The 41,031-nt window shown below is 68.9% G+C and carries 26 protein-coding genes and 1 pseudogene; 15 read left to right on the forward strand and 12 right to left on the reverse strand.

Features of this window, described 5'->3' with window-relative positions:
• The 3 genes and pseudogenes from E8A74_RS46230 to E8A74_RS46240 all read right to left on the reverse strand — a co-directional run.
• Positions 1 to 262, reverse strand: a pseudogene (locus tag E8A74_RS46230) (hypothetical protein); the annotation flags it as partial.
• Between the two features lie 44 nt (positions 263 to 306).
• Positions 307 to 822 carry a hypothetical protein gene (locus E8A74_RS46235; RefSeq protein WP_136935570.1) on the reverse strand — a complete coding sequence of 172 codons (516 nt, stop codon included), beginning with the start codon at positions 820 to 822 and terminating at the stop codon, positions 307 to 309.
• Positions 819 to 2,942 carry a hypothetical protein gene (locus tag E8A74_RS46240; RefSeq protein WP_136935571.1) on the reverse strand — a complete coding sequence of 708 codons (2,124 nt, stop codon included), beginning with the start codon at positions 2,940 to 2,942 and terminating at the stop codon, positions 819 to 821. The genes E8A74_RS46235 and E8A74_RS46240 overlap by 4 nt, the downstream gene beginning before the upstream one ends.
• Positions 2,943 to 3,246: 304 nt before the next feature.
• On the opposite strand from E8A74_RS46240, the gene E8A74_RS46245 reads away from it, so the two are divergent.
• Genes E8A74_RS46245 through E8A74_RS55760 form a run of 8 tightly spaced genes read left to right on the forward strand, consistent with a single transcriptional unit; the run spans position 3,247 to position 17,443 of the window.
• Positions 3,247 to 5,703, forward strand: coding sequence for a type VI secretion system Vgr family protein (locus tag E8A74_RS46245; RefSeq protein ID WP_136935572.1), 2,457 nt, complete (start codon positions 3,247 to 3,249; stop codon positions 5,701 to 5,703).
• A 14-nt stretch (positions 5,704 to 5,717) separates the two neighbouring features.
• On the forward strand, positions 5,718 to 8,168 hold the full coding sequence (locus E8A74_RS46250) for a type VI secretion system Vgr family protein (protein WP_136935573.1): 2,451 nt from the start codon (positions 5,718 to 5,720) through the stop codon (positions 8,166 to 8,168).
• 28 nt (positions 8,169 to 8,196) lie between these two features.
• Positions 8,197 to 10,638, forward strand: a complete 2,442-nt coding sequence (locus E8A74_RS46255; RefSeq protein WP_136935574.1) for a type VI secretion system Vgr family protein — start codon at positions 8,197 to 8,199, stop codon at positions 10,636 to 10,638.
• 25 nt (positions 10,639 to 10,663) lie between these two features.
• Entirely contained in the window at positions 10,664 to 13,369 is a 2,706-nt protein-coding gene (locus E8A74_RS46260; protein ID WP_136935575.1) for a DUF2169 family type VI secretion system accessory protein, read from the forward strand.
• Positions 13,362 to 14,411, forward strand: a complete 1,050-nt coding sequence (locus E8A74_RS46265; protein ID WP_170229889.1) for a pentapeptide repeat-containing protein — start codon at positions 13,362 to 13,364, stop codon at positions 14,409 to 14,411. Before E8A74_RS46260 ends, E8A74_RS46265 begins: the two co-directional genes overlap by 8 nt.
• A gap of 21 nt (positions 14,412 to 14,432) precedes the next feature.
• On the forward strand, positions 14,433 to 15,092 hold the full coding sequence (locus tag E8A74_RS46270) for a DUF3540 domain-containing protein (RefSeq protein ID WP_136935577.1): 660 nt from the start codon (positions 14,433 to 14,435) through the stop codon (positions 15,090 to 15,092).
• Positions 15,093 to 15,105: 13 nt separating this feature from the next.
• Positions 15,106 to 15,507 (forward strand): DUF4150 domain-containing protein, encoded by a 402-nt coding sequence (locus E8A74_RS46275; protein WP_136935578.1) that lies wholly within the window; start codon positions 15,106 to 15,108, stop codon positions 15,505 to 15,507.
• Positions 15,508 to 15,526: 19 nt separating this feature from the next.
• The gene (locus E8A74_RS55760) at positions 15,527 to 17,443 is read left to right on the forward strand and encodes a DUF2169 family type VI secretion system accessory protein (RefSeq protein ID WP_136935579.1); all 1,917 of its coding nucleotides are present in this window, start codon (positions 15,527 to 15,529) and stop codon (positions 17,441 to 17,443) included.
• A gap of 461 nt (positions 17,444 to 17,904) precedes the next feature.
• Here E8A74_RS55760 and E8A74_RS53490 read toward each other — a convergent pair whose 3' ends face one another.
• On the reverse strand, positions 17,905 to 18,387 hold the full coding sequence (locus E8A74_RS53490) for a hypothetical protein (protein WP_170229888.1): 483 nt from the start codon (positions 18,385 to 18,387) through the stop codon (positions 17,905 to 17,907).
• Between the two features lie 430 nt (positions 18,388 to 18,817).
• Between E8A74_RS53490 and E8A74_RS55275 the strand changes: the two genes are divergently transcribed.
• Entirely contained in the window at positions 18,818 to 19,636 is an 819-nt protein-coding gene (locus E8A74_RS55275; RefSeq protein ID WP_170229890.1) for an STAS domain-containing protein, read from the forward strand.
• Entirely contained in the window at positions 19,633 to 20,823 is a 1,191-nt protein-coding gene (locus E8A74_RS46295; protein ID WP_136935581.1) for a hypothetical protein, read from the forward strand. Before E8A74_RS55275 ends, E8A74_RS46295 begins: the two co-directional genes overlap by 4 nt.
• 378 nt (positions 20,824 to 21,201) lie before the next feature.
• On the opposite strand, the gene E8A74_RS46300 is transcribed toward E8A74_RS46295, so the two are convergent.
• Together E8A74_RS46300 and E8A74_RS46305 are read right to left on the reverse strand one after the other, a co-directional pair.
• Complete coding sequence (locus E8A74_RS46300) at positions 21,202 to 24,345, reverse strand: multidrug efflux RND transporter permease subunit (RefSeq protein ID WP_136935582.1); 3,144 nt, start codon at positions 24,343 to 24,345, stop codon at positions 21,202 to 21,204.
• 15 nt (positions 24,346 to 24,360) lie between these two features.
• Positions 24,361 to 25,557 carry an efflux RND transporter periplasmic adaptor subunit gene (locus E8A74_RS46305; RefSeq protein WP_136935583.1) on the reverse strand — a complete coding sequence of 399 codons (1,197 nt, stop codon included), beginning with the start codon at positions 25,555 to 25,557 and terminating at the stop codon, positions 24,361 to 24,363.
• A 925-nt stretch (positions 25,558 to 26,482) separates the two neighbouring features.
• On the opposite strand from E8A74_RS46305, the gene E8A74_RS46310 reads away from it, so the two are divergent.
• Positions 26,483 to 27,802, forward strand: a complete 1,320-nt coding sequence (locus E8A74_RS46310) for a hypothetical protein (protein ID WP_136935584.1) — start codon at positions 26,483 to 26,485, stop codon at positions 27,800 to 27,802.
• A gap of 333 nt (positions 27,803 to 28,135) precedes the next feature.
• Here the strand turns inward: E8A74_RS46310 and E8A74_RS46315 are convergent, their stop codons facing one another.
• Both E8A74_RS46315 and E8A74_RS46320 read right to left on the reverse strand, forming a co-directional pair.
• Positions 28,136 to 28,852, reverse strand: coding sequence for a hypothetical protein (locus E8A74_RS46315; RefSeq protein WP_136935585.1), 717 nt, complete (start codon positions 28,850 to 28,852; stop codon positions 28,136 to 28,138).
• Between the two features lie 632 nt (positions 28,853 to 29,484).
• Positions 29,485 to 30,171 (reverse strand): hypothetical protein, encoded by a 687-nt coding sequence (locus tag E8A74_RS46320; protein WP_136935586.1) that lies wholly within the window; start codon positions 30,169 to 30,171, stop codon positions 29,485 to 29,487.
• A gap of 381 nt (positions 30,172 to 30,552) precedes the next feature.
• On the opposite strand from E8A74_RS46320, the gene E8A74_RS46325 reads away from it, so the two are divergent.
• Positions 30,553 to 31,341, forward strand: a complete 789-nt coding sequence (locus tag E8A74_RS46325) for an OmpA/MotB family protein (RefSeq protein ID WP_136935587.1) — start codon at positions 30,553 to 30,555, stop codon at positions 31,339 to 31,341.
• 141 nt (positions 31,342 to 31,482) lie between these two features.
• On the opposite strand, the gene E8A74_RS46330 is transcribed toward E8A74_RS46325, so the two are convergent.
• A complete protein-coding gene (locus E8A74_RS46330; protein WP_136935588.1) occupies positions 31,483 to 32,121 on the reverse strand; it encodes a hypothetical protein in 639 nt (212 codons plus the stop codon).
• Between the two features lie 202 nt (positions 32,122 to 32,323).
• Between E8A74_RS46330 and E8A74_RS46335 the strand changes: the two genes are divergently transcribed.
• Positions 32,324 to 33,337 (forward strand): hypothetical protein, encoded by a 1,014-nt coding sequence (locus tag E8A74_RS46335; protein ID WP_136935589.1) that lies wholly within the window; start codon positions 32,324 to 32,326, stop codon positions 33,335 to 33,337.
• Positions 33,338 to 33,412: 75 nt separating this feature from the next.
• On the opposite strand, the gene E8A74_RS54395 is transcribed toward E8A74_RS46335, so the two are convergent.
• A complete protein-coding gene (locus tag E8A74_RS54395) occupies positions 33,413 to 34,708 on the reverse strand; it encodes a hypothetical protein (RefSeq protein ID WP_211365618.1) in 1,296 nt (431 codons plus the stop codon).
• 532 nt (positions 34,709 to 35,240) lie between these two features.
• Between E8A74_RS54395 and E8A74_RS46345 the strand changes: the two genes are divergently transcribed.
• Positions 35,241 to 36,449: an RCC1 domain-containing protein gene (locus E8A74_RS46345; RefSeq protein WP_170229891.1), complete on the forward strand. Its 1,209-nt coding sequence runs from the start codon at positions 35,241 to 35,243 to the stop codon at positions 36,447 to 36,449.
• Here the strand turns inward: E8A74_RS46345 and E8A74_RS46350 are convergent.
• Entirely contained in the window at positions 36,398 to 38,569 is a 2,172-nt protein-coding gene (locus tag E8A74_RS46350) for a tyrosine-type recombinase/integrase (protein WP_170229892.1), read from the reverse strand. The genes E8A74_RS46345 and E8A74_RS46350 overlap by 52 nt on opposite strands.
• A 246-nt stretch (positions 38,570 to 38,815) precedes the next feature.
• On the reverse strand, positions 38,816 to 39,238 hold the full coding sequence (locus tag E8A74_RS46355; RefSeq protein WP_136935592.1) for a hypothetical protein: 423 nt from the start codon (positions 39,236 to 39,238) through the stop codon (positions 38,816 to 38,818).
• A gap of 1,418 nt (positions 39,239 to 40,656) precedes the next feature.
• Between E8A74_RS46355 and E8A74_RS54400 the strand changes: the two genes are divergently transcribed.
• Positions 40,657 to 41,031: hypothetical protein (locus E8A74_RS54400; RefSeq protein ID WP_211365619.1), on the forward strand; the 375-nt coding region annotated here is incomplete at its 3' end.

The raw sequence follows: 41,031 nt of genomic DNA on the forward strand, positions 1-41,031 counted from the left end.
CGACGGGGGCCGCCGACGTCTCCGGCGCGGCAGCGGTCGCGGCCGCGCCCGGCGCGGGCTCGGCTGTGGCCGCGGGCGTCGCGGCGGGCGCTGCGGGTTTTGCCTCGCCTCCCGCCACGTTCGCGGGCCCCGCCGGAGGCGGATCACTCGCGCCGCCGCATGCGCTCACGGAGGCCAAGAGACACGCGGTCGCCCACGCGAACGGGGCCATGGCCACCGCGCCCGCGTGCGCCCCGTGCAAAACGTTCGTCCATCGTCTCACCGACATCATTCTCGCCTCCGCGTCCTTCGCCCCGGACCCCATTTTCACATCGCCGTCACGGTCGGTGACGCGCGATCTTCCAGCCAATGCTCCTGAAGGATCAGCGAGGGCTTGGGCTTGAAGACGCCCGCCGCGTCGACCCCGCCGGTCCAGATCTGCACCACGCGCCGATCGCCGCGCCGCATCGGGAACTGCACCTCCCCGCCCTGCCGCTCGTCGCGATCGATCCAGAACGAGACCTCGGCGGCATCCCCGCCGAGAACGACCATCGCATGCGGCTTCGTCCCGAGGCAACGCACCTTGAGCCACTCGCGCACCCGGTACGCGGTGCAAGGCGCCGCGGCCGGCCCCGTGCGCGTCAATCGGACCTTGGTCGCCTTCGACCATTCGTCGAACGTGGGCGCCTTCGTCTTTTCGTTGCCCGGCGGATCCATGTCGAGCGGCACGGCGTCCCCGAGCGCCGCCGAAGCGGCCCCAGCGGGCGGAGCCTGCGCTGGGGCCGGCGAGGATGCCGTCGCCGCCGCGACGAGCGCGAGGAGGGGAAGCGGGAAGGCTCTCATAACGTCCGCAAGAACGCCGCAAGCGCGTCGCGATCTTCCTTCGAAAGTTGGTTCGTTTTGCCCATGCGATCGTTGTTCTTCGCGACCAGCTCGTCGAGGTTCGCCGCGCTCCCGTCGTGCAGGAATGGCGCCCGGCCTTCGAGATAAAGGAGCGACGGCACGCGAAGCTCGCCGGTCTTCAATTCGTCGAAATCGGGCCGGCGCGCGAGCTTCGGCAGCGGATAGACCGAACGATCCGTGTACTCCGTCCCGGGGACGTGGCAACGCGCGCATTGCACGGCGTCGTTCATGAAGACCTCCTTGCCGCGCTGCTCGACCGCGTCGAGCGTGCGTTTTTCGCGCGGCGGCGGCTTCAGGCCGGCCCGCACGAAGGTGGCGATGCGCAACGCGCGCGCGTCGAGGTTCTGCGGCTCGTGCTTCGGCACGCCGCCCCACCGGTGCAGGCCAAAGCCCCCGCGCAGCCGCGATACGAGGTCGGGGCTCTCGCCCACCCAGCCATAGGGTCCGGGTGAGCTCACGCGACCCGCGAGCATCGGCGTCCGGCGCGGCACGCCGCGGGTCCGATCGGTCTCGGGCACGTTCTCGGCCGTGCCCACGAAATTCACGTTCGTCCCGTCCTCGGTATTGAATTTCGCCTCGTGCCACACGTGCCCGTCGTCGCGCCCCTCCGGATGGCAGCCGGCGCAGCCGAGCCCCCCGCTCATCAGGCGATCCGTCGCATTGTAGAAGAGCCGCCGGCCGATCGCCGCGTCGCCGCCGATCGGATCGTCCGCGACACGGACGAACGTCGGCGCGGGCGCCTTTTCGTTGCTGAAGGCGCCACGCGGCGCGCGCGGCGCGAGCGGAATGGCCACGAGATCGTACGTCGCGCCGCAAAACACGAACGCCGTCGCCTCGTCCTCCGAAAGCACGACCCCCGCGGGCGCTCCGCCTCGATTCGCGATTCCCAGCGCGGGATCACGCTCACTGCCCACGTCATACGTGGCGACGACGGAGAGCGTCGGATCCACCGCGAGCGCGTCGACCTCCACGAGCCGATCGTCGCCTTCACCCGCGACGAGCAGCGTATCCGCGCTGCGACGATAAACGACGGCGCGCGGCTGCGTGAACACCGCGAGGCTCGTGCCCGGGATTTGCAGCTCCGGCGCCGGCCCCTCCCCTTCCGCGCGGACCAGCGTCGTATGATCCCGATGCAGCGGCGCGAGGCCCTTGTCCGCGCCCGTGACGAGCACGTCCACCGTGGCCGCCCCGAACCACGCAATTTCCCCCAATGCGCCGAGCGCGTGCCGCGGCGCATAGAGCAGGCTCTCGTCCGGGGACAACGTGATCGCATACCCGAGCGCCGCGTTCAGCGCCCTTCCCACGGGCGTGCGCAGCGGCGACGCAGGCAGCTCGACGCGCCGGATCGTGGGCGTGCTGCCGCCGAGCTCGTCGAGGCGCGTCAACCCCGCGCCCGTGAGATGCGAGATGTAGGCGGATTGCCCGTCCTTCCGGAGGGCGATGCCCCGCGGCTCGCGTGCGACGTCGACCGTCCAGCGGACCTCGTGGCTGCGCAGATCGACCGCGCTGACCTTGTGCGTCCATGCGCTCGTCACGAGCGCCAGCGATTGATCCGCCGTCACCGCGAGCCCCCAGGCGTCGGCCGGCAATTTTACGCGCGATACCTCGACGAGCGCGGCGCTCGGCTCGGCGCGGAACTCCACGAGCAGACCTGGATCGCGGATGGTCACGAGCACGCGCCCGGGCAACGTCACGACCTGCGCGGGCGGCCCCGGCATCTCCACGGCCGTGCCGGCCCCGCCTGGCGAAAGGGGCAAGGGCACGCGCCGGAGCACGCCGTGATCCTCGTCGGCGACGTAGAGCGCCTCCTCCCCGACGCCCCGCGAAAGCACGCTGCCCTGCCGCGGCCCGATCGACGCGGCGTTCGTGGCGGGCGCCGCCGACGTTGTGGGCGAGGCCGCGGAGACCGAGGCCAACGGCTGCGTGGCCCCCGCGTCCACGCTGGCCTGGTCCGAGCCCGTGCAAGTACAGCCGACGCCGAGGCCCAAGGACACCCCGACGGCAATGCTGACCAGCCCGAGGCGTGAGCCGAACGATCCGACGGGGCGCTGTGTAGGCACGGAGGTCGGACCAACATACGCCGGCCCGAGGGACGATCTCTATGATTTTCGCACCCCGGGGGCGTGGACCGGTAGGTGCATCCCGAAGAACCTGGGTATGCACTTGCAGAGCATTCGACGCGTCGTCCCTCAATGCGGGTGCCTTGGTGGCCGCGATACAATGCTCGCCCAAGCGAAATTTCACGCTGCGATCAAGCGATCCAGCCGACGCGGAGCACGGAATCTCGGTGCATCCGGGAAACATCACGCTTGAACCACCGGCCGTGACCTGTGAACATCGCCGGCCAGGAAGGGGGAACCGCGCGTGCCCAATGACGATTTTTCCTTCGCGTGCGAGGCCGTCCCCGGCGAGGGGGCTTTCGGGGCCTGGGGGGCCCTCCGGGTCGCGCGTCTCCGCGGCCGCGAGGCCCTCTCCGAGCCGTACCGGTACGAGATCACGCTGCTCGCGAAGGCCGGCGCGGCCGAGGTCGATCCGCGGGACCTGCTCGGCAAACGCGCGACGCTCCGCATCGCCACGCTTTCGAATCCCCCCTTCAAGGTCGTCCACGGCATCGTCCGCGAGGCCTCGGAGCTCTCCGACCTGCCCGAGGGCACCCTTCTCCGGGTGATCCTGGAGCCGCCCTGGACCCGGGCGCAGCACCGCACGCGGTGCCGGATCTTCCTCGACAAAAGCCTCCGGCGTATCGTCGAGGCGGTCCTCACGGGCGACCCGCGCATGGAGCACCAGGCGAGCGCCGAGGTCGAGGACGACGACAACGCGCCCACGTTCACGCCCGCCCGCGAGCTCTTCACCTGGCGCGTGACGGACACCTCGCGCCTCGACGACCCGCGCGCGCGCCCGTTCGTCGTGCAGTACGAGGAGAGCGACTTCGCGTTCGTTTCGCGCCTGCTCGAAGACGAGGGCATCAGCTACCACTTCGAGAACGGCCGCGAGGCCTGCCTGCTCGTCCTTTCCGATGACGACGCCGGCCGGCCGCGCCTCGATCCTCCCGAGCTCGGCGCGTCGATCCCCGGCCGGAACGTGAGCCACCTCGGGCTCGGCGGCCGGCTGCGCCCCACCCGCGTCGTGCTCGACGACCACGACTGGCGGAAACCGACGCTCGACATCACGGCCAAGGCCGGCAGCGGCGATCTCGCCGAGTACCATTATCCCGGCGCGTACGGCGACGCCGCCGACAAGGGCAAGCCGCTCGCGGCCGCGCGCCTCGACCGGTATCACGTGGAGGCGAGCTACGCGGCCGGCGCGGGCGGGGTCCGGGTGCTCTCGGCCGGATCGATCTTCGCGCTCGCGACCGAGGAGCCGGACCACGAGGGTGAATACCTCGTCACGCGGCTCGACGCGCGCGGGGCGCAGCAGGGCGTGCTCGCCCAGCCCGCGGCCGAGGACGCCTTGCCCTGGGAAGCGCGCTTCGACCTCGCGCGGCGCGGCGTGGGCAACGCCGCCACGGCCTCGCGGTTCCGCCCGGCGCAAAGGACGCCGAAGCCTCGCATCCGCGGCGTGCAGACCGCCGTCGTGACGGCCGATCCCGGCGCCTCCGGGGCCGAGGTGAACGTCGGCGGCCCGGACGGGCTCAGCGTGGGCTGCGTCCGGCTGCGGTTCCCTTGGGACACGGACGCGGCGCGCCTCGCGAAGGAGCCTTCGAGCCTCTGGGTGCGCGTCAGCCAGATCTTCGCCGGCGCGGGCGAGGGCGCCGTGTTCCATCCGCGCGTCGGCGACGAGGTGATCGTCGATTTCGACGAGGGCGACCCCGACAGGCCCGTCGTCGTCGGCCGCGTCTACAACGGCGCGAACCTGCCCGCGCGCGGCGGCGGGCACGAGAGCTCGATGAAGTCGCTCTCGACGCCCGGCGGCGGCACGTACAACGAGATCATGTTCGGCGACGCAGCCGGCGGCGAGCTGCTCCACTCTTTCGCGGGCAAAGACCAGACGACGGACGTCGCGAATTTCCGCCGCGAGAGCGTGGTCTCGAACGCGAAGATGACCGTCGGCGGCAACAACACCGAGACCATCGCCGCGAACCGGACCGAAAACGTCGGCGCGAACGACACGCTCACGATCGGCGGCAACCAGACGATCACGATCGGCGGCAACGCCGTCACGATCGTCGGCGGCAACCATGCCCACGCGGTCGGCGCGAACGAGCTCAACATGGTCGGCGGCTCCCAGACGATCGGCGTCGGCGGGAGCCTCACGGAGAGCGTCGGCGCGGACGTGAGCGAGTCCTACGGCGCCTCGCGCACGACGACCGTGGGCGGCGCGGTGACCGAGAGCTTCGGCGCGATGATGAAGGTCACGGTGGGCGGGAACGTGGACGAGAGCGCGGCCTCGCACACGCTCTCCGTGAGCGCCGCGCGGCTCATGATGATCGGCGGCAACTACACGACCGTCGTCACGGGCGACGTCACGACGCAGATCGGCGCGGTCGAGATCGAGGCGAGCGGGGGCCCGCAGACGCTCGAGGTCGGCGGCTCGATCACGCGATCCGGCCCGCTGCACCTCACGCTCTCGGCGTTCGAGGACGACATCAAGAGCGCGAAGCTCGACGCGCAGGGCTCCTCCTCCTCGTACAACGTGATCACGCTGGAGGCGATCGGGATGACCCGCGACGTCACCGGGATCGCCAAGTCGAAGGCCGGCGCGAGCCCGAGCGCGTACGGCTTCGAGAAGAGGATGTGCGGCGGGATCCTCAAGATCGCCGCCGTTGGCCTCGTCGCGTCGGGCGTCGACAACCAGGGCGGCGGGCCCAACGTCGAGGCCTGAGACCAAGAGGACGTATGCCGAGCTTCGACTACACGTTCGCTTGTGAAGAGGTCGCCGGGGCCGATCCCTGGTCGGCCCTGCGCGTCGCGCGTTTCACCGGGGCCGAGGCGCTCTCGTCGCTTTACCGCTACGAGATCCTCCTGCTCGATCCGGCCGGCGTCGCGTCGGCCCCAGCGCTCGTGGGCAAACGCGCGACGCTCCGGATCACCACGCTCTCGGCCCCGGCGTTCAAGACCGTGCACGGCATCGTCGTGGAGGCCGAGGAGATCGCGCGGCTGCCGGAAGGACGCACCTTGCGCGTCGTCCTCGCCCCGCCCTTCGCGCGCGGCGCGCATCGCAGGCGGTGCCGCATCTTCCTCGACAAGACCTTGCGCGAGATCGTCCGGGCGGTCCTCCTCGGTGATCCGCTCGTCCGCGAGGCCGGCGCCGAGCCTCCTGCGCCCGATCTCGGCGGCGCCGATTTCGCGCCGGCCGACGAGGCGTTCACGTGGCGCGTCGAGGACACCTCGCGCCTCGACAACCGGCGCGTCCGGCCCTTCGTCGTGCAGTACAACGAGAGCGACTTCGCGTTCGTCTCGCGCCTGCTCGAAGAGGAAGGGATCACCTACCACGTCGAGAACGGCGCGGAGACGAGCCTGCTCGTGTTCACGGACAGCGACGCCGGCCGCCCGCGCCTTCAGCCCGACCTCGTCGGCATCGGCATCGACGGGCGCGAGGTCCGCGGGTTCTTCACGGGCGGCCGGCTGCGGCCCGAGGCGGTCTCGCTCGGCGAGTACAACTGGAAGCAGCCCGGCCTCCCGATGGACGCGCGTGTCGGCGGCAAGGACGCGGACCTCTTCGAGGTGGTGTACCCGGGCGGCTACCCGGACGAGGCGACCCAGGGCCGCCCGCTCGCGAAGGCGCGGCTCGAACGGCACCGGACGGAGGCCCGCTTCGCGCGGGGCGACGGTCACCTCCGGGTCCTCGGCGCCGGGACGATCTTCGAGCTCGACCACAAGAAACCACGCCTCGAAGGCGAGTACCTCGTCAGCTCGCTGGAGGTCGTGGGCGAGCAAGCCGGCGTCCTCCCGAGCGGCGCGGGCGGCGGCGTGATCGAGCCCTTTTTCGCGCGGTTCGTCTGCGCGCGCCGCGGCCAGGGCACCGCCGTCGAGGACAGCGGGTTCCGTCCGCCGCGCGTCACGCCGCGGCCGCGGATCGTGGGAACCCAAACGGCCCTCGTCACCGCGGATCCCTCGGCGCCGAGCGCGGAGATCCACGTCGGCGGCCCGCCGGGCGTGCAGATCGGCTGCGTGCGCTTGCGCTTCCACTGGGACACGGACGAGGCGCGGCTCGCGAAGGAGCCTTCGAGCGCGTGGGTCCGCGTGAGCGAGCCCTTCGCGGGCAGCGGCATGGGCGGCGTCTGGCACCCGCGCGTGGGCACGGAGGTCCTCGTCGACTTCGAGGAGGGCGACCCCGATCGGCCGCTCGTCGTCGGCCGCGTCTACAACGGCAAGAACCGGCCCTACCACGGCGGCGCGCCCACGATCAGCACGCTGAAGTCGAACGCGAGCCCGGGCGGCGCCGTGCACAACGAGATCACCTTCGACGACACGTCGGGCGCCGAGCGCATCTACACGAACGCCGGCAAGGACATGGAGACCGACGTCGGGAACGAGCGCACCGAGACCGTGGGCGCGAACAGCGCGATGAAGGTCGGCGCGAACGACACGGAGACCATCGGCGCGAACTGCGCCGTGACGATCGGCGGCGACGAGACGGTCACGGTCGGCGGCAACGACACGGCCCTCATCGGGGGCAACCTGTCGACGACGATTGGCGCGAACGCGACCACGATCATCGGCGCCAACGAGGGGCATTTCGTCGGCGCGGATCAAGCGATCACGATCGCCGGGGCGCACAACGAGATCGCTTCCGGCAGCGTCACCGAGGAGATCGGCGGCACCCTCACGACGAGCGTCGCCGCGTCGGAGACGCAGACCCTCGGCGGCAACCGATCCACCATGATCACCGGCGCGCACACGCAGTCCTTCGGCGCCGCGCACCTCAAAATGGTCGGGGGCAACCGGGATCTTTCGTGCGCGAGCCTCGACACGACGGTCTCGGCCGCCTCGATCCGCATCGTCGGGGGCTCGGTCACGACGAAGATCACGGGCGATCACACGCTCTCGACGGGCGGCGGCGCGGTCTACATCGCGCCCAAGTACAGCGCGCAGGACGCGAACCGGAGCGACGTCGACGTCGCGAAGTACACGCTCACGGGCCTCGACGTGACGATCGGCGGCATCGCGCTCGGCGCCACGGGGTACGCGTCGTCGACGATGGGCGTGAGCGCCGCGGCGGCCGGGCTCAACGTGGAGTTCGTCGGCGCGGACGTGGACTTCTTCGGCCTGCTCACGCGGGTCGACGGGGGCCACATGCAGAACAACGGGGTCAAGACGCGGGTCGGGCTCATCATCAAGCTTTGAAGGCGCACGCGGCGGCACGAGGACACCGATGAACACCGACGATTTCGTCTTCGCGTGGGAGGAAGAAGGCCAGACGCCCGAGCCCCTGCGGGTCGCGCGTTTCGAGGGCGAGGAGGGCATGAGCCGCCTCTTCCGCTACGAGATCCTCCTCCTCGCGAAGGAGGCCGACCTCGACCCCGAGACCATGATCGGCAAGCGCGCGAGCCTCTGGATCACGACGCTCTCGGCGCCCGCGTGGAAGCTCGTGCACGGGATCATCACCGAGGCCGAGGACGCGACCACCCTTCCCGAGGGATCGGTCTACCGCGTCGTCGTCGAGCCGCCGCTCGCGCGCGCGCGCTACCGCACGCGGAGCCGCGTCTTCCTCGACAAGACGTTGCGCCAGATCGTCGAGAGCGTCCTCCGCAACGACGCGGGCATGACGCTCACCTCGGGCGCCTCGCTCGATCCCCCGGTCGGCCCGCCCTCGTTCACGGCCGCGTCCGCGCGCTTCACCTGGCGCACCAAGACGAGCCGCCTCGACGCCCCGAAGGCGCGGCCGTACGTCGTGCAGTACAACGAGAGCGACCTCGACTTCGTGGCGCGGCTGCTCGAAGAGGAAGGCATCAGCTACCACTTCGAGCACACGGACGATACGAGCCTGCTCGTGCTCTCGGACAAGGACTTCGGCCGATCCCGCGTCCCGGGCGACGACGTCTTCGGGCCCGGCAAACCCGGCCGCGGCATCGGCACCTTCCGCCTCGGCGCGCGGATGCGCGCGACCTCGGTCCACCTCGGCGCCTACAACTGGGAGAAACCCGCGCTCGACGTCGACGCGAAAGCCGCGGGCGAGCCGGGTGATCTCTCCGTGTACACCTTCCACGGCGGCTCCTTCGACAGCACCGAGCTCGGAGAGCCCCTCGCCGAAGCGCGGCTCGACGAGCTCCACACCGAGGCCTCGTTCGCCGTCGGCGAGGGCGCTACGCGTGTGCTCTCGGCCGGATCGATCTTCACGCTGGAGCACCCCAAAACCCGGTACGAGGGCGAGTACCTCGTCACGCGCCTGCGCGCCGTCGGCCATCAGCAAGGCGTGCTCTCCGTCGACGCGGGCGGCGCTCCCGCCGAGCCGTTCCGCATGGAGATCGAGTGCGCCTGCCGCGGCCGCGGGAGTGATGTCGCGGAAAGCCGCTACCGCCCCGCGCGAAGCACACGCAAGCCGCGCATCCTCGGCGCGCAGACCGCGTTCGTGACGGCCGAGCCGAGCGCGCGCGGCGCCGAGGTGAACCTCGGCGGATCGAGCTCGATCGGGTGCGTGCGCCTGCGCTTTCCTTGGGACACCGACGAACCCCGGCTCGCCAAGGAGCCTTCGAGCAAGTGGGTCCGCGTGAGCGAGCCCTTCGCGCGCGGCGGCCAGGGCGGCATCTGGCACCCGCGTGTCGGCAGCGAGGTCATCGTCGAGTTCGAGGACGGGGATCCCGACCGGCCCTTCGTCACGGGCCGCGTCTACAACGGCAAGAACCGCCCCGCGCAGACGACCCCGACGCACAGCACGATGTGGTCGCTCTCCACGCCCGGCGGCGGCGTGCGCAACGAGATCTCGTTCGAGGACACGGCCGGCAGCGAGCGCATCTACATGCACGCCGGCAAGGACATGCTCGCGAACGTGGGCAACCAGCGCGTCGAGAACGTCGGCGCGGACGCGCTCATGACCGTGGGCGCGAACAACACCGAGGAGATCGGCGGCGACCAGACGATCCAGATCGGCGCGAACGACACGCTCTCCGTCGGCGGAAACCAGACGGAGACGATCGGGGCGAACCAGATCCGCATCGTCGGCGGCAGCCGGCTCATGGTCATCGGCGGCAACGAAACACGGCAAACCGGCGCGAGCCACGCGAACATCGTCGGCGGCGCGCTCAAGGAGAACGTCGCGGGCGACGTCGGCGAGACGTACGGCGCCACGCGCACCACGGGCCTCGCGGCCGACTGGACCGAGAGCTACGGCGCGACGCGTGATCAGACCGTCGGTGCGCTCACCCTCCAGGACTACGGCGGCAACCAGACGACGAACATCGCCGGCGCGCGCACGATCCAAGCGGGCGCCGTGCTCGGCGCGCTCGTCGGCGGCAACTTCGACACCGAGATCGGCGGCTCGGAGACCGTGGACGTCGGCGCCGCGACCCTCCACGTCGCGGCGGGCCCCATCACCCACCAGGCGTCGAGCCTCGACATCAACATGTTCCTCAAGCTGCACCTCGTCGGGGTGAAGCTTTCCATGTTCGTGTTCAAAGCAGCGGCGACGGGCAAATCGTCGAGCTACGGCGCGCTCACGGCCTCCGCGAAGGGCACGGCCATCTCGTTCACGGGCCTGAACCTCCGCACGACGGGCCTCAAGTCCACGGCCGCGGGCGCGAAGCTCGACGAGGACGGCGTGAAGCTCGTGGCCATCGGCGTCCTCATCCACCCCTCGGGCGTGCATACGTTCACGTGACGGCCCTGTGAAGACGATCAAGCCCATGAAGCTCGGCGTCCTCACGCGGACGTTCGAGCTCGATCACAAGCACTACTTCGTCCCGACGGTCTTCGTCTTCTGCGACCTCGGGCCCGCGCGGAGCCTGCTCTCCGAGGTCGAGCTCTGGCGCCTCGCGGCCGCGGAGCTCGGCAAGGACGCGGTGCTCGACGAGTGCATGCCCAAGCAACGCGGCGAGCTGCTCGTCCACGGCCGCTGCTACACGGCGAACCGCGTCCCGCGCCCCGCCGCCTCCGTGCGCGCCAAGCTCGGGCCGATCGACAAGACGCTCTACGTCATCGGCGATCGTGTCTTCCGCCGCGACGGCACGCCCGGCGATCCGGAGCTCTTCACGGAGATGCCGATCCACTACACGCGGGCGTTCGGCGGCGAGGGTTTTTCGCAGAACCCGATCGGCGTGGGCTTCGCGCCCACGAAGGAAGACGGGCGCACCGTGCACCGGCTCCCGAACATCGAGCTGCCGGACAAGCTCCTCAAGAGCACCTCCGATCGCCCTCCGCCCGCGGGCTTTGGCCCCTACGATCTGCTCTGGGCCCAGCGGTGGCCGAAGATCGGCACCTACGACACGAAGTGGGCGCGCGAGGATCTGCCGGGCCTGGCGAAGGACATGGACCTCTCCATGTGGAACGCCGCGCCGAACGATCAGAAGCTCCCGGCCGGCTTCTTCGAGGGCACCGAGGAGATCCTCCTCGAGAACATGCACCCCGAAAAACCCCGGATCGAGGGGCGCTTGCCGGGCGTCGTCGGCCGATGCTTCGTGACGCAACGGACGGCCGAGGGCGACGTCTTCCGCGAGATCCCGCTGCACCTCGACACCGTGCAGATCTTCCCGCACCACGAGCGCGTCGCGCTCTCCTTCCGTGGCCTCTGGGCCATCACCGAGGACGACGCCGACGACATCCTGCATCTGCTCGTCGCCGCCGACGATCGCACGGCGCCCCGGCCGATCGAGCACTACCGCGCCGTGCTCGATCGTAGGCTCGACCCGAAACGCGAGGCCTCCGAGGTGTTCCGCGACGGCGACCTCCTGCCGCCCGACGCGGGCGGCAAGGCCTCTGGGGGCGGCGACATCGACGCGATGTTCGAGCTCACGCGCTCGGAGAACCTGCTCCAGAAGAACCTCGCGGAGCGCGCGCGCCGCGAGGCCGAAAAGACCCGCGCGGCCATCCTGGCGGCGGGTGGTGATCCGGACCGCGTCCCGGTCGTGGAGGGGCCGAAGCCGGTGGAGGGGCCCTCGTTCGGGGACCTGCCGGACTTCGTCGAGCGCTCGGAGCGGGATCTCGCCGAGGCGCAGCGCAAGATGGACGAGGCGCACGAAAAAGCGCTCGCCGATACGCGCAAGCGTTACGCCGCGGCGGGCCTCGACTACGACGCCGAGGTCCGCCGGATGAAAAAGAAGGCCTCCGGGCCGCCGACGTTCTCCGCGGACAAAGAGCTCGAACGCCTGCGCGACATCCAGACGCTCTGCCACAACGCGAACGTGGCGACGCCCGACCTCGACGCGGCGCTCGCCGATCCGGCCACCGAGCAGAAGCTCCGCAAGGCCGAGGAAGAAGCCCGGAACGCCTATCGCGACGGCGCGCACCTCGCCGAGCACCGCCCCGCGCGCCTCGAAGAACCCGCGCGGAGCGAGCTGCGCAGGCGTGTCGCCGCCGCGCACGCCGAGGGCCGGAGCCTCGCGCGGATCGACCTCTCGGGGGCCGATCTCTCGGAGATGGACCTCCCCGGCGTGGACTTCACGGACGCGTTCCTGGAGAACGCCGACCTCTCGGGGGCGAACCTCGCGGGCGCGAAGCTCGCGCGTGTCGTGCTCGCGGGCGCCACGTTCGTGGGCGCCGATCTCACGGGCGCCGATCTCGCCGAGGCGAACCTCGGCGCCTCGAACGGCAAAAACGCAAACCTCGACGGCGTCACGCTGCGCGGCGCCATCCTCGCGAAGGCCGACCTCACGGGCGCGTCGCTCGGCGGGGTCGTCTTCGAGCTCGCCGATCTCTCCGACGTCCTGCTCGACGGCGCGGCGCTCACGGGGGCGCGCTTCGATAAGTGCATCCTGAAGGGGAACCTGCTCCGCGGCTGTGATCTGCGGGAATCGACGTTCGTGCACGCGATGCTGGTCGAGGTCGACCTGCGCAACGCGAACTTCGCGAACGCGACGCTCGAACACGCCTCGCTCGTCCGGTGCACGCTCGACGGCGCGTCGTTCTTGAAGGCGAACCTCTGCGGCATGCGGCTCGCCGAGCCCTGCACCTTCGTCGGCGCCGACTTCACAGGCGCGACGATCGCCGCCGCGACGCTGCGCGAGGCCGACTTCAGCCACGCGGACTTCAGCGGCGCGACGCTCTCCTCGTCCGACCTCTCGAAGTGCGTCCTGCGGGAAGCCAAGCTCTACCGCGCCGTCGCGAAAAACGCCCTGTTCATGCGGGCGGACCTCACGGGCGCGAGCCTCGTCGCCGCGAACCTGGAGGGCGCGATCTTCCTCAAAGCGAAGCTCGGCCGGGCCGACTTCAAGGGCGCGAACCTCTTCCGCGCCGACCTCCTGCGCGCCGTCGGAGACGACAAAACAAGCTTTTTCGATGCCCTCGTCACGCAGGTCCGTGTCTCGCCGAAGGGCAGCGCGGGCGCAGAGGCCACGGTGGATCCGAGCGCGCCGAGGGCCACGCCGAAGCCGGTCAACAAGGAGAGCCGTGGATAAGACCGAGCTCGTGCAGATGGTGAAGGGCGGGGAGATCCTCTCCAGGATCGACCTCGCGGGCCTCGATCTCGCCGGCGCCGATCTCTCGGGCGGCATCTTCGAGAATGTCTCGTTTCGCGGCGCGAACCTCCGCGGGTGCCTGTTCAAGGAGAGCGTGCTCAGCGAGTGTGACCTCGACGGCGCCCGCATGGACAAGGCGAACCTGCGCCACGCGGTCTTCAACCGCTCCACGCTGCGCGGCGCCGACCTCACGGGCGGCACCCTGCCCGTCGTGAAGTTCTACCAATGCGACCTCACGGAGGCGCGATTCGCAGGCTCCGACCTCGTGATCTCGGGCTTCGCGCAAAGCGACCTCACGCGCGCCGATCTCGCGGGCACGAACCTCGACCGCGCCGGCTTCGTCGAGTCGACGGTGACGGGCATGATCCTCGCCCGCGCGTGCCTCAAGCAAACGACGCTCTACAAGGCCGACCTCACGAAGACCAACTTCGCCGAGGCGCGCTTCGAGAACACGCTCTTCATCGCGGCAAACCTCCGCGACGTGAGCTTTGCCTCGATGGACCTCACGCTCTCGCAGTTCCTCGACGCCGACCTCGAAGGCGCCTCCTTCGAGCGGGCGATCGTGCGCCAGTGCAACTTCATGCGGGCGAACCTCGTGGGCGCGCGCTTCGACGGCGCCGAGGCGCAGCAGGCGATCTTCGTCGAGGCGAAGATGGCGCGCGCGACGCTCACGAAGGCCTGCCTCACGCGGGCGCTCTTCGCGGACGCCAAGATGCCCCTCGCCGACCTCTCGGGCGCGCGCGTGGACGAGGCCATCTTCCACCGCGCCGCGTGCGAGGGGACACGCCTCACCGGCTGCGACCTGACCTACGCCGACTTCACGCACGCCGACGTCTCGGCGGCCGACTTCACCGGCGCGAAGGTCTTCCGGACGCGTTTCCACCGCGTCAAAGACCAGGATACGATCTGGTGCAGCCGCGCCGCCGCCCTCGGCGACGAGGCCGAGGTCGCGACGTCCGAGGACTGGAACCCGCCGTATTGACCTGTCGATCAGGAGAGACGCATGCAAGCTGCCGCAAGGAAGTTGAACCGCGAGGTCACGACGATCGACGAAGGCACGGTCCTCGACGTGAAGGACGGCGTCTTCACGGTCCGCGTCGGTGATTTCGAGTGCGCGGCCCGGCGCGCGAAGAGTTGCCTCGTCGCGCCCGCGCCGGGCGACGTGGTGCTCTGCTCGTTTGGCCCCGGGGGCCGGAGCTTCGTGCTCGCGGTGCTCGAAGGCCCCGCGGGGGAAACGCAGCCGACGACGAAGCTCGACGTCGAGGGCGACCTCGAAATCTCCGTCGGCGCGGGCAAGCTCGACCTGCGCGCGGCCAAGGGCGTGAGCGTCGCGTCGGGCGACGAGCTCAACCTCGTCGGCCGCGCGCTCTCCGTGAGCGCGCTCGAAGGCTCGCTCTTCGTGCAGAAGCTCGCCTACCTCGGCGACCGCCTCAAGGCCGAGGTCGAGGCCATCAAGACAGTCGGCAAGACGCGGGACTCCTTCTTCGAGCGCGTCTCCGAGCGCGTCAAACGCTCGTTCCGCACGGTCGAGGACATCGACCAGCTCAAGGCGAACAAGGTCGACTACGCGGCCGAGACGACGCTCGCGATGCGCGCCGCGCACGCGGTCGTGCACGCCGAGGAGCTCATCAAGGTCGACGGCAAACAGATCCAGCTCGGCTAGGAGGCGCTAGACCATGTTCGCGAACTCGCAGATGGGCGGGCTGAACCTGGGCTTTCCGGACGTGTGCCTCACCCCGGTGCCGCCCGCGCCCGCGCCGATCCCCATCCCGTACCCGAACCTCTCCATCGGCCCGCTCGGGATCCCGTTTGTCCCCGTCGTGCTCTACGGCGGCACACCCGCGCACAACCTCGCGACGATGATCCCGATCAGCATGGGGGACAATCCGGGCATCGCGACGGGCATCGCGTCCGGGACCGTGATGGGCCCGACGCGTAGCCTCACGGCCGCGTTCTCCGTGCTCGTCGGGGGCCTGCCGGGCACACGCCTGACGAGCGTGAACATCCACAACAGCACGAACGCGCCGGGGATGCGCATCGTCCCGAGCCAGGTGCGCGTGCTCCTCCTGGCGCCCTGACGCGGCGGCGTGGACGCGCATGGCCTCGATGGAAGTCGTCTCGGCGTGCCCCCTTCGTGTCGGCTCGATCCTCTGGCAGCCGCGGGAGGGCGCGTACGTGCTCACGGTCGTCTGCAAGGCGACCTTCGCCCTCGCGCCGGAGGTCTCCAGCCTCGCCGAGGAGCAGGACGATCCGAACGAGCATGACGAATACTGGGACGACGACGCGCGGCGCAGCCTGAGCGCGGCGAGCGACCTCGCCCCGTTCAAGCGTGGCGCCGACATCCTCCTCGTCGGCCACGCCTACGCGCCCCACGCCTCGCCGGGCGGGCCCTTTTTCGCGCGGCTCGGGGTCGGCGACGTGCTCGACAAGGCGATCGAGGTGCACGGCGAGCGCGCATGGACCGCCGACGGGCGCCTGCTCGAAGAGCCCCCCGCGGGCCGGGTGGCGCTCCGGTGGGAGCGGGCCGCGGGCGGGCCCGGGACGACGAACCCGGTGGGCGTGCCGCCGAACGCGCCGCCGGATGCGCGGCACCTCCGGCGCGTGCCGAACTTCGGGCCGCCCGGCTTCCGCTTGAGGAGCCCCTCGGACGTGATCCCGCCGGTCGGCTTCGGGCCGATCGCGCCGACGTGGCCCGCGCGCCAGGAACACCTGCCCCGGCACGCGGCGGGCTGGGATCCGCACCGGCTCGGGGCGTGGCCGCTGCCCGCCGGGATCGACGCGTCGTTCTTCAACACGGCGCCGCCGGACCAGCGCGTCGCGGAGCTCGTGGGCGACGAGCGGATCTCGCTCACGAACCTGCACCCGCACGTCCCCGTGCTCTCGACGCGCCTCGCGCTCGTCAAGCCACGCGCGCTCGTGCAGAAGAGCGGGGCGCCGGCCGATCTGCGCTTCCGGTGCGACACGCTTTTCCTCGACACGAACCGGGGCATCGCCTCGCTCACGTGGCGGGGCAGCGTGCCGCTCGTGTCGCCGCACGAAGACGGGTGCGTCGTGGTGACGATCGAGGCGAGTGATCGTCAGCTCTCCGGGGGCGGCGCGCCCGGCACCGTAAAGCTCGATTGGCGCTCGAGCCAGCAGGCGGCCGTCTCCCCTGCCCTGCCCTTCACGCCCAGCGATCCGGCGGACACGGAGGCGGATGGCCTCTCCCTGGAGGACACGACGACGATCTCGCCCGACTCCCAGCGGCTCGACCCGGGGGCGGCGTTGCCCTTCGTCAAACCCCCGCTCGCCGTCCTCGGGGCCGCCTTGCCCGCGCCGCCGCCGGTGCCGCCGCCCGTGCGACCCCCGTCGTCCGTCCCGCCGCCGCCGCTCGCCTTCGAGCCGCCGCCCGCGTCACGCCCCGCGCCGCCCGACCGGGTCGCGCCGGGCCTGCCCCAGGCGCCGCCGATGATCGGCCCCCTCGCGACGCTCCGCGACCCCGGGCCGCCCGAGATCGTCCCGCCGCCTGCGCCCGCGCCTGCGTCCGCCCCCCCTGCGCCCGCCCCGGCCACGCCGGAGCCTGCGACCGCGCCGGAGATCGATCCGGCGACCGTCTCGATCGAGCAGTTCGCGGCGATCTCAGCCGAAATCGCGGAGGAACGCGAGGCCCGCGCCGACGTCCTCCGGCGGCACGAGCTGACAGCGCGGACCTTCGCCGAGGTCGAGCGCCGGTGTTCACGTGTGCTCGCCGAGGAGGCGTCCCGCGGGGAGCATGACGAGCGGGCCAAGTACGACCGCTCGTACGTCGCCGTGGTGGAGGGGTTTCGGGGGCCGATCAAGCCCGACGAACATGCGCGGATCCTGGCGTCCCTCGTGCGGGGACAAGCCCATGCCGTGCTCGACGAGCTCCACATTCAGCGGCCGGCGCTGATGCCCCTCCTGCGCTCCTGGGCGAAGCGCGCAGCCGGTACCACGGGCGCCGGTGCAGGCGCGCTCGACGCGCTCGACGCCTTCCGCGGAACGAAGCGCGGCTGAGCAGGAACGTCCGCGTCCAGGCGCCTCCCGCGGGTGCAGCGACGCAAAACGAACACGAGCTTCTGCGCAGCCGTCCTTGCATCGACGCGAAGGCGCCCGGGACACGTGCACAGCGTGGGATGCACCGGCGCGAGAGCGGCTGGGACGCCGTGACGGGCGCGCTTGCGTCGACGCAGGAGGCGCCGGGACCCCGTCACGACGATGCCTGCGTCGACGCAAGGGCCCCCGCGCCGCGGGCACGACGTCCCTCGCGCGCGTGCAAGGCACGCTGTGCAGGTGTTTGGAGCGCTTTGCACGCACGCACCCCCCACCGAGCAACGGCCCTCGGGCTTGTTGCGCGCGTGCACGGCGCGTCGCGCACGCGCGCTGGAAGCTGCCGCGTCCGCGCACGCTCCCGCGCCCCCACCCGCTCCGGGTTCCTGCGCCCGGATCCGGCGGGCGGCGCGGGCGCGCAGGCGCCGTCAGAGCACCCAGCCGCAGGCCTTCAACGCGTCGCAGTCGCCGGCGCACACCGCGTCGACGAGGCATTTCACGTCGGCTTCCTTGTAACACTTGATGGTGGTGCCCATCACGCAGTTGATGTTGCACTGCCCGACATCGGTCGAGGCCATGCAGCTCACGGAGAGCTCGCAGGTGTCCCCGTCGGACGCGCTCCCGCAGACCGCGCCCGCGCCCTGGTACGTGAGGCACCCCTCGGCGTTGTATTCGATGCCGGCCGGCAGGGCGCAGCCGCCGCCGCTGCCCCCGGCGGCCGACCCGCCGCCCGTCGACGACCCGCCGCCCTGCCCCCCTGCGCCGCCGCCACCCTCACTGCCGCCCCCCGAGCCGCCGCCCCCCGGCCCCGACGCACCCGGGCCCGCGCCACCGTCGCCACCCGTCCCCTCGCTGCTGCAAGCGACCCACGAGACGAGCGACACCATGAAGATCAAGAGGAATGTACGCATTCCGCCCCCATCGCATGAAGGGCGGACACATCCAAGTTCCTCGCAGCGTGCAAGCGCTCGTGTCGTCCGGGCGTGCGCGGCGAGCGCCTTCGGTCGGGGCACGGGACGCGGCGGGGCCGCTCCTGGAACCGAGTACGCCGGGTCCTTCCGTCGCCGTGACGTTCATGGTGGACCTTTCCACCCTCACGCGTGACAGTCGTGCCATCGCGTGTTCGCTACGATCGAATGGTGCCAAACGCTTGACGTGCACTTCCGTCTCGGGCGACATTTCCTCCTGGCATCAAGCTCCGCGCTCCATCCTCCTGGTCGTCGCGAGAAGGAAGGCAGAGTCGTAAGCATGGACAGGCCCTTCACTCACCAACCGGTTTCCGTCGAAACGAACGTCGATTCGCTCCGCCAACGCCTTGCCGATCTGAAGAGACAAGTCGACGTGCAAGCCGAGGAGATCACACGGGTCCGCGCGGACGCCCTGCGATATCGTCGGTATTTCAACCTCGCGCAGGTGGGGATGGCCATCACGTCCCCCGACACCGGTTGGATCGAGTTCAATGGCCGGCTCTGCGAGCAGCTCGGCTATGCACCGGACGAGCTGAGGACGACGACGTGGGTCTCCCTCACGCATCCCGAGGACGTCTCGCTCGACATGGACCTGTTCGCCAGCCTCGTCAAAGGCGAGATTCAGCGATACAGCCTCGACAAACGATTCGTGCGCAAAAACGGGAGCATCATGTATGGGAACATTCTCCTGCAAGGTGTCTACCGCGACGACGGGTCCTTCGACCACCTCTTTGGCTTTCTGCACGACATCACCGAACGCTGGGAGGGCGAACGGGAGAGGTTGGCGCTCAAGCAGGAGATCATCGACGCACAAAAGAGGGCGCTGCGCGAGCTGTCGACCCCATTGATCCCCGTCGCAGAGCACGTCCTCGTGATGCCGCTCGTGGGCACGATCGACAACGTCCGCGCCCAGGCGGTGCTCGAGGTGCTGCTCGACGGCGTCATGCGGCACAATGCAAGAATGACCATCCTCGACGTCACCGGCGTGGAGGTCGTGGACATGGAGGTCATGAACGCGCTCGTTCAAGCCGCCCGCGCCGTCAATCTGCTGGGCGCGCAAGCCATCCTGACGGGGATCCAGCCGCGCATCGCCAAGACGCTCGTGGACCTTCAAGCCGATCTGAGCACCATCATGACCCTCAGCACCGTCCGAGAGGGCATTTCCTATGCCCTGGGGAGGCAAAAAACATGACGCACCTCTTCCATGGACTCGAGGAATGGTTCGACTACTCCACCACGAGCTTCCAAGCCGCCGGCGCGAACGCCGAGCTCGACCCGCGCCACATCCCCACGACCCCGACCGCATACAACAGCGAGACCTATCGATGGCTCGCGACGCGGTACCGTGACATCTACCTCGATCTCTATCAGGCCATCCAGGCCGACGGGACGCTGATCCGAAAGCAGCCCCCTCACTTCACGCAGGAGTGGGCCAAGCACTTCGAACCCATCACGATCTGGAAGCAGGTCTGCCCGCTCTTCGTGTTCGGTCAAGCGCTCGGCGGTCTCGACGAACGTCATCGAGACCTCGCCCGCGCCTACGCACTCGGATACGGCGTCCCGGTGATGGCCATCGATCGAATGATGGACGCGCTGCCAGGAGCACAAGCCACGAAGCACACCTGGCTCTTCGTGCTGGCCTCCTACGCGCTCGGGCTCGAGCAGCTCCAGAAGGTCGACGCGCCGCCCGCCGCCGAGCGCTGCTTCCTGCGCCACACCCAGGAAATGTATCACTTCTTCTGGGGCGAAGAGCGAGCGCGGTATCAACTGCCGGAGGTCGTCTCGGAGGCCACGCTCACGAAGTACCTGGAGGGCGACAGCCGTCTCCTGTCGTCCATCTTCTTCCCCGTGACGATCGAGTGGGCCTTCCTGCTCGCCCAAGGGTCCTTGCCGCCCGCCTTCGCGCCAGCCCTCGTGGCCTTACGAAGAATGCGCCAGCTCAACGACGAGGTGGTGGACGCCGACGAGGACATTCGTTTCGGAATCGTGACGTTCCCCTATCTGCACGGCCTTTCATCCCCGCAAGGCGCAGAGCTCGCGGAAAACGTCCACGCAACCTGGAAGCTCGATCGCGAGGAGCCCGGCTCACCCAAGATGGCCGAGCTGACCGCGCAGCGTCGTCTCCTCCTGCAAAAAGCCGGGAGCTTCGAAGCCGCCGCACATTTCTCGATGGGCTGTCTGAAGACGGTCATGCAAGCCGTGATGGGTCATCTCCCCGCAAAGAACGCATTCGACGTGACCCTGCTGGTCAACCAGCGGGTATCGCACCTGTACCGGCTGGCCCAGCACGGTTGGAACGAAATCCCCGGCGTCTACCAGCCGGAGCCCTTCGCGCCGTCGAGCCACGCAGCCCTTCCCTTGTCCGTTCCCTGGGCATAAACGGGCGCAGGCCGTTGCGCCGGGGCGCTGCCCCGGACCCCGCGGGGGGCTGTCCGCCCCCTCGACCCCGGACCAGGCACGGCCTGGACCGAAGGTGGAAGAACTGCGCGGTGCGCAGTTCTTCCAACGGGCCGGTGGCAAGACCATGGAGGTGGGTTTCAAGCTGGCGGCGGGTACGTTGCCGGCTGAACCTGCGGCGCTGTGGCCTTGGTGGGCGGGGTCGTCGCCGGTCTTGCCACCGGCCGTTCGATGAACTGCGCATCGCGCAGTTCATCGTCCTGGGTCCAGCGCCTCGCTGGTCCGGGTCCCGGGGCGGACAGCCCCGGGTGGGGCCTGGGGCAAAGCCCCAGCGCGGGGCGCCGTGATCCTCCCCTACGTTCACTCGCCAGGCAGAATGGCTGGTGCGGCCTCTGGGTGGCTGCTGGCGGCTTCGGGCGAGAGCCGCTTCACGATGCTCCGCACGACCACGTAAAACCCGGGGACGAGCAGGAGTGCGAGTACGGTTGCGCTGATCATCCCGCCGAGGACGCCGGTGCCGATCGCGCGCTGGGTTTCTGCGCTGGCGCCGCTTGCGATGGCGAGGGGGACGACGCCGAGGGTGAATGCGAGGGACGTCATCAGGATGGGACGTAGGCGCAGACGTGCGGCCTCGATGGCTGCGCTTGCCGTCGAGCGCCCTTCCTCTTCGAGTTGCTTGGCGAACTCCACGATGAGAATGGCGTTCTTCGCGGACAGACCGATCAGCGTGATCAGACCGACCTTGAAGAAGACATCGTTCGGCATCCCGCGCAGCTTCACGGCCAGGAGCGCGCCGAGCAGACCGAGGGGGACCACGAGCAGGACGGACACGGGGATCGACCAGCTCTCGTAGAGCGCGGCGAGCACGAGGAACACGACGAGCAGGGAGAGCGCCAGGAGCGCGGGGGCTTCGTTGCCCGAGAGACGCTCTTGGTATGAGAGCCCCGTCCATTCGACGCCGTAGCCTGGGGGGAGTTGCGCGACGAGACGCTCCATCTCGGCCATCGCTTCTCCGCTGCTGAAGCCGCTCGCGGCTGTGCCGGAGAGACGCACGGCGGGATATCCATTGTAACGAACGAGCTGGAGCGGGCTCCGCTCCCACCGCGGCGTGGCCACGGCCGAGAGCGGCACCATCCGACCTTCTTGGTTGCGCACCGGCAGCGCGAACACGTCGTCGAGCTGCATGCGCACGTCCGGCTCTGCTTGCAGGATCACCTGCTGCAGACGCCCCGCGTTGGGAAAGTCGTTGACGTACATCGAGCCGAGCGCCGCCGAGAGCGTCGCGTTGATCGACGCGAACGACACGCCGAAGGCCTCCGCGCTCTGACGGTCGATCTCCACGCGCACCGACGCACCGTCGGGCAAGCCCTCCGGATACACCCCCTGCACCACGTGGCTTTTTGCCGCGGCGGCGAGGAGCTGGTTCTGGGCGGCGAGCAGACGCGTTTGCCCCTGGTTGCGTCGATCGACGAGGCGCATCGCGAACCCCGAGCTCGTGCCGAGCGAATCGATCGAAGGCGGCAGGACGTGGAACATCCTTCCGTCGCGAATACTCGCGAAACGCTCGTTCGCGGCTTGCACCTCTCCCTGGGCCGTCGCGCCTTTGCGCGCGTCCCAGTCTTTCAGCGTCGTGAACATCAGCGCTGCGTTCGGGCCCGAGCCCGAGAAGCCGAAGCCTTGAATCGCCACCACCGCCTGCACGCCCGGCCGCTCGCGGGCGTAGGCCTCGTACGAGCGGATCACCTGATCGGTACGCTCCGCCGTCGCATCCGAAGGCAACGCGACGCTCGAGATCCAGTAGCCCTGATCCTCTTGCGGCAGGAACGAGCCTGGCAATGCGCGGAACAGCCATGCCGCCCCGACGCCGATGGCGGCGAGCGAGACGAGCGCGGTCCAGCTCCGCTTCACCACGCGCCCGACGCCGTTGCCATACCGATCGGTGAGCCACGCGAAGCCACGATTGAAGGGCCCGAACACGCCGCGGTTCGCGTCGTGGTGCGCGGGCACCGGCTTCAAGAGGGTCGCGCAGAGCGCGGGCGTCAGCGAGAGCGCGAGGAACGCCGAGAGCAGGATCGACACTGCCATCGACAGGCTGAATTGCCGGTAGATCGTCCCGACCGAGCCCGACGCGAACGCCATGGGAATGAACACGGCCGAGAGCACCAGCGTGATTCCGACGACCGCGCCGGTGATCTCTTTCATCGCCTTCTTCGTCGCTTCTTTCGGCGACAGGCGCTCGGTCGCCATGATGCGCTCGACGTTCTCGACCACGACGATCGCGTCGTCGACGATGATGCCGATCGCGAGCACCATCCCGAACATCGTCAGGACGTTGATCGAATACCCCGTCGCATACATCACGGCGAACGTGCCGAGCAGCGCGATCGGCGCGACGATCGCGGGCACAAGCGTGTAACGCAGGTTCTGCAGGAACACGAACATCACCACGAACACGAGCGCCATCGCCTCGAAGAACGTCTTGAAGACCTTCTCGATCGAAATGCGAACGAAGGGCGCCGTGTCGTAGGGAACGCCGACCTCGATTCCCTCCGGGAACCCCTCGGCGAGCTCGGCCACGCGCGCGCGGACGAGCGCGGCCGTCTCCACCGCGTTTGCCCCGGGCGAGAGCATCACGCCCGCGCCGGCCGAGGGGGAGCCGTCCGTTCGTGTCGAGGTGCGGTAGCTCTGCGCGCCGAGCTCGATGCGGGCCACGTCCGAGAGCAGGACACGCGAGCCGTCTGCACGTGCGCGCAGCACGATCGCGCCGAACGCCTCGGGCGTCTCCAGCTCGCCTTGCACCACGAGGGGGATCGTCACGCGTTGCCCCGGCACCGTCGGCGCGTCGCCCACCCGGCCCGGCGAGACCTGCGCGTTCTGCGCGCGGATGGCGTTCGCCACCTCCTCGACCGACACTTCGAGCGCCGTGAGCTGCGCGGGGTCGAGCCACACGCGCAAGGCGCGCGGGGCGGCGAAGACCTGCACGCTGCCCACGCCGCGGATGCGCTTCAGCTCTTCGACGAGGCCCCGCGAGAGGAAGTCGCCGAGCGTCTGTTCGTCGTAGCGCCCGCTCGGCGAGCGTAGATCGACGATGCAGAGGAAGTTCGAGGTCGAGGACTCGACGGCGAGGCCGATCTGCCGGACCATCTGCGGCAGCCGCGGCTCCACCGTGCGCAGGCGGTTCTGGACCGCGACCTGGGCCAGCTCGGGATCGGTCCCCGGCTCGAACGTGACGGAAATCTGCGCGACGCCCGACGTGTCCGAGGACGACTCGAAGTAGAGCAGGTGCGGCACGCCCGAGATTTCACGCTCGATGGGCGCGAGCACGCTCTCGCTCATCGTGGAGGGCGTCGCGCCGGGGTACACGGCCGTCACGTTCACGCTCGGGGGCGCGACGGTTGGGTAACGCTCGACGGGCAGGCGCTGGAGCGCGAGTGCGCCGAACAGGACGATGAAGAGGGAGACGACCCACGCGAAGACCGGGCGCTCGATGAAGAAACGCGGCATGATCTCGTTATTCGCTCAGGGGTTGGGGGCCGATGCGCTTGGCGCGGCCGTCGCCGCCGGCGCTGCGGAGGGCGCGCTCGACGGGGTCGGCGGCGGTTTCCAGGGGGAGGGACGCACCGCCATCGCGGGCTGGAGCTGGTCCTGCCCTTCGACGACGACGCGGTCGCCTGCTGCGAGCCCGGTGCGCACGATCTGCTGCCCCTCGACGATGCGCCCCGTCGTGACGGAACGCACCACGACGCGGTCGCCGGGGTCGACCACGAGCACGCTCTCGCCGAGCGCGGGGTCGTGGAGCACGGCTTGCTGCGGCACCGTGATCGCTTGGGGCTCGCGGCCGACGGGGATCCGCGCGCGGACGAACATCCCCGGAAGGAGGTGGAGATCCTTGTTCTCGACGAGCACGCGTAACGTCAGCTCGCTCGTCGACGGGTCGACGTTCACGTCGGTCGAGAGCAGCCGCCCTTGCTCGGCGTAGGGCTCGCCGCGCATCGAAAGCAGCGTGACCGGCAGGCCCTGGCTCGTCTCGAGCTCTCCCCGCGCGAGGCGCTTGCGTAGCTCCTCGTAACGCATCACCGGCTGCCGGATGTCCACGTACACGGCGTCGAGCTGCTGGATCGTGACCATCGGCGTCGGGTCCGCGGTCCCCACGAGCGCGCCTTCGGTGACGCGGGACAGGCCGATCCGCCCGCTGATGGGGGCCGTCACGGTGGCGTAACGCAGGCTGACCCGGCTCCGCGCGAGCGAGGCTTCGGCGATGGCGAGGTCGGCCCGCGCGATGTCCATCGTGCTGCGCGCGTTGTCGGCGGCCTGGCCCGCGATGGCGCCGCCCGATTCGAGGCGTTCTGCGCGCTCGGCCTCCCGTGTCGCGACCGCGAGGGCCGCGCGTTGCCGCGCCGTCGTCGCGGAGGCGCTCGCGACCTCGGCCCGGAAGATCGTGGGGTCGATGCGATAGAGGGCTTGCCCCGCCTTCACGGTGTCGCCCTCGTTGAAGAGCCGCTCGAGCACGATGCCGGACACGAGCGGCCGGACGTCGGCGACCCGCACCGGCGTGACGCGCCCTGGGAGAACGTCCTCGATCACCAGGGCGTGCGGCGCCACGGACACGACCGAGACCTCGGGGGGCGGCGGCGGCGCGGGCGGCGCGCTCGTCTCGGCGGACGCGCAAGCCGTGAGGAGCGCCGCGCAAACGAAGAGGAGACGAAGGAGTCGCATGTCGTTTTCTATCGATCTTTCGCGGAGTTTGTCCGAAATGGGCGCCCGACGGACGTTCTGGACGCGCCGTGGTGGGGCACCTGCCGGGTCCGATCGTGGAACGTCTCTTTGGTGTTCGCGCGCGGGGAAGGCAATGGAGAGAGCCCCGTGAGCGCACCGACGCCTCTCGCGTACGTCGGTCGCGTCAGGACGGGGATTCGCCCATCTTCACGTTACGCCCGAGCGCAACGATGCCGTTCCCTGTTTTGCTGCCGTGAGGAAGGGAGGGGAACCTCGGAGCCAGAACGAGAGATATGCACGGCTCCTGGGTCGTCGCGCCCCACACGACCTTCCTTGGTTTACGGCTCCACCTCGTTCAAAACGGAACAGGTTTACCACGGGACATTGGGCATGCAAGGGTTCAGGGCGAAGAGCAAGCTATGGAGCCGATCTCCGCAAGCTCGGATTCGAATCCAAAGAGCCGTTTGAAAATCTTACCTTGACATAGCACCTGGCACATGGCCCGCGCCGGCCAGGGCGAAAGAGGTTCGCCTGCCGGCCATGCCGTATACGCGTCCCGCCTGAGAGGCGGCTCCCGTTTGAAGGGAACCCTCCGAGGAAGCAACCGAGGAAGCACGATTCCTACGGCACGGCCCCACGCGGCGAGGAGGCGTCCATTGAGGAAGGAGCGAGAGAGGTTTGTCGCTGACCTGCGGCGATGTGCAGTTCATCGAACGGGCCGAGGCAAGACCGGGAGCCGGGATTGTTTCCAAAGCGCATCGGGGGGGCCCGATGCCGCCCCCTGCGCCCTGGCGGACGCGGACCTCGAATGCATCGCACGGCTTCGCGTCGCGGCGGGATCGTTTCCAAAGCGTTGGAAACAATCCAACCCAAGAGCCCTCCTGTCGGAGATTTACAGAACCAGACCTCCCTGGTAGGGGGGGCGATGGGCGTCACCGCGTACCTCGAGTGCTACGGCTCCGAAGACTTCGACCCGGCCTCGGGCGGCACCGGGCTCTTCGGGACCAAGGGCCTCCTCCCGCCCGCTTGGTTTCTCTTCTTCGACGCCGCGGACTTCACCTCCGTGCGCTCGAAGCACGATGGCAGCACCTACTCGCTCCTCCGCCGCCCCGCATCCCAGGCCGCCGCCCGCGCCCACGAACGGATCGAGGCGCTGAAGCCCCACATCACGCCGGAGCTCGACGCCGTGCTGCGCTCGTTCCTCGCCGCCGTCGAGAAGGCCTGCACTCCCTGCGATCTCGGCGAGCCCCTCGACCACCAGCGCGTGCTCGTCTTCAACACCCACCGCTTCGAGTCCACCCGGGCCGAGCTCAACGCTTGTATCGGCTGGTTCGACGCGTTCGCCGCGAAGGGCTACTCCGCTCGCCTCGCCACACGCGCCGAGTCGATCTTCGACCCCTGCGACGGCCTCGACTTCGACGAAGACGACCGGAAGCTCGACGTCGGCGACCCAGACGCGCTCTGCGGCTGGCCCTCCAGCGTGACGGACAAGGCGCCCCCCGTCGTTCCGAAGCCGCCCCCGCCCAGCGCGGACGCCAGTTCTCTCGACGCCATCCTGGCGCGCGTGTGGGCCCATCCGGCAGACCTCGATGTTCGCCTCGCCTGCGCGAAAGAGCTGTCCGCCCTCGGCGACCCTCGCGGCGAGTTCATCCCGCTCGATTGCGCCAAAAAGCTCACCCACCGCCAGCTCAAGCGTCACGAGCAGCTCCTCGACGACGCGCGTGTACACCACCCCTTCAGCCGCGCGCGTACCTTCCACCAAGGCCTTCCGGTCGAAGTGGAGTGGAACGCCGCGCCCGGCGATCCCCTCGTCGGCCACCCCGCCTGGTCCACCGTCGAGAGCGTGATCTTCTCCGGCCCCGTCGCGCTGCTCCCGCCCGTGCGCCAGCTCCAGGCGACGCCCGCGCTCCTCCGCGCCATCGACCGGCCGGTGCCCTACGTCTCCATCTGCATGAGCGACGACAAGGACCCCGCAGCCTGGGCGGCGCTCGAATCCACGGAGCGCTTCCCAAACCTCGTCGAGGTCCGCGTTATCACGCCCGCGACCGTCTGGCTCCCCGAAGCAGGGCAGCGGCTCATCACGCGGAGGCCCTCGGTGCGGCTCCACGCCAGCTCGCCCCTCGTACCCCTCCCTCCGCTCACGCCCCTCACAGCCGAGGAGCACGCCGCACGCGTCGCGCGATGGGCGAACCCACCGGAGGCCCGCTTCGCCGAGGGGCCTCGCTACGACAACGGATTCAACTGACCCGTTCACGGTGAAGCCGTTTCGCTGGGGCTTTGCCCCAGGCCCCAGCAGGGGCTCTCCGCCCCTGCACCCGGACCAGCGAGGCGCTGGACCCAAGCTCGATGAACTGCGCGATGCGCAGTTCATCGAACAGGCCCGGTCAAGACCAGCAACGGCGTTGCCCACCAAGGCAGCCGCGTTGCGGGTTCTGCTGGCACCCCGGCTCCTTCGTCGGCCTGTTTGAAAAACTGCGCGGAGCGCAGTTTTTCAACCCTGGGTCCAGCGCCTCGCTGGTCCGGGGTCGAGGGGGCGGACAGCCCCCCGCGGGGTCCGGGGCAGCGCCCCGGCGCGGCGTCAAGCGACCGGCGTTGGCCCTTCGCGCGTCTCGCTGCTGACGCTGTCGCCTTCGTTCGTGTCTGCGGTTGCGAGGGCGGACCGTGTGCGGACCTCGTCGAAAAAGAGTGCTTGGGAGACCTTGTCGCGTGGCAGTTCGGCTTCGACGCGGGCCATCACCTCGGCGTACGTCGTGAGGAACCTGTCCTTCGTCGCATTCCGGGCTGCCCGCAGATCACGCGCGTGCTGGACGGCGATCTGACGGTTCAAGAGGGCGGCCTGGTAACGCTGCCGGAGCACGCCGAGCTCGATCTTCTCGGCTTCGGCCTCGGGCCACGACGCCTGGGCGGCGGCGAGCCGCCCTTCGAGATCGATCATGGCTTCGACTTGTGAGGCGCCGAAGAGGCGGATGATCGGGGCGGATCCCTCGGGGAAGACCAGGCTTGCGATTCGGCCTTTTCGTTTGCCGTCGGCGATCTCGGCCTTCTGCTGCGAGAGCCGGATGCGCCGATCGGAGACGTAATTCTCGTACTTGATGTCGACGCGGGTGGGGAGAATGGCCTTGAGGGCCTTCTCGTACTCCGCTTGCGCCGTCGCGAGCTCGGTGGCGCCCGCGCGCATCTTGTCTTCGAGCGAGGCGAATGCGGCCTGGCACGAGAACTTGCTGAGCATACATGTGGCGTGGGCGGCGAGATCGAGGCACTTCGAGACGGGGGTGCTCTGCGTGGGCGATTGCATCGAGGCATCCTCCTTGGAAGGGGATACGCGCCGAGGAGCGTGAGGGCGCTCGGGGCGCGTGGGTTTCGTGGGTGCGCGTGGTCATCATCGCGCGGGCCGTTCGACGTTGTGGCCGAACGTTTCTTGGGCGGCTTTGCTCTTGCAACGTGGGCTGGAGCTGGCGAAGGCCGCCTGCGGCGTGCGCGCGAGGGGGTCGCGCCACGCGCCTCGCCTGCGCTTGCGCCGATGCCCATCGAGCGCGCGCGCCTGCGCGATCGTCCTTGCAGCGGCGCGAAGGCGCCCGGTCCATGTGCGCGGCGCGGAATGCACCGGCGCAACGGCGGCGGGGACGCTGCGATCTGCGCGCTTGCGTCGACGCAAACGGGGGCAGGACCACGGCACGGCGACACTTGCGCGCGCGCACGCGCTCCCGCGCCGCGGGCGCGACGTCCCTCGCGCACATGCAAGGCACGCCGCGCGGATGGCTCGGGGCGCCTTGCACGCATGCGACACCCACCGAGCGATTGGCATCGGGCCCTTTGCGCGCGTGCATGGCGAGTCGCGCACCTGCTGGACGAGCTGTCGCGTCGATCGACGCTTCCTGGTGTCCCCGCGCGCGGGTGCAAAACGCGCGTGCACCCCACGCGCACCCCTCAGGGCGGAGCGCGCAGCGAAAGGTCGCTCGCGAGCTTGTCGAAAAGCGCCGCCGCCATCGTCGGCACGTACGTCTCTGCCCACCGCTCGAGCAGCGCCGCGAACCCCGCGACCTCCGCCTCGACCTCCGCGAGCGCCGCGCGTAGCACCGCCGGCGCGACCTCGATCGCCGCTTCTTTTTTCTCGTGGTACCCGAGCGCCAGCAGCCCCGTGTCGAGACGCGCGATGTAGGGCGTCGGATCGTGCCCGCCCCACGGCGGCGGCCCGCCTTCGGCGAACGTGATCCACGCGCGCCAGCTTTCGAGCCCCGTGCAGCACTCCGGCGCCAGCACCAGCGCGCCGCCGCACGTGATCTCGATCCCGCCGGCCACCACCACCTTCTCCTCCGAAAGCAGCCGCCGCGCCACCGCCTCCGCCGTGGGTTCGAGCTCGTCGTCGGTCCCGAACCCGTACATCGCGATCGCCGCCATCACCGTCCCGACCTCGAGGGGATCCATCGCCCCGGTCAGCGTGATCGTACGAAACCCTTCTTCGCGGCGGTACGGGTGCGTCGGTGACGACGGCGGCACGAAGTCGGCCCGCGCCTCCTCGCTGAACAGCGCCCCGCGCCAATGCGGCCACGGCAGCACCTCCCCCACCCCGTGCGACCGCACGACGATCGCGTGGCACCGCAATTCGCTCGCCATTCACGCGAGAATAGGTCCGAGGTCGGCGCGCCGTCCAGCCCCCTCCGGCGTGCATTGCAATGCCGCGTGGGCCCTCCGGCCCCTGCGCGCCCCTCGCTGGCGTGGTCGTCCACCGGCCCATTCCAGATCCTCTCGCCCTTCCGTCTGGAACGTGGACCTGGAAAAACCAGGGGCCATAGGGCTCGAATTTTTTGACGCAGGTGCCGCGCCGCCGTCAGCGAGGCGACGTGCGCCACGTTTTCGCCGTCCGGAGCATGCTGGAGGGCGTCAAGGCTCTGGATTCCGTCGCCGACCTGAGGGAGTCTGTCGTCCAGACACACCGACGGCCGGCCTTTTGGCGCCGGCCCTTCCGCCTCCTCACGAGGCATGGAGACCGTGCTCATGAACCGATGCCTTCTGGCTGTCCCCGTCCTTCTGGCCTCGCTCGTGGGTGGCTGTGGTCACTCCGAAGACGAGTGGAGAGCGCAGCTCGCCAAGTACAACGAGCTCCAGGACTCCAGCGAAGCAAAAAAGGCCGAGCTGGAGAAGCAGCTCGCCGAAGCCAAGCAGCACGTCGCCGACCTCGAGAAGCAGCTTCAGGACGCCGGCGCGGACGTGAAGAAGATGAGCTCGACGCTCGAGGACCAGGAGAAGGCCCTCGCCGAGTACAAGGCCCGCGCCAAGCAGCTCGAGGCCATCAAGGCGCGCTTCGACCTCCTGCGCAAGAAGCTCGACGAGCTGACCAAGCTCGGCCTCGCCGTCAGCATCCGCCGAAACCGCATGGTCATCTCGCTCCCGGGCGACGTGCTCTTCGATACGGGCAAGGTCGAGCTGAAGAAAGAAGGCGAGGACATCCTCAAGAAGGTCGCCCAGGTCATCAAGGCCGACAAATCCCTGGCCGATCGTGATTATCAGGTCGCGGGTCACACCGACAACCAGCCCCTCAACGGCGGCACGTACCAGGACAACTGGGGCCTCTCGCTGATGCGCGCCCGCTCGGTGTTGATCTTCCTCGTGGGCAAGGGCGGGGCGCTGCCGCGCGCGCACTGGAGCGCCGCAGGTTTCGCGGACACCGACCCGGTGGCGAACAACGGCACCAAGGACGGGCAGCAGAAGAATCGGCGCTGCGATCTCATCGTCGTGCCCGACGTCGACGAGATGATCGATTTGACGAAGCTCACCAAGGAGTGAGAGCCTGGAGCCGCGCCGCGGCTCCCCTGGCTCGGTCTCTCGAATTCGGGGGCGCCCGCACTACGAGGCGCCCCGGGCCGGCTGTAAATGCAGCTCCCGTGCGTGCGGCGCGCTGGCCGGATGGCAGCGCGCCGCCGCCTTTCAGGAGCCGGACAATGGCGTCGTGCCGTTGTACGCGCGGAACTTGTACAACGAGAGCGTGGCACCATTCGTCCCAAGGCCGAGCGCCGTGTTGACGGCGGCGGAGAGGCCATTGCACGCCCCGCTGCCCGAGCCGCTCATCGCGGGGATGGTGAAGGTGCTCGACGTCGTGTTTCCCCAGTCGCCGGAGACATAGATGGTGAACGTGCCGGTCTGGCAGTTGACCGTCGTGATGCCCTGCCCGGCTTCCGCGACCTGCAGCTTCGCGGTCATCTCCCAATTGATGTCGGGGTCGGCGCCCGAAAGATCGGTGGTACCTACGACATCGGTGAAGAGGAGCCGCACCCGGACAGCAACGCCATTGACGAGCGCGTCCGTGAGCTCGAGCTGCATCGTCGACCCGACGAAGCTCATGTTGCCCGCGCTGTCGGTGTCGGCCGAGAAGGAGTTGGTCCCGGCGAGGCCGGTCGTGGACTTGCCGTTCGAGAAGTCCAGGAACGGCGTGCCGCCATTTTTGTAAAACTCGAATTTGCAGTTGAGGCCAGGGTTGTCGATGGGGCTGGCGTGGGCGCTTCCGCTGAGCGTGACACACGCGATCGTCGCCAGGCTGGCCATCCACCACGATGCACTTCGGATCATGAAACCGTCCTTTGTCCCCCGCCGCACGGCTACACCGCCCTGTCCGTCCAAGTCAACGTGGAAAAAGTATTGCGCACGAGTACGACGCCTCTCTACCTGTGCCGGTGGAAAGACGCATCAACAACGTAAAATCAACCACTTGCACGCGTGGTGGGTACCATGTACGCGTGCTGGTTCCGCAATGACGCCTCCCACCGCTGCGATGTCGCATCCCCGCCGAATCCTCTCGGGGCCTCTCTCGGCCCTCGCCGTGGTCGTGCTCGTCGCGTGCGGCGGAAGCGCGCCTCCGGGAGGAGCCTCGACGCCCGCCGAGGCGAGCGCCGCCTCGCCGTTTGGCCTTCATTCGATGGCGCGTTTCCACCTCCGCGGCGCGTCGTCCGGACCGCTCGACGGGCTTTCGCTCGGCATGAGGCTCGAAGACGCCTGGGCGCGCGCGTCGGCATTACGCAGTGCATTCCGAGTCGAGATGGAGGCGAGCGCCTACGAGGCCTTGCGGCGTCGTGTGCCCGAGCTCGGCGAGGGAAGTGGAGGTGGCAATCGCTTCTGGACGACGCGCGGTCGGTCCGCGACGCGGACGATCGTGGACGGCGTCGGCTACGAGCTCCGCTTCGATCACACGGCTCGTCTGTGGGCCGTCCATCTTCGTCTGCCCAAGGAGAGCGCGCGGGACGCGGCGGTCGCGGGCTGGGGACCGCCCGCCATCGACGAGCGTTATCGCGTGTGGCTCGACGAAGCGACGGGGACCCAAGCCGCCGCCGTCGATTGCTACAAGGACGACGTGCCTGCGGGCTGCGTGATCGAGCTCTCGCCGTTCCAGTCCGTCGAGAAGACCCTCGCGGAGATCTTCCCCGACGAGGCAACCCTCGTCGGGCGGACCGAGGAGAGCTTGCCGTTCGGCGACGGGATCCACTGGGATTTCGTTCGTTATTACCTCGTGCCGAACCCCGCTGAATTGTGGCGGCCTCTCGAGGTGCAGTTCGACAAGGCGGCACCACGACGCGTCGTCGCGTACCGAACGATCTTCTCCTACGTCTACGCGGTGTCCAGACGCGACGCGATCCTGGCCTCGATCCAGGCCGCGGTGCCCGACCTCGCCCGGATCGAGGCCCCCACGATGGCTGGCACTTGCTGGGCCGGGAGCCGCAAGGGAACACGCGTCGAGGTCTGCGAGAACCACACGAGTTTCCTCATTACGGTGGGCGCCTGGACGTTGTGATGCGGCCGGCTCGCCCGCATCGGTAGAGGGGGCGAGCCGGTCAAAACGAGCGGACTCCGTGGGGGGAGCGGAGGCTCAGGGAGGCGGGAGGCAGAAGAGCGTCGAGAGGTCTTTGCCGTCCTTGTAGGCGATGTATCCCGCCGTCTTCGGGGCGACGCATTGCGACGGCGCGGAGGCGAACGGGATGCACTTCGCCTCCAGCGGGCCGCCTCCGTCGTCGTCCCAGCATGTCCCCGGCTGCCCGGCGCCGCCGCAGTAGAGTGCGCTCGTGGCGCACGGCTCGCCGAGGCTCGCGCCATCGACGCCGCTGTTCTGCAGGATCGCCTCGTCCAGGCACAGGTTGTAGCCGCCGCCGCAATGCGTGCCCATCGGGCACTCCGGCGCCGCCGAATGGATGTCGCACACCTTCATGCAGATGGGGTCCGCGCCGTCGGCCACACACCGCAGCCCGAGTGCGCAGTCCGAGTCCCACTGCGTGGCGCTCACCTTCGTGCACGCCTCGCCGGGCCCCTTGTTGCCGCCGGTGACGCACTCTCCGTCGGTCCCGATCGAATTGGTCGGCATGCAGAACTGGTCGGCGGGGCAAGCGCCGCTCACGTAGGGCTTGCATCCGTTCGGCCGGCGGACGTCATACGCGGCCTCCTGGATCCAATAACATTTGCCTCCCTCGACCCAGTCATAGGCCTTGGTCTCTGCGTTCTTCACGATCTCGCGCAGCTCGAGGTAGCGGGCATTTCCCACGGTCTGGTGCGGCGTGAGGATCTCGCTGATTTCGAGCTCGCCCGCCTTGGCCGCGTAGGTCTTGAGGTACACGCCGTCCTGGAGATCCTCCTGGAACACGGCGCAGGCCGCGCAGGTGGTGACGAACGTGGTGGTGTAGTCCGGCAGCGCGTGGTTCGGATCGCCGTCGATCGCATGGGTGCCGACGCCGAGGTCGCCATCGAAAAAGAGCCGGAGCCTATCGAAGAGCGTGGCGTCGCCCGAGATGTTCGGCAGCGAGCCCGCCGTCCGGATCACGGGCCCGGTGTCCGCCGCGTCGAAGGAGTTTTCTTGCAGGCTGAGGAGCTCGATGTCCGCAAAGGAGATCTCCTCGCAATCGGCAGGCTTCACGGGGGACTGGCCGCCCATACCCCCGGCGCCGCCCATACCCCCGGCGCCGCCCATTCCACCGGCGCCGCCCATTCCACCGGCGCCGCCCATGCCGCCGGTCCCCGTGGTGCTGCTCGATGTCGTGGAGGAGCTGGACGAGGACCCGCTGGTCGGGCTTTCGCTGTCACCATCCGAGCAACTGGCCGCCAGCGCCGTCACAACGAGCGTGAGACCCACGAGCGTCGTGAAGCGAAGGCGTGCCTGAATCGTTCGTATTTTCATGGCCTTGCGCCTACCAGCCAGAACACGCATCGTAAAGGTCTCTCCAGCGACGGAACCGTGCAGCAGGCGCAGCCAGAGGCGCGCCGCTTCATGGTTGATGTATTTGTTCAAGATGGGTGGCCGCAGGCGAGATGGAGCGGCGAGACGCGGAGCGACCTGTCGATATTTCGACGCGGCGCTCCACGCAAACCGGACGCCTCGCGCCGCCTCTGTTCAGGCGATGATCGGCCCGTCCCGCGCGCGAGGGCGCGTTTGTCGTCGGAGAGGCCCGCAGCGACGTCGCGAAGGCTCCTGCGCGCGTCTGGAAGCGCCTTTCGCGCGACCACCGCGTAAATCGTCTCCCCCTCGAACCGGATTGATCGGCCTGCCGCCACGTTCCTCCCGGGCGCCTCGCGCGCCCTCCCGTCAAAGCCGCGGTTTCCCGCGGGTCGAGCCCTGTGGACCACTCCTTGCTCTGGCCCCGCGCTCCTGTACCGGACCCCCATCCAGGATGATCTTCATGCGGGAAACCCCCTCTACCGTTTGGCTCGGCATGGCTTCGCTCGTATTCGCGACGAGCACCGTTGCCTGTACCTCCACCGATGGTTCCTCCGCCCCGACGCGCATCGACGTGGCCCCGGCAGCGCAGCTCAGCGCGGGACTTTCGCATACCTGCGCGACCCTCCGAAATGGCAACTTGGCGTGTTGGGGCAAGGGCGACCGGGGTGAGCTCGGCAAAGCCCTGGCGGACGGCGCCACGTTTTCCGCGGCGCCCCAACCGGTGCCCATCCTCGCCAAGGTGATCCACGTCGGGGCCGGGGCCTCGGGTTCGTGTGCGGTGCTCGAAGACCACACGGTCCGCTGCTGGGGCAACAACGGCGACGGTCAGCTCGGCGTGACGGCGGCCTGTAGCTCAGGCGACTCGTTCTGCGTGACGGAGCCAGCGAGCGTCCAAGGGCTCGAACCCACCACGACCGTCGTCGCGGGGAGATCCGTCGACGACAATGAGTTCCCCGCCAAACGCAGCCATGTCGCCTGCGCGCTGGACGAGGGCGGCCTGGTGCGCTGCTGGGGAGGCGTCGACCAGCAAATGCTCGGGCGCGGGAGCAATGTAGCGTTGAGCAAGACCCCCGTGGTGGTGGTGGACGCCCAGAGCTTTCCTTTGCGGGACATCACGCAAATGGCGGCGGGAGCGAATCGGGTCTGCGCGCTCGACATCGAGGGCGCCGTGTGGTGCTGGGGCGCCGATGCCACGTATGATCAGCCCGGGGGTCTGTCCGCCGAGCGGGTCGAGCTGCCCATGCCCGCAAAGGCCATCGCGGTGGGCGAGGCGCATGCCTGCGCGGTCCTCGACGACAGGAGCGTCTGGTGCTGGGGCCGCAATCAAAACGGCGAGTGTGGTGTCTCCGCGGGTGGCAACGATTGCTGTAGCGGGGAGGACCTGTCTTGCCCGCGCGATTGTCGTCGCAAGCCGGTGACGGTCCCGGGCGTGATCGGCGCCGTGGGTGTCGCCGCAGGCGGCTATCACACCTGCGCGTGGCAGGCCAACGGGAGCGCCATCTGCTGGGGCAGCAACCAATCTCTCCAGCTCGGGAGCGACGTCCGGTCCCTGGAGAGGCCACCGAGCGCCGTCACGCAGGTCCCCGGGCGTATCGTCGAAATGGTCTGCGGCAGCGCGCACACCTGCGCGCGGAACCAGGACGACGAGATTTATTGCTGGGGAACCAACAACCACGGGGAGTCGGGGGGGCTCGAGCCATGAGCAGACCCATGGGCCTCGCGCTCGCGCTCTTGCTGCTCTCCGCGCCGGCCGCGGCGCAAACCGCGCAGGAGCTCCCTCCGCCCGAAGCGCCGACCAAGCTGGGCTTCCGCTATTGGCACGGCGACGTCGCCTTTGGCGTGCGGAAAGGCGGCGGGACGTTCACATTGGATGGGCAGCTTTATGCGGGTGTCTTTCTCGCGCGCACCATCAAGGTCCCGGGCTGGTCGCCCTTCCTGGGCACCGGCATGCACCTGAGTGGCGGAAAGGTGACCGTCGACGATCCTCGCGGCGTTTTTGGGGAGGTCGAGGTCCCACGTTTCGCCGTCGGCCCCGAGCTTCGCCTGGGCGTCGCGCGCGGCGAAAAGGTCGATCTCTTCTCGCGCGCTTGGCCCCACGTTCAGTTTTACGTGAGCTCGGCCTTGACGATGGTCTTCGCAGACGGCCTGAGCGATCGGCTGCCAGAGGCAGGACACGGCTGGGACTATAAGTTCGGCCTTGGCGTGTCCCTCCCTGCGGTCTGGTCGATCTTCGAGAGGGATCCGGTCTCCTGGCTCATGATCATGTTTCCCAACACGATCGCGTTCGATATGGAGGTGCCGCTGGACGAACCGTCCAGGCGCCGGTACGGGGTACGGATGGGCTACGGTTTCTAGAGCGCCGAACAATTCGGCGCTCTGCGAGATCGCGAAGCGAGCTCGCCTCGGGGAGAAGTTCTGCTCATCCTGACCCGGGGTCGCCAACCCCGCGGATCTTGGCTGAATTTCTACAGGCAGAGGGGTTCCGCGCCGCGAGCGTGGTGCCCTTTCCGCCGCCCTTTCCTTCGTGCGGGCGCGCTCCGCGCTCGTCGCGTCGATCGGACGGGGGGCCAGCTCGGGGATCGTCTCGTCTAGCGGGCGGCACTCTTTAAGCCCGAGCTCGGCCGCCGTGCGTGCTGCACGCCGGTAGCGGTTGATCATCTCGCTTGACTTGTGTCCCGTTCGGTCCTGTACCCACGCCTCCGTTCGTCCGTTCGCGAGCGCCAGCGTGACGAACGTGGCCCGCGCGTCGTGAAGCCGGATCCGGGTCCTCGTCGCCGTCCGCGCGAACAACTCCGGCCGGCGAATGCCCGCCAACTCCAGATGTCGACGGAACCGGCCGGCAGTGTCGCTCGTGGTGAGCCGCTGTCCCTTCTGGCTTCCTTCGTCATACACGAAGACGTGCGCGTCCCCCGACACGCGCACGCCTCTTGCCGCGCAGTGGTCTCGCCAGGCGCGCAACGCCGCGACGACCCCAGGCGACAGTGCCCACGCACGGGGTTCATCCGTCTTATTCACATCGAGCACAATCGCCCCGAGGTCCAGGTTGATCTCAGACCACCTCGTGTTAAGGGCTTCCGAGCGGCGCATCCCTTCCCGATGAAGGAAGCCGTAAAACAGGCGCCATTCCAGCGGAACCTGCGTGCAGCCAAGCAACATCGCGTCCTCGTCAGGATAAAGCCACCCTTTCGCTTTTCCTGCCTGATACCGCGGCACGAATCCACGCGGCAGCGGATGCACGGCGATATGGCGCAGTGGAAGGACCGCCAGCGAGCAGATCCGGTACACGAGCTGCGCGACGGAGCGCCGCGAATTTGGCGAGAGCCTCGGTGGGAGGCTCCGCATGACGGCTTCCGCGTGGTCGAGCGTGAACTTATCGATCGCCACGTCTCCGACCATTGGATAGACGTACTTGTCGAGCACGTATCGGTTGGTTTCTGCACTTCGTCGTCGCTTGACTCGATCGGGGTAGAGATCCGCCAGCTCCCCGCTCGTCCACCGCTTGCCGATTTGCTCGATCGTCGGCGTCAGGTTCTTCTGCACCACCTGTCCGGATGCGATCATATCAACGGCCTTGCGCACCTCGTCCAATGCCTTCCCGTCACGCACCGCGGCGCGCTTGATGATATCCGGCGCGATGTCGTCGCGTCCGCATTTGCGGAGCTTCGCGGCCAGCTCCGCGAGGATGGCTTGACGCGTGACGGCGCTCCGCTCGTCCTTGCATGTTTCGAGCATGAAGCTTTGCCGCTTCTTCGTTCCGATGGTGAGCCGCGCGAACCACTTGCCGCGCCGCTCGTATACGTTCCCCGTGGCTAACCTGGGCATGTTCCAACTCCTCCAATCAGTGACCATCCAGGGAACAGCCGAGCGGCCGTGCCCTGCGATTTGGGCTCCTTCCCGCGGAGCCATGGGAGACGCGAGAGATACTCCCCCGTCGTGCCCCCCGGGGCCATGACGGCATCCCGGCACGTGTCAAGCAGGATGGCGCGGGAGGGGGGGTGTGGCCCGTCTACGGGCCGCAGAGGCGAGAAGGCAAAGGCGACCGTAAAACCCGCGGGGGCCGGACGGTTGTCAGACGCGCCGAGCACGGCGGTTCGTCGCTCGCGCGCGGCTCGGACTGGCCGGGCGCGGTTGCAGGCCGACGGCGCCGAGAATGTCGTCTGCGTGCTCCGCGGTGTCGTCGGTGGGCGCGGCGTCATTCGTGGCCGATGGGGAGGAAGGGGTGGCGCTCTGCTTGCGCGCGTTTTCTTCGAGCCACGCGACGAACGCAACGCGATTGACGATCCTAAGCTTCCCGAGGCGCGCGACGGGGACCGGGAAGTTCGGGGCGCGGATGGCCTCCAGGAAGACGCGCCGCGGGATGCCGGTCGCCGCCTCGACGTTGCATTGCGAGAGGGTTTCGGGCGGGGGCGCGACGAGCTGGAGGACGCCCCGTGGGATCGACAAGGTCGCCGTGATGTTACCGTCCGGGCTGCGGGACTCACCGATGGACATGTCCGCCCTCCCATGGCGCACGAAGGGGCGCCGTTGCGTGGATCCGATTCTCCCGCCCGTGGGGGACGCGAGACAAGGGAAAATCGAGGTCGCCGTCGAGTTCTATATATATAGCCGACTATACGTATAGTCATATAGCCACATAGTCATATAGCTAACTATACAAGGCCCCTCCCTGGCGGGGCGTGTGTAGCTGTTTTCGCGCAACTGGCGCCGGTGGGCCAAGAGGAATCGAAGCCCGAAGCGGCGTTCTATATATAATTCATATTACATCAACGCGTATTACGTATTACGGCGCGGACGCTGGACCGGCGCGGGCCCGAGCCCCCGCTTCTCGGAGCATCCCTCGGCCGGGTTCTCGGGGGGCGCTCGGCCGGCTCGCGGGAGTTCCCCGGAAGCCATGGCCGGAGAGCCACTCGAACCCGATGGCTCTTGCCATGGAAAAGCCATGGCTTTCCATGGATCCGAAGGGCATGCACCGCACCTCCCCCAGGGCGCCGCGAGACCGCAAAATCAGGCTGATTTTGCAGGGTACGCGAACCCCCCACATCGTGAAACATTTCCGTGGCCCGTTGCCATGGCTCCGGCGAGCCAAAAGGTGGATCGATCTCTGGACCCTTCATGGCCCCCGAGCCTGTGAAACAAGGGTACCGAACCGACCTCCATGGCTCAAACACGGCGATTTCGAGGTCTGTCCGCGGAGGGCATGGCTCTTGCGCATGCAGCGAACGTGAAGTCCGATACCGACTCCGGCTCCGTGAAACATTTTCTGGGCCCGAGGCATGGCTCCGGCGAGCAAAAAGTGGATCGATTTGTGGACCCTTCTCGGTCCCCGAGCCTGTGAAACAAGGGGGCCTACCCGCCCGGTATGGCTCAAACGCGGCGATTTCGCGGTTCGTCCACGGAGGGCACGGTGCTTGCGGTATCGAAAAAGGTGAACTGAAGTACAGGGCCTAGCCCTGGGAAGTTGCCGGGCCCCGGCGTTCTACCGAAAAATCTGTCGAAAACCGATTACATTGAGCGGCTTTTTCACGGCTTCATGCGACGAAACAAGGGGGCTGCTCCCTGATTTCGGACACGTAGCTCGGCTTTTGGGGGTTTGCTTTGAACAACGCGCCCCGAACCCTTGGAGCATTCCAGCACAGACGTAGTAGGCTCCGCCGAATTCCCGCTGATTTTTGTGGATCGCGGGAAGCCAAATGTGCATAGTGGTCGGCTGGAGCTTCTGTATGGGTATGAGCGACGCATCCGGGCGCCCCGGTTTGCCAATGCAAACACCGATGCAGCCTTCCGTAGTCTGTACTGCGGTTGTGCTCATCGGCGTTTGCGAATCGTCGCCGGATCTCGTAGCACTCGGTACGGCGCTGGGGGCGTTCGCGGCAGGTCTTGCCGATGTTCCGAACGTCGGGCCCGCATCGATGACCGAGTCCATCCGGCGCAGCCTCGCGGACGCGGCATGGCGCCGAGCCGCGCAGGAGACGCTGGCGGACCAGCGTGTGCAATTGCTCGCGGGCGCGTTCCTCAAAGCCTGCGAGCAGCGCGTGCCGCGGCCAGTGTCCAACCCGGATGACCCGGCATGGCTTGCCGGAGTCCGGGGCGCGTACGAGGAAGACGAGCGTCTCCAAATGCTCGCCGACACCCTGCTCGGAATGCTTCGGTTCCCACGCGAGGCGGCATCCCCCGCGCCGTCTGCGCGCCCCGCGCCCACGCCCGCGCCGTCTGCGCGCCCCGCGCCCACGCCCGCGCCGTCTGCGCGCCCCGCGCCCACGCCCGCGCCGTCCGCGCGTCCTGCG

The sequence above is a fragment of the Polyangium fumosum genome (assembly GCF_005144585.1).
Lineage (GTDB): Bacteria > Myxococcota_A > Polyangia > Polyangiales > Polyangiaceae > Polyangium > Polyangium fumosum.

Bases quoted from the DNA above. Each gene is read 5' to 3' on its own strand.
- E8A74_RS46235 (WP_136935570.1), bottom strand. From the start codon at position 822: ATGAGAGCCTTCCCGCTTCCCCTCCTCGCGCTCGTCGCGGCGGCGACG.
- E8A74_RS46250 (WP_136935573.1), top strand. From the start codon at position 5,718: ATGCCGAGCTTCGACTACACGTTCGCTTGTGAAGAGGTCGCCGGGGCC.
- E8A74_RS46255 (WP_136935574.1), top strand. From the start codon at position 8,197: ATGAACACCGACGATTTCGTCTTCGCGTGGGAGGAAGAAGGCCAGACG.
- E8A74_RS46260 (WP_136935575.1), top strand. From the start codon at position 10,664: ATGAAGCTCGGCGTCCTCACGCGGACGTTCGAGCTCGATCACAAGCAC.
- E8A74_RS46270 (WP_136935577.1), top strand. From the start codon at position 14,433: ATGCAAGCTGCCGCAAGGAAGTTGAACCGCGAGGTCACGACGATCGAC.
- E8A74_RS46275 (WP_136935578.1), top strand. From the start codon at position 15,106: ATGTTCGCGAACTCGCAGATGGGCGGGCTGAACCTGGGCTTTCCGGAC.
- E8A74_RS55760 (WP_136935579.1), top strand. From the start codon at position 15,527: ATGGCCTCGATGGAAGTCGTCTCGGCGTGCCCCCTTCGTGTCGGCTCG.
- E8A74_RS53490 (WP_170229888.1), bottom strand. From the start codon at position 18,387: ATGCGTACATTCCTCTTGATCTTCATGGTGTCGCTCGTCTCGTGGGTC.
- E8A74_RS46295 (WP_136935581.1), top strand. From the start codon at position 19,633: ATGACGCACCTCTTCCATGGACTCGAGGAATGGTTCGACTACTCCACC.
- E8A74_RS46300 (WP_136935582.1), bottom strand. From the start codon at position 24,345: ATGCCGCGTTTCTTCATCGAGCGCCCGGTCTTCGCGTGGGTCGTCTCC.
- E8A74_RS46305 (WP_136935583.1), bottom strand. From the start codon at position 25,557: ATGCGACTCCTTCGTCTCCTCTTCGTTTGCGCGGCGCTCCTCACGGCT.
- E8A74_RS46310 (WP_136935584.1), top strand. From the start codon at position 26,483: ATGGGCGTCACCGCGTACCTCGAGTGCTACGGCTCCGAAGACTTCGAC.
- E8A74_RS46315 (WP_136935585.1), bottom strand. From the start codon at position 28,852: ATGCAATCGCCCACGCAGAGCACCCCCGTCTCGAAGTGCCTCGATCTC.
- E8A74_RS46320 (WP_136935586.1), bottom strand. From the start codon at position 30,171: ATGGCGAGCGAATTGCGGTGCCACGCGATCGTCGTGCGGTCGCACGGG.
- E8A74_RS46325 (WP_136935587.1), top strand. From the start codon at position 30,553: ATGAACCGATGCCTTCTGGCTGTCCCCGTCCTTCTGGCCTCGCTCGTG.
- E8A74_RS46330 (WP_136935588.1), bottom strand. From the start codon at position 32,121: ATGATCCGAAGTGCATCGTGGTGGATGGCCAGCCTGGCGACGATCGCG.
- E8A74_RS46335 (WP_136935589.1), top strand. From the start codon at position 32,324: ATGTCGCATCCCCGCCGAATCCTCTCGGGGCCTCTCTCGGCCCTCGCC.
- E8A74_RS54395 (WP_211365618.1), bottom strand. From the start codon at position 34,708: ATGAAAATACGAACGATTCAGGCACGCCTTCGCTTCACGACGCTCGTG.
- E8A74_RS46345 (WP_170229891.1), top strand. From the start codon at position 35,241: ATGGCTTCGCTCGTATTCGCGACGAGCACCGTTGCCTGTACCTCCACC.
- E8A74_RS46350 (WP_170229892.1), bottom strand. From the start codon at position 38,569: ATGCCCAGGTTAGCCACGGGGAACGTATACGAGCGGCGCGGCAAGTGG.
- E8A74_RS46355 (WP_136935592.1), bottom strand. From the start codon at position 39,238: ATGTCCATCGGTGAGTCCCGCAGCCCGGACGGTAACATCACGGCGACC.